The organism is Aurantibacter sp. UH7 (genome assembly GCF_056839165.1).
In genome coordinates this window covers 3,733,947-3,791,617 of the sequence record NZ_CM166388.1, presented here as the reverse complement: position 1 = coordinate 3,791,617, position 57,671 = coordinate 3,733,947, and the positions used below count along the sequence as shown (strand labels likewise).

Below are 57,671 nucleotides of genomic sequence, written 5' to 3'. Positions count from 1 at the left end.
GCGTACCTAGTGGATTCTCTATTATTTCTAAATTGTTAATATCAAAATTGGCCACCAATCCTGTTGCACCAAATGGGTTTTCTAAAATAAAGTCTCCTTTTAATAAACCTGATGCCAATTTTTTATCAGGATTTAATAAACTTAAGAATGTCTGTAGCCCAAAATTTTCGAAATGTAATCCCACATGTTCCTTTTCCACACCCTCCATGGTATTTGAAATAGTTAGCTGCTGATTATTTAGACTCATTACTACATCCTTAAACGCTAAGAAGTTTTTGGCAATTAAAATTTCATTGCTTTGTGGAATAGTCCATAACTTTCTATTAAGGATTAGCTCCTTAGGCTCGATATGAAATTGAAGTGTATCTTTTTTTAAAGTCATTTCAGAACCAATATGAGCAATTTTTTCTTCGCCATTAAAAGAACTAAAGTCGAGACGGAGTTCCTTGTCTTTTAGATTACCCTCAAAAAATGTATGCCCCATGTGGATAGGATTTGAAACTAATCCAGCTAAACCAGCGGTAAATTTAAGGTCTTTGGCATTTCCTATTACTAAAACATTTAAACTATCAATTGTACTTCCACCATATTGCACAGAAGGAACTTTAACCTCAGCATTTAGGTTTTTAGTTAAAGCGTCAAAATCAGCTTGAATTAATATTGAATCTAATCGTTCAACATTCCTGTAAAATACTTCAGATAATATGGGTGTTGAATTTAATTTTAATTTCATCTGTACTTGCACCGAATCTTCTAATACCTTCGTATCTGCCTCATCTCCAAAGTAATTTTTTAGCTGATTGTTAAGTGTATTAGTTATTCCTTTGGGACTAGCATTTGATTTTAAAAATCCATTTATAAAATCACTATCAATTGTAACTTCTGTATTAAAAGAATCTATTGCAGAACGAATGTCAATATTTCCTGTTTGGTATTGTTGATTATCATAGACAGCAGTGCCATTTAATATATTGGCATTTAGTTTAAAATCTTGAGGATTACCAGAATAATCTGCCTGCAGCTCTAATGCTGCTTTAATATTCTCTCTAGAAACTCCAAGTGCATACAAATCAGCACCAATAACATTGAGGTCTAATCCGATTTTTGAGTTTATTGAATCAAGCACAATCTCGGTATTGGCCAATAAATTTAAATTGTCGTCTTTAAAAGCCATTTCTACGTTACCATTTCCATTGGTTATTTTACCTTTTATGTCAAGGGCTGAGAAGTCATAATCTTTGATTACTAACTGGCTGAAATCAGAAATAATTTCAGCATTAAGATTGTTTATACTACTGCCTTCACCAAAAAAACTTGTGGTAAAAGAAATATCGCCGAAGGCTTCATTTTTTAAGAGCGTGTTCAGTTGAAGACTATCGACTTGTAAATCGCCATTAAAATGAATTTGATTTTCTTTACGAATACTACCTGTAAGTTGTGCTTTACCCTCCGGAATTTTTAATGTTACGAGGGTTGTGACATCATCCAAACTACCCATCGCAGAAGCTTCTAAAATAACAGATTGCGGTATAGAAATTCCGAGTTCTTCTTCTGATACAAAATTTAAAATATCCTTGCGTTCAGTTGAAATATTGATGGTGTTAAAAGCATACCTTAGTGAGTCTTCTTGCATTACATGCTGAATTTTACCTGCTGCAACAAGCGAAGTCTCCCCCCATTTGAATTGCACATTATCTATTTCGAAATCAGCAAGAGTGCCATCAATATTTACATTTCCATTTATAGGATGCTGAAGTGATTTTTTTAAATATTCATTTTCAATTAATTGTGGTTGAAAAAAAAGCGCATCATTAACCCCTAATGCTATAGTTGGTAATTGCAAATTAATTGCAGTTGATTGTGGAGTAGCAATAAGTTGTTGTACAGAATTATATTCCAATTTAAAATCACCCGCTGCTTTACTGGAATTCGTGATTGCCCTAAACCCAGTTAGAACAGCTGTATTGTTATTTATACTTGTAGAAAATGCTAAATCATTTAATTTAAATCCGCTTCGTTCGATAAAAGAAAACTCATTTAGCTCAAAGCTTATTTCTTTAGGTATATACTCAAAACCCGAAGCGTTAAAAGCAACATTTGTAAATTTAACTTCATTAGGGTTAAACTTTCCTACTTCAGATATAGTGTGTCCAGATTTATAACTGATTGAATTGTTAGCTAATGCTAAGGTATTTGCCTTTAAGAAAAAATCAGGCCACTTGAAGTTTACTGGCTTTGAAGATTTCTCTGCCGTGTCCTGTACTTTTTCTGAAATTGGAACACTTAGATTTACGATAGAATTTTCAAAGGAAAGTGAGTTGAATGCAACATCATTATTTGGTAAATCGGCTATTACTTCTTGCAAAAGAAAGTCGCCAATTTGCACATTAGCCAGTACACTATCTAAAACTGAATTGTATCCAGCTTTTACGTTTTTTAATTTGAAGTTGTTTACTGAAATAAATGGTAGTTGTGATTGCGCGGTATCATTCTCTATAAAAGCTTTTGTCTGTTTGTAATCAATTTGCGTGTCTGAAAGTTCAACAGCATCAAGCTCTAAGTAAAAGTTTTCAAGGTCTGTATGTTGCGCTTCCAATATCAAATTCCCTAACTGTATTTCACTATCAACACCTAAAAAACCGTCATCATATTTGATTTTAAAATCTTTGAAATTTAGGTGCCCAAAATTTATCTGCATTGGTTCAGTTTCGCTGGTGTCACTTGTAGTATCATTAGAAGCCAAAGCATCTATCAAAAAGTCAAAATTAAAACCCTCTGAATTATTATCTCGAAGAATATTGGCTCGAAGTCCAGTCCATGATGCAGATTTTAAATTAAGTTCATTACCAAATATCAAAGGTGATAAGGCAAGGTTTGCTTCTAGGGATTTAGAATAAAATAGTGTATCGCTTTTTTTATCTTCTAGATATAGTTCTTCCAGAGCAACATTCCCAGAAAAAGTAATGAAAAGTCGGCCAATTTGTACTTCGGTATTTGTTTTGTCCGATACATAATTGGTCACTTTAGAAACGATGATGTTCTGCCCCCAAGAACTTCTTACAAAAATTACAACAGCAACAAATAAAAAGAGAACACATGCGATTAAGATGGTGAGTCGCTTGAGCCATTTGTATTTTTTATCTAATTTTTTCACATGATTGTGTAAGAAGCAACAAATTTAGTTGGACTGCATAAACAAAGTTATGTTTTATAAACTGGTAAAAACATATAAATATTTAAGGATTGCAAATTTTACCGTATAGATTTTTCCGCGATTACTAGTTCTCCATTTAACGGATATCGATTGATCCCTCTTGGCCTAAGTCCGGTTTATCACCTGATAACATTGTCATCCCTGCTTCAAACAAAGCAACCAAAGAATTACTTTTAGTATCCCAATAATGGCCTTCTGTTGGTTTTATTTGTATTGCAGTTAAATTTGGATCATCGACTCCATTAAACCACATATCATCACCTTTTTCATATAAATCTTTTAATATATGGGCATCTGTTCTAATGAATGCGTCTCCATAAACAGTCATAAATTCCATTGAATTAGGGTCGGAATAAAATAGTTGAGCACGAGCTTCATTCGCTATATGCTGATTGTGAGAGCTTTCTTTGTTACTTAAAAACCATATTGCACCCATATCATCAACCTTTTTTGTACTCATAGGAATTGCATGTATAGGCTGCTGTGCTAAATTAGAGCCTAACATAACAATTTCTATAGACTCAGCTAAATCTTTTATTTTTTTCTGTGCATCTTCCTGAAAAACGCTTTTTGTACTCATAACTTCATTTATTTAAAACTAAATTATAGTTTACTTGTTTACTAGAATGATTCAATAACATCAGTTATTAATGCAATAAAGTGTACTTTATTTATTGGACTATAAAAACTGAAAAAGTAAATATGATTTCATATATATCCAAAAATGAAACTTCATTATGAATAGTGAATGGGTTATGAACATGTAATAAAAAAAGCTCCCTTTAAGGGAGCTTAACATAAGATTAAACCAATACTACAAATGCTATTTTTTGTTCTGTTGTTCTTTTATAGTTTTCTTATCAATATCAAATTTATTGGTCTCTATATTAGTGTTACCTGTTGGATTGGTAGGATTGGTTTGCTCTACTTTTCTCTTAAATTTTCTGCTATCTTTTATACTCATAATTATTAATATTTATTAGTTAAATTTTAAGCTAATTGATAGCATTTATAAATGGTATCAATTACATACTTTGGTAATTTAAAAGATTATATCCCAAAGCATTGACTCGATAAAAAATAAAGCTAACTCTATAGTGATTTGAAAAAATAATTCAAAATCTCATTATCATACTTTTACAATATTTAAAAGGCTTAAAGCAATTACTAGCATTTACATTTTGCTTCAAGGAATTACCTGGATATTTTTACTTACCATTATTTTTTAAAGACAATTTTAGAATTTATATCATCAACAAAACAGTTCCACTCAAACTACATTTGGGATGTAATTATTAAAACAATTCTATGAAAAAATTATTTAAAATATTTAGTCTATTATCTGCAACAATTATTTTGTTTTCCTCATGTAGTAAGGATAATGACCCGGTTGATGACAATCTTTTTGTCGGTACTTATAATGGCTCCGTTAGCTATTCTGAAACTAATGCAAATACCGATATTTCAACTGATGACGGGCGCGTTACACTTGTGAAAGTAGGCGATTCTTATACATTTGATTTTTCTGATGGTATTCCTAGCTTAAAGGGTATAAAAATGGAGAAAAACCAAAGCACTTTAATAAGTGAAGATGGTATGGTTAGTATTGATGAAGGCACATTAATTATAGCCTTTAGTGAAGAGGAAGAAGTTTGGGGTGCGAATTGTACTAGATAAAAAATAGAGCACTATTTAATTACGAAATCTGAATTAAATAGTGCACCATTTTTTATTACCAACAAGCAATTTTGAATTTGAGTAATTAGTTTTTTAAATGTCTTTGGCTTTTGTAAATACTTGGATGCACCCTTCTGTTGCAACTCATTTACTTCTGCCTCATCAAAGTAACCTGAATAAATAATAATCTTAATATCTACAAAGTTAGGCTCACTTTTTATATCGTCTAAACATTCAACCCCATTCATTAGCGGCATATTTAAGTCAAGAAAAATTAGGTCAGGCAGTTCTGTGGAAACATCATGTAGATTAGCCATCAAATCAACGCCATTTGTAAAGGTCGTAATTCTATAGTCCAACTTAGTAGCATCAAGCGCCTCAGAAAATAATTGTCGATCATCTTCATCATCATCTACTAAAAAAAGAATAGGCTTTGTTGTTTTCATAAGTATTTAAATAATTAGTTTATTTTAATGATGACATTAATTATTATTCTCGCTTAGTTCCTGATACTTCTTAAACTGTTCTTCAGACAAAATGCTTTTCATTTGTCTCCCTTTTTCATCTTCTAAAGTACCCATCATTTCACCATTTGGTGTAGTCACGCGTAATGCTTGAAAATCTTTCATTCCCTTTCTAAACATAAGAATTTGATTGTCGGACATATTTAAATCCGAAAACAGTTTCTCAGTACCATAATCTGACATGTTATCTGCATTGGACATCTGTTTATCAGTTCCTGCTTCAACACTTTCTGAATCTTCCACACTCTTAGTGTTTACTGTATTGGTACTTTTACAGCTAGTTAGTGCAAAAGTTATACTAGAAACTATTAAAATATATCTTGTTGTTTTCATTGTATTAATGTTAGAATTATATAATACCAAAATACATGCTTCCCAAGCAACACTTTAACTTCATCGAAAATTTTATTGATTTAAAAAGCGACAGGTATCTATTAGATAGGAGTGCAATTGGAATCTAATAATTTTGTAAGGTGATGAGTTACTTGTCACCACAATACCAACAACTACCTTCATTTTAAATGTGTTTGTTTAGACTAACTTTTATGTTCCTAGTTATCATTCAAAACATAGTTCTCTTGTTAGTTATTTGCACCTAGTTCAGCATCTTCAAAATCTACCTCATTATCAACAGTTCCCTTATATGCCGAAACCCATGCATTTTTAAAAACATTAAAAATAGTGGGCCATATCTTTCCTTCTACTGCATTTAGATCTCCTTCAATCGGCACTTTTGTAGCCAAGGTATTTGTCTTCTGGTTTTTAAGAATAAATTTAAAGAAGCCCACAAATCCTTCCCATAATTTCTCAAAGAACTTATCCTCTTTTTCAATTAATTTTGAATTCTCTAAAAGCGGTTTAAGATAGCCAGTAAGGAATCCGTTTGCAATAGCAACATCACTATATAGATTAAAATTTCCTGAAGAAAAATCTATTCCAGCATAGTGATTTGTAAAATCATTAAATGCAGCGATTTCAGCTTTTTCAAGGGAAAAGGAAACATCCATATCTGGAATCTCCTTTACCAAATCCATCGTACCTTCCAATTTCACATCACCATTACCTATAGAAACGGCCGTTGCCTTGATTTTCGAAGGTAATTCCTTTTCATTTCGCACAACATTTCTAAGATTTGTTGCGCTTAAATTGATTTTATTAAAATTTAAATCAATATTAGGATCCGCGGCTAATTGAACAAATGCAGCTTTTCCGTAATGTATTATTAAGTTATTGATTTCTATGGGTACTAAATCGGTCAGCGCTTTGGTCCAATCGTCAATATCTGTGTTATCACTATTAGTTTCTTGTTGATCTTCAAATACATAAATTAAATTTGGACTAGTCAGTTCAATTTCACTAACCACTTTTCCTTTAAAAAGAGCGTTCCAGGCAATTGAGATATCTGCCTTTTCAATAGCAATAAACGGCACCTCAGACTCCGCATTAATTTTATTCAAATAAAGCTGATTTATTACATAAGCTCCACGTATTAATGAAATATCAATATCCTCAATATGACCATTAAAACCAGGTATATCTGCTAAAACCCCGTTTACATATTTCTTTACTGCAAAAGGTAAAACCAATCTTATGATAATTAAAACTGATATAATTATAACAGGAATCAAATATCTCTTTTTTAGCAAACCCTTTCTTTTTCCCAATTTATCCATATTATTTTAGTATTCGCTATTCTTTTTCTCCATTACCAATTAGCGTGCTTCCTAAGCCATTTTTTACATTTAACCAGAGATAGTTAAAAAATGATTTTGTTGAATCGCGAGCTACTTCAATTTTACCGTACCTGTAACCTTGTTCATCCATTTTAGAATTTTCTTTTATAAATAAATTTCCAATAGCCGTTAGTACTTTATTTATTCCTAATCCATTCTTTTTTAAAATGACAAATTCAAAATTTTCATATTTCATTCTCATATCCCCTATAGATTGTTCTCCATCGCCAGAAATTGTAAAATAGATTTCCTGTGCTGTGCCTTTGGCCCGAGATCGCATATTGGATTCCAAAAATGGATTTATACGCTGTGCTTTAAAATCTTTAAAAGTACCAGAAGCTGTAAAACTGTCGTGCTCATCATTTACGTCAAAGCTCCAATCTAAGGTCATAGGGGAACTTTCCATAAACATCGCATTGGTTTCAATTAGTATCTCTTGGTTACCATTATCATAATTAGCTAAGTTAAATATGTCAGCATTTATTTGGTCGAAATAAATTCTACCAGCTTCAGTCTCTTTATTTACAAGCTCTTCATAACCCAATTGACCATCACGTATTAAAAGATGATTAACAGAAATATCTATTGGAAGTTCCCTTAGGGTATGGCTATACAATCTCTTTTTTGTGAGGTCATCTGCCACCAATTTGTCGCGGTAAATAGTTGCTTCTGGAAGTTTTATTTCACCTAAATTGGCCGTAATTAAAAAACGCTTATCATTGAAGCCAAAATTTAAGTCGTTAATCAATATCTCACTTATATCTAAAGTAATATGGTCTCGTTCTTTTTTTATTATGTTCGATAATTCTTGCTTATCATGATTAGAATGAATAGATAAATGACTTATTTTTAAGTTTTTATCATTTATGTTTAAACTATCAATTCGCAACGATTCATATTCACTCAACTTAAAAAAAACATCCTTAGCTTCAACAGTATAATCATCATATTGAAAAGGTACTTTATTCTGTATAATACTTGAATCTACCCTAACATTTTGCACTTCAAAATCGATATCATTTAAACGTAGTTGAAGAGAACCGCTATTTTCTTGTAAAAGTTCAATACTACCATTTTCTATTTGTATCTCCCCTATTACAATAGGCCTTTTAAGTTCTATAGCTTCGGTAGCTGTAATATTTTTATCTGTTGTTTGTTCTTTTGCAATTCTGAATATCGGTCTATCTAATACAACACTAGAAGTTTTAATTTCATCACTAATAAAAAATTGCCAAATACTAAAACCCGTAACACCCAATTTTTCAATATCGAAACTGGTATAAATATCATTTCTTTGATTTAATAAACTACCGGAAATATTTTCTATGAAAATAGCTCCGCTTAATATATTAACCTCTAAGTCCTTATATTCTAAATCCAAGTTTTTTGGAATTTCTGTAGCCAAGTATTTTCTAATGCTTGACTCCACATACGCTTGAAATGAATAAACAACAAACAGCAAGATTGCCATTATTGAAAAAATTAATATTCTGCGAGACTTTTTAGAAATTTGCATGAAGTGCTTTTATTTTCGTATTGAATTTTTTACTTGTTACCAATGCTCATAAATTCCAACTTTAGCTTGATACTTGTGCACTTTATTAGATTTTAAATTAATTCAATTAATTTTTTTTTAATTAGAATTTTTTCTCATTAATAATGTTGCTTTCTGAACTAGACTCTTAATGATTCAAGGCTTAAATAGGCCATAAGATTTAGTTCTTCTATTTTTTTAATGAATTACGATACTTACACATAGCTCACCCTGAAGAATTTTAAACCATAATGCAATGGATTAAAATTTTAATTTTTTGGACAAAAACAAATCAATTACTTAAAATAAATTTGAGTAAATAAAAATATTATGAAAGTACAAGCTTATTTAGCCTTTAATGGAAATTGTCAAGAAGCGCTCAGTTTCTATGGCGATTTATTTAATGCAGAAATTAAAAACCGTCAAACTTATGAGGACAAAAAAATTGACGTTCCAGAAAACTATCGGAAGAACCTTCAACATGCCGAATTAAGCGGAAAAGGAATCAATCTTATGGCATATGATGCCTCACCAGACACGCCAATTAATAATGGCAATCAAGTACATATGAGTGTAAATCTGAAAAATAAAGATAAAGCCAGTGAAGTTTTCATACAACTTTCTAAGGGAGGTCAGATACATCATAATTTTAGAGAGCGAGAATGGGGTTACTTTGGCAGATGTAGTGATAGATATGGTATAAATTGGATGATTAATAGTGAGAAATAAAATTTAAAAATATGCAAATAATATTCGAATACCACGACGTAGCACAAAGCAATACATTGGAACAACATGCAATTGAGAAGCTACAAAAATTAGGTGAGAAGTTTAAAAGTGTAATACGAGCTGATGTGTTTTTTAAACAAGAAAATACGTCTTCAGACGAGACAGGTAAAATATGTAATATCCGTTTAAGTTTACCCGGTCCAAGACTTTTTTCAGAGGCTAGCCACGACAATTTTGCTAATTCTATAAATGAATCGATTAACGAATTAGAGCGACAACTTCGAAAGCGAAAAGAAAAAAATAAGGCTTATTAAATGTTATTTTGAGAATGCTTCACATTAACTTATTTAGAACTAATTAAAACACCATAAAAATTAGATTAGGTTATCAACTACTTCTATTTCTAGTGGACATAAATTATAACTATTATGGTAAAAATACAGGAAGTAGATGATAGTGCTATGGCCATTACGCGGCGAAAATATGGAAGAGGATTTGCATATTATAATGAAGATGGGAAAAAGATTAAGAATAAAGAAGTATTAAAAAGGTTACGGAAATTAGTTATTCCACCTATGTGGACTAATGTTTTCATCTGCAGATTCGACGATGGTCATATTCAAGCGGTAGGTCGCGATTTAAAAGGACGGAAACAATATATTTATCATTCCGTTTATGAAAAAGTTCGTCAAGAAGAAAAGTTTAAACGGATGTTAGATTTTGCAAATAAACTACCTAAAATTCGTAAGAAAGCTATAAAAGATTTGAATTCGGATGTGTGGAATAAAAAAAAGGTCTTAGCCCTTTTAATAATGATTTTAGATGAATATGGCATTCGCATTGGTAATAAACAGTATCGTAATAGAAATGAGACTTATGGCCTATCTACATTGAGGCGCAAGCATCTATCAATTGAAAAAGAAGAATTAGTATTTACTTTTAAAGGCAAAAGCAATAAAATTAGGGAGGTACATATTGATGATGATGAGTTAATACCTTTTATTAAGAAAGCAGCGGATATGCCAGGTTATGAAATTTTTAGGTATCGCGATGAGCAAGGTACGTTCCAAGACGTAGATAGCGATGATGTAAATAACTATATTTCAACGTATATGTCCCCTGAATTTTCAAGTAAAGATTTTAGAACTTGGGCCGGAAGCCGATTAGCTATTGAATTTTATCCTCAAGCACTTACAAATCAAAAGAGAAAATCTAGAAGAAAATTCAGTAACATAGTTATTAAAATGGTTGCTGAAGAATTGGGCAATACTCCAACTGTCTGTCGCAGTTATTATGTGCATCCCGCAATATTTGATGAAATAGATAAGAAAAACGTACCCCATCCTAACCCATTCAAAGATTCTAAAAATGAATTCGGACTTACATCGGATGAGAAATTGGCAAAGAAAATTATAGCTGATAGTTATTAATTACATCATATAAAATAAGCATTACCTTACTAGTTTTAATGAACTGATGTAACCCAAGGTTATCAACAAGTTTTGTCATCTAAAATCCAACTAAAAGTAGCCATTCGTGTGGTTCTTATGTGTACCTCGAACTCCCCTCATTACCTTAGTCACTTACTGTATCAGCAAATAGATGTAATTGTCTTATTATCAGAACAATACATGTTACAAGACAATGATTTATTTCTCAATTCAATAATATATTCCCAATTTCATTATTCATTAAACTTTCAGCCAATTAAACAGAGAAAAATTAAATACATTAATTCATTTTTTTTTAGCGAGCTATTTAGTATTTCACTAAATTGTTTTTCTTTTAACCTATGATTAATTTTTCTATATTCGCTGGTCTTGCAGCTGCAATTCTACATGTAGTTTCAGGTCCAGACCATTTGGCAGCTGTTACTCCATTAGCGATTGAAACTAAGCGCAAAGTTTGGAGAATTGGTTTGTTTTGGGGTTTTGGACATCTAATAGGAATGCTACTAATTGGAATACTTTTTCTTTTATTTCGGGAGTTTATTCCGCTTGAGAAAATATCAGAACATAGCGAGCAATTAGTTGGTGTGGTATTAATTGCAGTAGGTCTCTGGGCATTGTTCAACATATTTTTTAAAATTGAGAAGCATCGACATCCGCACATTCATACTGGAGATAAACCTTATATTCATATTCATGAACACAACCATGAAAATAATAAATTAGTGCATACACATGTTCACGATAAGAGACTGAAACAAAATCAATGGTCTTCTTTCGGGATTGGTGTTTTACATGGACTTGCAGGAATAGCACATTTTATGCTTTTACTACCAGTACTAGGATTTAAAAATCAATTGGATAGTATTCAATATATAATAGGATTCGGATTGGGAACAGTGTTGGCTATGACTATTTATACTTTTTTACTCGGAAAAATTGCTCGTTATTCTAAGGAACAAAACAATAAATCACTATTTAAAACAATACGTCTTTCAGGTGGTATTTTCGCAATTGCAATAGGGACATATTGGTTATATCTTACTCTTTAGAATTTCAATTTAGTTATGACAACCCTGTGATTTCCTGTGTCAGCAATAAAAAGCTTGTTGTCCTGCGTACAGATTGAAAAAGGCCAGTACAAGGAGCTTGATGTACCTTGTAAGGTTTCCTTGTTTTCGCTTCCCGTTTTAAAATTACGCTTTCCTATAACTGCTGTTGCTGCTATATTGTTATTTACTGGGATAGATTGAAACCATAAGATTCTACTATTACCAGTATCGTTGACTAAAAGACCGCCTTTATAGAAACAGGCATCATAAGTCCAATTTAAAGATTTTGGTGAAGGAAAGAATCCAAATTGATTTTGTCCGCAAGCATCAAAGTCTACTTGACCAACGATAACATCAGCAGGTTTTGAAAATGCTTCATCTGCATTTTTCCAAATAAGGTTGCGATAGAATTGTGTATCGGCAACCACCATTTGCTTTTTATCATTTACTTTTATAGAATAAGGCCAAATGGGTTCATTATTTTCATAATCACGGGTTTCAAAATTAGCCTTCCCAATTACTTCGTCTGCAGCGGTATAATTCGTTTTAGGAATGTCATTATAAAATAGAACTCTTCGATTACCTGTATCAGCAATCCAAAGGCTTTTACCATCTGAGAAAACACCATACGGCCAATTTAAAGTCCTTGCCGATGGGTCATTACCAATACCTGAAACATTGGGTTGATTTGAATTGAAATCCGGTTGCCCTACAACTATATCTGCAGGTTGACCAGATTCTGTGGGTATTGTATGCCATATCAATACACGATGATTCCATGCATCGCCAACAATCAAAATTGTGCCATCACTCCATATACCCGATGGATATTGTAAAGTACTAGCAGTAATATCACCGCCAGAATTCCTACTGGTTTTCAATACATCTGCCTGCCCTAAAATGACATTAGGTTCTTTATATTCAGCTGTAGGTATATCATTCCAAATAAAAACTCGATTGCGTCCTGTATCAGAAACAAAAAGATGATTATTTGCTACAAAAATACCTCGAGGAGCCAGAAATGTCATTTGTTCAGAGCCCTTAAAAACATAAGAATTGGTAACGTGTTCACCGAGGGTTTCAAAATTCATACTAACAGATTCTAGGTAACTGTTCACCAGGTAACATGCTTATTACACGTTTACCTCCTATTGCACTTTCCATGATTACTTGTTTTGGATGTTCTTCAACTACGCTTCCAACAATATTTGCCCTTTTTCCATTTTTGTCTTGTTGTAATGTTGCTAAAACTGCATCTGCTTCTGAGCCAGAAACGAAAGCTATAAATAGCCCTTCGTTGGCAACATATAATGAGTCTAAACCTAACAGTTCGCAGGCACTTGCAACTTGTTCATCAATAGGAAAATCTCTTTGAACTAAATCAATTCCTATCCCTGACGATTGTGCAATTTCTTTTAAAACCGTCGCTACTCCCCCTCTTGTTGGGTCCGTCAGCAAATGAATTGAAGAGCCAAACTGTTCAATTAAATTTATAATCGTATGATTCAAATTGGTAGTGTCACTTTGAATTTCGGACTCAAATTCTAAGCCTTCTCGAACAGACATAATTGCCATACCATGCGATGCAACATTGCCACTAATGATGATTTTATCACCTACTGAAATGTTCTTTGCACTAATATTAGCTTTCGGATGAATTGGACCGACTCCCGAAGTATTCACGAAAATTTTATCCCCTTTACCTTTTTCAACTACTTTGGTGTCACCTGTTACTACTTGCACACCAGATTTTTCACATGCGAATTTTATAGCGACTAGTATATCCCAGAAATCTTTTACGGGAAGCCCTTCTTCAATGATAAAACTGAGTGAAAGGTATTTAGGAGTGGCACCGCACATAGCCAAATCATTGACTGTTCCGTTAACGGCTAACTCTCCAATGTTTCCACCTGGAAAAAAAATTGGTGATACTAAAAAGCTATCTGTAGAAAAAGCAGTTTTTCCATTCAATTCTATAAAAGCACCATCATGGCGTTCGTCTAGAATTTCATTGCTCAAAAGGTCAAAAACTCCACTATCTAGTAATTTGTTTGTCAATACTCCGCCACTTCCATGACCTAGAGTAATAACATCAAAGTCAAGTTTAGGCATGGGACATTGCAGCTGCATGCGTATTTTGTTGTTCTCCGACATGTATATTGATTAAGCTTCCACCAGCCCAGAAAAGTGATAGTAAGCGGCACAAGCCCCTTCACTACTTACCATTGGAGCGCCAAGTGGATTTGTAGGTTTACATTTTTTACCAAATTGCGAACACTCGAAAGGCTTTTTAATTCCCTTCATAATTTGACCTGAAATACAATCAGGGTTTTCAGGAGCCTCTTCTACGGTAACATTATATTTCTTTGTAGCGTCAAATTCAACATACTTTTCACGAACAGCATAGCCACTTTCAGGAATTTCGCCAATACCACGCCACATTTGATTTCTTATTTCAAAAACTTCGTTGATGACTTTTTGCGCTTCTGGGTTCCCATCTTCACGAACAATACGTGCATATTGATTTTCAACTTCCGATTTGCTTTGTTCTAACTGCCGGATGACCATTAAAATGCCTTGTAAAACATCTAATGGCTCAAAACCAGTAACCACAATGGGCACCTTGTATTCTGCAGATAAGGGATGGTATTCTGCATTACCCATAATAGTACAAACATGACCAGCTGCTAAAAACCCATCTATTTTACTTTCTTCATCATCCATCACAGCTTTTATTGCTGGAGGCACTAATACATGAGATGCTAAAATAGAATAGTTTTTCACACCTCTGCGATTCGCATGAACAACAGATAAAGCATTGGCTGGAGCTGTGGTTTCAAATCCAACAGCAAAGAAAACTACCTCTTTATCAGGATTGTCTTCAGCAATTTTCACAGCCTCCAAAGGGGAATATAATATGCGAATGTCGGCTCCTTCGGCTTTCACCTCTAAAAGACTTTTTTGGGAACCTGGTACTCGAAGCATATCTCCAAAAGAACAAAGAATGACACCTTTTTCAGAAGCTAAATAAATCGCTTTATCAATAAGATTTAAAGGAGTTACGCAAACGGGACAGCCAGGACCGTGAATCATAGTTACCTTATCGGGCAACATTTCAATGATTCCGTTTTTCACCAAACTATGCGTCTGTCCACCACAAACTTCCATAATTGACCACGGTCTAGAAACGGTGTTTTTTATTTCTTCTAAATATTTTTTCGCTAACTCTGGGTCGCGATATTCTGACATGTACTTCATGGTCGTATTTTTTTAATAAGACCTCTTAGGTCTAAACAAATTTATTTCGATTTTGGCAAATACTCATCTACATCTTCAAGGTCACCTAATTCTCCTATTTCTTCGAGATATTTAAACGTTTTCTGGGCTTCCTCTTCATCCACTTTACTAATCGCAACACCAACATGCACCAAAACATAATCGCCAATATCTGCATCTGGCAACATCTCTAAACTGGCTTCTTTACTTATGCCTCCAAATAGTACTTTCGCCATGCGAACTCTGCCATCATACTGCATTTCAATACTCTTAATTTTTCCTGGAATTGCTAAACACATAATTCAATTTTTAATATGCTGATAATAACATAGCTGTCCGAACGAAATATTCTCGTCGTTACTACACAATATACGATTAAATTTTAATTTTATGCCCCTATTTTTCGACTGTTGCGACAGTTTTCGGACTAATATTTCATTTTGAAAAACGCCACCGCTACAAGCAATTATATTACAGTTATTTTGCTTGGCAACTTTTAGAATAACCAAAACTAAAGTATGAATGAAACTGTTTGCAATTTTGGCAATAGAAACGCCTTCACTTCTTGCCTTATGAATATTAGAAATAATAATTTTTGTGGGAACATTTTTATATGCAAATCCTTCTAAAAAATCAATAAAATTCTCGCGTTGATAATTTCTTGCTTGACTCTCTAAAAGCATAGCTGCCTCACCTTCATAGGAAGTCTTTTCAATAATATTTAAAAGGGATGCCACAGCATCAAACAACCTACCAACGGAAGAAGTCTTTAAGCTGTTGTTTTCTAACATTTTGTTATAAATTTTCCATTCTGTTTCTGAGAATTTTGACTTTGCGATGCCTCTTTCTACTTCGGGAAGCATACTAAGCAAAGACAATCGAGGTTCTTTAGCCATTTTATCCGAAGCAATCCAATCTATATATTCGAAATGAGTAAGGCGCTCTATTTTGTTGTTTTGAAACGAGAAGAACTCTCCACCCCAAATGGCTTGGTCTTCACCGAAACCTGTTCCATCCCAAACAACTCCTAATATTTTTTCTTCGGATTCAAATAAATCATGCTCACCCAAAACACTAGCAAAATGAGCTTTGTGATGTTGAATAGCAACTAGTCTTGAATTTCTCTTTTCGGCAAGTTCTCGACCATAAATACTACTTTGATATTGAGGGTGAGAATCAATCAAAACAACGTCTGGTTGGGTTTCAAAAAGCTTTTCATATTGAATAATACTTTCCTTGTATCGTTCTAAAACATCAAAATTATCAAGATTACCAAAATACGGACTTACATAAACATGTGCATTTGGCACAAAACAGAAGGTACTTTTTAAATGGGCACCCATAGCCAGTATTTTCTGATTAGCCAAACATATGCTATTTAAGTAGTTAGGGGCTAAACCACGTGAACGTCTCAAGATAATTTGTTGTTCACCACTAAAACGAACTAACGAATCATCTTGCGGAAAAGAAACTTCTAAATCGTGATGGAGAAAATAAGTAACAACTTCTGATAGTTTTTTAACGGCATCGCCTTTCGATGAAATTATTGGCGAACCATGAATATTACCGCTAGTGGCAATTAGTGGTCTTTTTAACTCATCCATTAGTAACGTTAATACTGTTGATGAGGGTAACATTACACCTAACTGATTTAATTTAGGAGCAATACTTTCCTGCTCTAAATCAAAGTTTTCCTTCGGATTGAGAATAACAATGGGAGCTGCCGACGAAGTAACCGCTTTTTCTTCTGCGGCACTAACCCGAAAATCTGCAATAATTTTTTCAATTGAAGGATATAATAATGCAAAAGGTTTCGATGGACGTTGCTTCTTTTCTCGCAACTGTTCAATGGCTGTTTTATTATTCGCATCACAGCATAACAAATATCCATTTGTGTTTTTTAGGGCTAGAATACTTCCTTTTCGGATGATATCAGAAGCCTTTTTTATCAGTTCTAATTGGTTTCCGTTGAATTGCCTTCCATCATAATCAAGCAGCGTAAGTTGAATTCCGCAATCAGCGCAACTATTCGTCTGCGAATGAAAACGTCGGTCATCTGGATTTGTGTATTCCGTTTGACAAGCATCACACATATCAAAATAAGAAACTGTGGTGTTCGCGCGTTCAAAAGGATACTTTGTAGTCAATGCATATCGTGGACCACAATTGGTGCAGGTAGTAAAAGGATAAGCATAACGCCTGTTGCTTACATCTCGAATCTCAGTTTTACACGACTCACAAATTGCAAAATCTGGTGTTAACGGAATATTGATTTTATGATTTGTATCTGAAGAAACTATGCTGAAAGTATCATACTCACGAATAGGAATCTCTGAAATAGCATGTGATTGTATAATCGAAACTTCAGGTGCATTTTCAAGAATTGCAGCTAAAAACGCTATTGCTTTTTCTTCTGAAGTATTTATATGAATTAGTACGCCGTTCTCATTATTACAAACTGCACCATTGTATTTAAACTGATGCGCTAAACCAAATACAAAAGGACGAAATCCAACGCCTTGTACTTGTCCAGAAATTATAATTTGAAAAGTTTTCACCATGGATTGAAGTCTCTTACGAATTCCTATCCTTTTTTCAATTTAATTTTTTCTAACAACCAATCACACCATTCATCTACACCTTCACCTGAAATTGCAGAAATCTGAATCACTTCTAATTCATGATTTACCTCATGAGCATCTTTGGTTACTGCTTCTACCGAAAATGGCACATAGGGTAACAAATCTGATTTTGAAACCAGCATCATATCGCTAGTCAAGAACATTTTTGGGTACTTTTTAGGCTTGTCATCTCCTTCTGTGGTTGCCATTAGCGTCACTCGATAGTCTTCACCTAAATCAAAGGAAGATGGGCAAACCAAGTTGCCTACATTTTCTATAAACAGTAAATCGATATTCTCTAAATCGAATTGGTCAAGTACCTGATGAACCATTTGCGCTTCTAAATGACAAATACCTCCAGTTACAATTTGCAAGGCTTGAATTCCTGTTTCACGAATACGGTCGGCATCTCTTTCGGTTTCTAAATCACCAACCATGACAGCCATGGTAATTTTATCCTTTAATATTTCAGCCGTTTTCTGCATCAGAGTGGTTTTTCCACTTCCCGCAGATGATGTTATATTTATAAGAAGGGTATTGGTTTTTGCCATTTCCTTCTTAATTATATCCGCTACAAAATCATTCGCCTTCAGCAAATTGATATTAGTGTTTTCACATTGCACAGTTCCTCGTGCTGCCTTTGTTGACTTCTCTATCATATTCTTTTTTTATTATGGAGACTTATGTTTTAGTTTTAGTATCTATCAAGACCGCAACCTCTCAATCTTCAAATTCTACTTTATGTATGAGCATTTCCTCACCTTGAATCACATTCTTACTTGGACGGTCGCATTTGTCACAAATAAATCGATATTTCTTTACGTCAGTAATATGATCACAGATTTCACACTGTATTTTTAAGCTGGTCGATTCTACATGTAATTCCACATGATGGTACTGCGGGTGTGTCAAATGATAAGCACTATAAGCATTATGTAAAAGTCGAGGTTCTATGTTTGACAGTATACCAACTTTTACATAAATAGCCTTCATTCTATTCAACTTTTCCATCTCAAACTCTTGTTCAAGCGTTCGCATAATGCTATTTACAATTGATGTTTCGTGCATTAAATTAAACTTTTTACTTTTTCTAATTCTATTAAATGGTTTTCGACTTGTGAAAGTAAATCTTCATCCTTCACCAAAATTTTTACTTCCTCAGCTTTGGCCTTCATTACTTCATACTTTTTAAGCTCTTCTAAACTGTTTTCGTTGTGCGTTAACCACCCTAATTCTAATTGATTTAGCAAAGTTAAAGCACGCTCAAAAGGATACTCTTTTTTCGTTCGTACTTCAAGTGCTTCGTTAAAAAGCCCTGCAGCTTTTTTTAAGTTGTCATGAATTTTTGCTTGAGGAAAATCCATTAAAGCAGTTGCGTAGTTGTGACTTGCCATCGCGAATTCATAAGGGTATTCATCTTTTTTATAAAAAGCTAAGACCTCTTTAAATGATGATGCACAAAAAGCTGTCCACATTGGCTTTTCTTCAGTACCGACGGGTATTTCTGAATAAATTAAAGCCAAATTATGATGCACATCTGCAAATTTTCGTGGATGAGTATCTCGCTTAAAAACTTTCAGTACATCCTGAAACGCATTAATAGCAGCCTTGTAATATTGTGGACTCCCATTCTTTGACCATGTGTATAATAAGATTGCTTTTTTAAATCCAGCTTCGCCTAAAAACTCAGGGATATCCTCTTGTTTGAAATATTGAATTGCTCTATTTATAAGTTCTTTAGATGCTATATAATCTTTTTTGAAATTAGCTATTTCGGCAGCATCAACCAAGAGCATTCCCGCTTGTATATTTAAACCTTTTGCTTCGAAATAAGCAATAGCTTGAAGCTGAATATCATACACTTCATCTAACTTTTCAATGCAATAAGGCACCTGTAATTGCGCCATCAATACGCCTGCTAAATGTGTATTCATTGCATTTTTGGCATTATCAGAAATATCAATTGAAAGCTGCTCTTTGGCTAATTGTTTTGCTTGCTGAAATTCCTCAACATCTAATAGTAAATTTAGATAGTGTTTTGCTGTAAAAACTTTTACTTCATCATTTTTTGCAACCTTCAAAGCTTCGACATACAATTGATTGAGTCTTGAAAATTCTATTTTCTGTTGTAATAGTCCATAATGATGTAATATTGCTAAATTATGCGAAGAATTCTGATGAGTATAAACAATCATATCATCAGAAATCTCATAACCAAATTGCATATGTGTTGCAATCAAAAGATCGTGATATATGGGAGAATCTTCCGAGGCATAATCAAACGCTTTTTGATGATTTCCTAACTTATAAAAAACCAAAGAAAGTAGATTTTCATTCGAAAATGGTGTTTTCGGAAATACGTATGGTGGCTCCAAATCATACCAATCTAAAGGAATACTAATTTCCTCAGAATCTACTTTTAGAGTTTTCAAGTCTTTTATGTCATCTGAATTTAATGAAATGTTAACCAATTCGTTTAACCTGTCTACAGATGCAATGGCATCTTGAACGTCTAGGTGTGTATCAGTTGTTGTTAATATTGTAAGCATCTTTATCTACTTTTTGTGTGCCTCTTGGGTCTTTTGCAGCCGTTTGCTGCATACTTCTGCCGTAAATTTCAGCTAGACGTTCTGAACGGTAATCGCCAATAGTTTGAATTAAAACTTGATTCGGATTTTTTGTATTTATGAATAACAGTGAAACCTCCCAACGGCCTTTTACCGGAGTGACTTTGTATTGCACTTCAGCATCTAAAAGCCAGTCGTTTTTTTGTTTCGTCATAAAATATTCACCTTTATCAAACTTGTTTTTTCAATAATTTCATATTCTAAATCCCTATCAGTTGTATCCAAATCATTATCTATCAATATTTCGCGAATAGCCAGCGTTTTATCACCTTTTAAATTACGTGATTTTAATAGAAACTGCGTAGGTTTATACATTTTAACAAACCATTGACTGGAAACAGGCGTAATTAGAATATTTCCTTGTTTCTCGACATACGTTACATAGGCATAATGAATTTTCCCAAAAATGGGTTCAATAAGTTCATTGTCTAAATAAATATGTGAAGTTTTTAAAGTGATTTTCGCACTCACGTCGGAATCGATAAGTTTAGGTCTTCTAAAATATGTTGGACTACTTTTTCACCAGCCTCCTGTACCACATCACTTAAATCAACCTCTAATTTAGTATTCTCAATAGCTACTAAATATACTTGAATATCCTCTGGATACTCGTCTTGTAAGATTTTCTTGGTATACGATAAAGCTTGGTCCCATTTCATACCATGGAGAAAAACCATAGGGTCATCTTGAGGAGCTTTCATCACTTCTTCTGCTGGAACTTTAAATAAAGTGCCTACAGGTTCATTGCTATTAAGAACTCCATCTACCAAAATAATTTTATCATGACCTTTTAATCCGAAAAGCACTTCAAAAGCTGCCGTGCCCATATCGAATATACTAATATCTTCAGATTCAGAAAGTTTTTCACGTAACTGTTCAATCACATAAATACCTACCGCATCATCACTTCGTACCGGATTTCCAAACCCCATTATTGCCGTCTTCATATCAATTTAATTTACGTTAAAGTAAAAAACTTTCCCGAAGTCGCCTACGGGAAAGTCTTTATAAAACTATATGTCAGAAGTTATAGTTTAAATCGTGATAACTCTACTCCGCTTTCTGCATCATGTGCATGTACCGTACATACTAAACATGAATCAAAAGAACGTGCTACGATACCTACTTCTACTGGGTCTAATGGGTCTTCGATGTCTATACCAATTAGGGCTTCTTCAATAGGGCCCGGATTATCATTACCATCTTGTGGACCAACATTCCAAGTTGTTGGCGCCATTACTTGATAATTTTTAATAACACCATCTTTAATTTCTATCCAATGTGCTAAGGCACCACGTGCAGCTTCAGTAGCACCGAAACCTTTTCCGTCTTTCTCTACCGGTTTTACATAGAACTCGCCATCCAAATCAATTTCAGATAACCATTGTTCAATGAACTTATATATTCTTGGTGCTTCATGTACTCTGGCAAGTACTCTAGTAAAGACACTTGGCCCAAGTTTTTTGATAATGTCACCAAATAAGGGATCCTGAATCTGATGGTCTTTATTATTTGGGTTTGCATTCATTATCACCCTAGCTAATGGCCCAGCTTCCGCAGCATGACCATCATATCGAGGTGATTTTGACCAACTATACTGACCATCAAAATCACTATCATGTAGCGTTTGAGATTTTGTTGGGGTAGGTAGTGGCTCATCCCAAGGATGTAAACCATCCTCTTGATCTTTGTACCAAGAATGTTTCACATGCTCGCTTACTTTCAAATGATCGAATTCATGATAGTTTTCACCATCAAAAAACCCACTTGAACTAATTAGTGCGTCATTTCTACCTTCAATTGTTGGATTGTTGTATCTGTCTTTATGCAAATATGTTCCTGTTGCTAAAAACTTACCAACACCTTGACCGAATTTATCCAATCCGAATTCTATACCTGCTCTAATTAATAAGCCTAAATCACTATTTTTTTGAGATTCATTTTCATTAACCCAAGCCAACATATCATCCCAAGTTTTAATTTCCATGTAACGCTCAATAGAGCAGCCTAACCAAATTGGTTCAAGCCAATCGTTCTTAAACTGTGCTAGAATTGCATGCGCTCTTGTTATATCTTTTAATGTAGGAGCACACATTACACCACCGGGTACCATATAACTTGAATGAGGCCATTGGCCACCAAACAGTGCATATATCTGAACAGGTAGTCCGCTAGCGGTCAATCCTTTTTGAAAAGTTTCACCAACATAGGCAGACCATCGTTTTACAACTTCCTTATACAAAGGTTTGTCGGCGTATTTTTTATTAGCTAAATCTGTAGCAAAAATTGCATAATACCAACGCGGAATACTTTGTAGTGTTTCCGAAGCCTGACCAATTGCTCTTAATAAAAGTGCATTGGGAGTCAACTTGGTTCCCCACGCTGTATCCAATGCCGATGAGGCGCAATATAAATGTGAACCTCCACAAATACCGCAAATTCTGGGCGTAACAATGAGCCCAGATTGTGGGTCTTTGCCTTCCATAATTTTCTCAAAACCCCTAAACATTGCAGCTTGTGTGTGAGCTCTAGTAACTTTACCGTTATCGATATAGACTTTTACGTCTAAATCGCCTTCCACACGACCTACAGGGGATATATTTAATTCTGTAACTGACATTTTCTGTTTTTTAATGATCTATTATTTGGACACTTCTTGAATCCTCTTATTTGAAGGCATAACTTTTTGAAAACCAGCTTCCATATAGTACGCAAGTTTAGTTCTTCCTTCAGGAACCTCTTTTGGAAAAGTGCCTAGATATTTCATAGTATTAAAAACACTTCCTTTTTTCAAGTCATGATGAGGAAAACCCGGTTCAGTACATCCTAAGCATGGATGGTTTGAACGTGTTTTACTTGATTGTCTATTCCATAGAATATTATTACAACTTGCTCTAGTCATTGGACCTCTGCAACCTACTTCGTAGAAGAGACATCCACCACGGCGTCCAAATCCACCATCAACTTTTTGCGCAAAATTTGTAACATTAGTACAACCATCTTGAACGAAGTCCGTAAAAAAAGTTTTTGGTCTATGATAATCATCGATTAATACATCACCAATTCTTCCTACTGAAATTGCAACAAGAATTTGAGTAATCCAATCTGGATGTGCAGGGCAACCAGGAATATTGATTACTGGTAAACCTCCTTTAGAAACATAGTTAGCTCCTAAAAAACCTCCCTTATTTTTTTTAAGGAATTGCATTCCGGTAGATTCACTAGGGTTCGGAGCAACTGCAGGAATACCTCCCCAAGTTGCACAATCACCAATAGCAACTACATAACTGGCTACTTCAGAAAGTTCTTTAACCCAGTCCATCATTGGTCGATCAGCGAATAAGTTCATCGTACCTGTATTGTCTGGACCTTGAATTATCGACCCTTCAAATACAAGAATATCCATTTGAACCTTTCCAGCTAGTATGTCTTTTAATAGGTCTTGAACTTGGTCTCCAATCTGTAAACCTGTTGTTGGATGCCATAAGATGTTTAATCCAAAATCAGTGATGAGTTCCACCACAGTTGGTTCTTCGGCATTCAAAAAAGACATAGTGTTACCACTACATGCCCCCCCTTGCAACCATAATACGTTTGCCATATTCTTTGATTTAGTTGTTTACTTCTATGTTAAATATAAATAATGTTTCTAAAAATTGTCAAATTGTTAATAAAATTGAATTTCTATACGAATCGAAATAAAAGGAAATTAAGGTGTCATAATTGTTTTGTTCAATATTAATCAATTGATTTTCAAATATTTAAAATTAACTGGAATGATTATTTAGATTAATTCTTATTTGCGATAGGAAATATTAATGCCATCTTTGACACACTTTTTATTGAAAAACATTATACTTAATCAAAAAAGCAAATTATCATTCTATTTTTATAATATTAAGTAAAACACAGGTTTTTAGACATATTTTAAGATTTGAAGCCCTCGGAAATCAAAGCATATTTTTAAGTTAATAATAGAATTGATAATATTGTGACATATATGACACAATAACTAACTGAAATTTATTAAATGAATAAAGCCAAAAGAACAGAAATAAATTCAAATAGGACTAACATACTTATTGTAGGCGGTGGAAAAGGTGGCAATTCCTTATTGAACTTGCTCCTGTTGGATCGAACCTCGAATATAATAGGTGTAGTGGATCTAAATCCTGATGCAATGGGAATGCTGAATGCAAAAAATCATGGAATTCGTATTTCGTCATCATACCAAGTTTTTTTAAAAGATTCAAAAATCCATATTGATATAATTTTCGAAGTAACTGGTAACACTAAAATATATCACGAACTTCTAAATAACGTTCCAGCAGACCTTATCTTAATAGGAGGTAAAAATGCAAATTTCATTTGGGCTTTTATACAATCGGAAGAAAATAATAAAGTACTCAAAAAAAAATACAAGTCATTAAAGGAAACCTTAGGTGAAAACCAGAAAGAAATGATATATGGTTCAAATCCTTTAATGCTACATGTTCGAGAATTGATTCATCAGGTAGCCCCCACTTCCTCAACAGTCTTAATAAGTGGTGAAACAGGTACCGGTAAAGAAATGGTTGCAAATCTCATACATCAATTAAGCAATATTAGTAATAGTCCCTACATAAGAATCAATTGTACCGCTTTCCCACCGGACATCTTAGAAAGTGAATTATTTGGCCATATCAAGGGTGCTTTCACTGGGGCAAATGACAATAAAGATGGTTTATTACTCAAAGGAGATGGAGGCACTATTTTCTTGGATGAAATTGGTGATATTCCTTTGGATATGCAAGCCAAAATTTTAAGATTTTTACAATTTGGGGAAATAAGACAAATTGGGTCTAAGAAAACCAAAGTAATAAATGCACGCATTATTACTGCCACGAATAAAAATTTAGAAAATTCTATAAATAACGACAAATTCAGAAAAGATCTTTTTTATCGATTAAACACCTTTAATATTGATCTCCCTCCTTTAAGAAATCGAAAAGAAGACATACCTATTCTAGCCTATGTTTTTCTAAATAAGGCGATTGCAAAGCTGAATAAAAAAGTCCAAATAATTTCCATCTCTGCCATGGAGTGTCTAAACGAATATGATTACCCTGGAAATATTAGAGAACTCCAAAGTATTATTGAACGAGCCGTTATTCTTTGTGACAATAATACCATAACACCGGACCACCTACCCATGATAGTTCAAACCTCTAACGAAGTTTATAACTATGAATTAGGTTTGTTGCACGCAAGAGAAAGCGTAAATAATCAATTCGAAATACAAGCAATTCAATTTTATTTGATAAAAGCACGTGGTAATGTCTCAAAAGCAGCGATTCTAGCAAAAGTTCCTAGACGAACATTCTACAGACTACTAGAAAAACATAAATTAAACAAAGACTTTTATAAGGATATAAAATCTTGATACCTTTCTTGAACAGGTTTAAGTTTTTGAATAATACAATATTAGAAATGGTGAGGTGTACATGTACATTTTTCAACATCTAGTTCATCATTAAATCAATATACAAACTTAAAATACTACCAAACTCATGTTCTTGATAACATAATCTTTTTTGTTTTTTCAAACGACAACATTTTTTGGAGGTTATCAACAGTCATAATAGCAATCAAAACCCAACTAAAAGCAGCTATTCGTGTGCCCCTTATGTGTACCTTAAACTCCCCTACCCCAATATTTATTGGTTTTATTACTTACTGTATCGGGAAATGATTTGAATTTATGTAAAAAATTAGATGCAATCATAATTAGTTATTAATCCCGATGAATAGTACGATTAACACAGTTATAAATGAATGTTTCAATTGAAAGAATATGAAAACTTTAGTTAATCTATATTTGGCAACTTAGAATAAATAAGCGCGATACCTCATTACTTATTCGTTCAATATATATTTGATTTTTAGAGTAAATATTACGCTTATCATTATATGTATATTTTAAAAATCAATGAAATCCTTTTTTTATTAATAAACTTGTTAAATAATTTATCAATTATCCAACCTTTAAACCTATTGTGTTTTCTAATATGATTTCTTTAAAATCGTTACTAATCTATATGTATTTCGGTGAGAAAACAATAATCTCTATTTTCTGCTTCCTCTTCCTAACGATAAACCTACAATCCCAAAACACAAAAATCGATAGTCTTAAAATTGAATTACAAAAACATAAAGAAGAAGATTCAACAAAAGTAAATGTTTTAAATGCATTGGCATTTTCTCATTTCAATAACGACATGGCTAAAACTCTTGAATATTTGAATGAGGCGAAAGCTATAGCCGAAGCTATTCATTTTAAAAAGGGAATGGCCAGAAACATTTACATTAAAGGAATAACCGAGGCTATTCAATCAAATTTTGAACAAGCACTTGAATATTATAATGCAGCTTTAAAATTATATGAAAATATTAATTTTAAAAAAGGTATAGCTAACTGTTATAATGCTATGGGTATAACTATTAAAAATAAAGGTGAATTAAGAAAATCGATTTCATACTATAAAAAGGCAATTAAGATAGAAGAGGAAATAAAAAGTGATAACCTATCTGCAAGTCTTTTGAATTTGGGAACTTCGTACGAAGTATTAGGGGAATATCAGAAATCCCTTTTATATTTAAAAAAAGCCCTTGCAATTGCAACAACTGAAGATAATGAACAACGAATTGCATATAGTTTAAATAATTTGGGAGGTATTTACAAAAGCCAAGGTAATTATCCCCTTGCCCAAGAACATTATAACAAATCTTTATACATAAATGAAAAGCTTGGAGATAGTATAAATGTTGCCCAAAACCTTCACAACCTAGGTTCTATTTATAAAATTCAAGGACAATATGATAAAGCAATGGGTTATTACCAGGGGTCTTTAGAACTCTTTAAGCGCATGGATAGTAAAATGGGAGTTTCTTCAATATTAAACAGTATGGGAACCATACACGAAGAGAATAGAGCATATAAACGAGCCCTCGATCTTTATATTGAGGCATTAAATATAAATAAGCAAATTGGTGCTAATGGGGATATTCCTAATAATTTAAATAACATTGGTGGCGTATATTTGGCTTTGAAAGATTATAATATTGCAAATGAATACTTCACAAAGAGTAAACTTAGAAGTATAGAAATTGAAGACAACCAGGTATTATGCGAAGCTTACATTGGACTTTCTAAAACATATACAAACCAAAAAAAATATAAATATGCGCTAACCAATGCATTAAATGCAAAAGAAAGAGCAATACGATTCGGTTACTTAGATTATCAAAAAGATGCTTCCGAAATTTTAGCTAAAATCTATAAAGCTACAGGCAATTACAAAAAAGCATTCGCAAGTCATCAACAATTCAAAAAATTAAATGATAGTCTTTTCAATAAAGAAAATATTGAAGAAATAACGCAACTAGAATATGAATACAAATACAAACAAGCACTAGATTCTGCCAATATCAGAGAATTAAGACTCACTAAAACTGTAAAATCAACTTCACAAGATTTAGAAAAATCGCAACGTAATTTATTGCTTGGTATAATTGCTTTTTTAATAGTGTCGATAATTTTAGGGGTAATTATATTCTCTTTAAAATTAAGAAATGAAAAAGCCAAAGTTGAAAACATCTTAGTTGAACAAAAATTATTGCGCTCACAGATGACACCACATTTTATTTTCAATTCACTTGCTGTTTTACAAGGAATGATTTTGAACAAAGAAGAAGAAAAATCAATTTCATACCTCTCTAAATTCTCAAAACTTTTACGCACTTCACTAGAAAATTCTAGGCATAAAACGGTAGCACTTTCTACAGAGTTATCGGCTATTGATAATTATATGGCATTACAAAACTTGGATATTACTCCACCATTTAAGTATAACCTCATTGTAGCTTCTGAAATAGAAACAACTAACTTTCAAATTCCATCAATGCTCATCCAACCGTTTATTGAAAATGCTATTGAACATGCATTCGTCACTAAAAAGGATAACAAAGAAATTAAGGTTGTTATCACTTTAAGAGATAATGATTTAATATGTACCATTGCTGATAATGGAATTGGTTTTAAACAAGAAAACCAGAAAATAAAAAAGAATAAAAAATCATTAGCAACGACAATTACGGAAGAACGGTTAAAAATGATATCTAAAGATTTTAAATCAAAGGGGGATATTCGAATAGAAGACAGAGAAAAATTTGGCGAACAAGGAACATTGGTCACCTTATTAATTCCGTATAAAATTAATCTTGTTTAGTTATGAAGGCATTACTTGTAGAAGATAAAGAACAGATTAGAGAAGGACTTAAACGGCTTTTGGAACTTTTAGAAATTAATATAGCTGTTGCGGGTGAATGTGCATCGGTAAAAGAAGCCGTTATAGTAGCAAAAGCCTGTAAACCTGATTTAATTTTTTTAGATATAAATTTAACTGATGGTACTGCCTTTGACTTTTTAGAGCAAACAGAAGGGCTATCATTTAAGGTTATCTTTATAACAGCATATGAAGAATATGCTCTAAGGGCCTTAAAAGCTGGTGCAGTTGATTATCTTTTAAAACCTGTTGATTTGGATGAACTTAAAATAGCACTTCAAAAGGTTTCTGGTTTGCCTGTTGCCCAACAAAGACAAAACATCAATACGGCAAAATCGGTTTGGAAGAACGATAACTCAAAATTAATTTTATCACTTCATAATAGCTTTCAAGTAATAGATTTTAATGATTTATTGTATTGTGAATCTGACAAAGGCTACACCACTTTTTATTGTAACGATGGTAAAAATCATTTGGTCTCTAAAACACTAAAGGAGTTTGAAGAACGATTGGTTATGGCAAATTTTGTTCGTCCGCATCAGTCATTTATGGTGAACTTAGAATTTATCGATAAATATGATAAGTCTGGTATTATTCATCTAAAAAACGGCATACAAATTCCGGTTTCTTCACGTAAAAAAGATGCCTTTGTTTCCGCTTTTCTGAATAAAAACAGGCAGTAATACTCATTTCTGTCCAATTTTCTTTTAATTTTTTCCATTTCTCTTAAACGAATATTGCGTTAAGTTTTACGCTTATTTGCCCTAATGTGCCGTAAATAAATCCCTCAATTACTGCAGTACTTCCACATGTTGAATTTTCGTTCTACTCAGGTAATAAAACAAATATAAGTTTAAACAACCTTAACCTTTATTAATTAAAAACCATGAAAAAAAATTTAAAATTAAACTACGTAATAACACTAGCATTCGTGCTTTCGATTTTCAGCTGTAATAATGACGATGATGAAGAAATTGTTACTCCTGAAATAGTCATTGAAAATTTAAGCGTAACTCTCGATGAAAACCTAATCAATGGACATACAATAGGTACGGTACAAACGAATAGTGACGAAACCTTAAATTTTACTATCTCTTCACAAACACCAACAGGAGCTTTAAATATAAATGAAAGTACTGGTCAATTATCAGTTGCGGATGCTGCATTATTTGACTTTGAAACCAACCCGGTGATAACTGCAACTATTTCAGTTGTCGGGACTACAAATACAGGTACAGTAACCATAACCCTTAGTGATTTAGACGAAACAAGCGTGCAAGATTTAACAGTTGATTTTGATGAGAATCCTACTAATGGTGATTCCGTTGGCACTATAAATGCAACTAGTAATGGAACATTAAGTTTTAGCCTAACAGATCAAACTCCAGCTGGTGCAATAGATATCAACACGAGTACAGGTGAACTAACAGTTGCTGATGCCGTTTTATTCGACTTTGAAGTCAACCCAGTAATTACCGCAACTATTTCTGTAGATAATTCTGGTAATATTCAAACCTCAACAGCTACTATTAACCTAAATAATATAAACGAATTAAGTGTAGAAGATTTAGAGGTTACTATGGATGAAAATCCAATAGACGGCCAAAATGTAGGTTCAATAGCAGCGGATGGCGATGGAAATGTAAGTTTTAGTATAGCATCTCAAACTCCATCTGGCGCCCTTTCTATTAATTCAAATTCAGGAGAATTAAGCGTTGTTGACCCTAATTTGTTCGATTTTGAAACAAACCCAATAATTACCGCAAATATTTCTGTAGATAATTCAGGAAATACCCTTATGACGTCAGCCACAATTAACTTAACTGATGTTGATGAAATTATGGTTCAAGATTTAAATGTCACTATTGATGAAAACCCCTTAACTGGTTCTACTATTGGAACTATAGCAGCCGCTGGAGTTGGAAATCTAACTTATACTATTACCTTTCAAAACCCAGTAGGAGCTTTTAATATAGATGAGAATACGGGGGAACTATCAGTAGCAGACGAAACCTTATTTGATTTTGAAAACAACCCTAATATGCTTGCAACTATTTCCGTAAACGATGGTGTATCATCGGTTTCTGTAAATGCTTTTGTAGACCTTAATGATGTACATGAGATAGGAGAATTTAAGTATGGAGGTGTCATTTTTTGGATAGATCCGGCATCAAATAATAGTAGTGGTTTGGTATGTGCTGTTACAGATCAGGGTACAAATGTAATATGGGGATGTCAAGGAACTTTTATATCAGGCACCTCACATGCGATAGGCAGTGGTGCATCTAACACTGCTATCATTGTTGCAGGTTGTACTACTTCAGGTATAGCCGCTGATATTGCTTCAAACACATCTATTAATGGCTTCTCCGATTGGTTTTTACCTAGTAGATCTGAATTGAACCAAATGTATTTGCAGAGAGCTATTATAAACGCGACAGCCATCGCTAATGGAGGGACAGAATTCATTGCTAATTCTAGCACTAGGTACTGGAGTTCTTCCGAATCGAATAACAATACCGCATGGTGTAAATATTTCATTAATGGAAATGATGCTGGATTAAATAAAAACTCCGGTGCTTACTTTCAGGCAAGAGTAGTAAGAGCTTTTACAGATTTTTAAAGATTAAAACTAGGCCACTTATGGGGACATACTATGAGTGGCTTCTTAGTTAAAAGATTTATGATAAAAGAATATTGCTAAAAGTTGAAGTAAAGTAACGAAATACATTTATTACTACATTGTCCATTTGCACGTTAAACGCTTGTTACTAATTATTTAACTTTGAGCAATCACTTACAAAACTCAATAAACCATGGCTTACTATCCTGAAAAAGTATATTTAAACGGTGAAATAATTCCTGCCAATAAAGCTAAAATATCTGTTTTCGATAGAGGGTTTTTATTTGGCGATGGAATCTACGAGGTAATGTTACAAATTGATGGTAGCTTTTTCTTCGGTCAAGAACACTTGGATAGACTTGCTGCATGTCTGCGAAAAATTAATATAGAATTTGATGTTACTACGCTTTCAGTAGCTCTTGAAAAACTACTTAAAGCCTCAAATTTAGTGGAGAAAAACTGTTTAGTTTATATACAAATTACGCGAGGAGTTGCACCTAGAAAGCATGCTTTTCCTACCGATATTGAACCAACGATATTGGCTTATGCACTACCTTTTATACCGCCCGAAATAAATAATAAGTCAATTTCGGTGGTCACACAAAAAGATTTTCGCTGGCATCGATGCGACATTAAAATGACATCGCTTCTAGGGAATGTAATGGCAAACGACATGGCTATAAAAAATGGACACTTTGAAACTGTCTTTTATAGGGATGGTAAAATTACAGAAGCTTCTCACTCTAATATCTTTTTTGTGAAAAATGAAATTGTTTACACCCATCCTGCAAATGAAAATATTTTAAATGGAATAACACGTGAGATTATAATTCAACTCTGTAAAGAAAATAATATAGCTATTCTAGAGGAAGCTATTTCTCAAGAAGACATATACCAAATGGATGAAGCATTCTTAACTGGGACGTCAACACAAATAGCTTCTATTAAAAAAATAGATGACCATTTGTATTATCATAAAAATGAAATTGGATACGTTACTAAAAAACTACAGCAACTCTTTTTGAATCTTAAAAACAATTATAACTCTTTATAAGACTAAGAGACTTTTTCAAGTTTCTTAAACTGATTATAAATTAACTGCTTCTCTTCTAAAGTAAATTCTTTTGCTTCAAACCAATCGTGGATAGCAATTTTTTGATTTTCTATTTGTGCATCTCGAATAGCTTTAAGAGAAACTAAATGCCAATGTACACCTTTTTTGCGTGCAACAGAATAGCCAATATTCTCCATTATATAAGAAATTCTTGGTCGATTATAAAGCCGAACGCCATTCTTTAAAATGGCTAACGTTTTTGTGAGTGTTACCACTTCCGAAAAGGAATACCTTGCAAAATCAGTAAAGCCATTTTGCTTTACATTATATAATTTATCTCCAATTTCTAATTCCTTCATACAAACTTAAAGTCCGTAAAAATAATAGGAGTTTTATCCTAAAAAAAAGAAGTGTTTTACTAGTTATTAACAAAGAACACGTGCTCATAATTTCAATAGACAATGAGCATTGATTACCAATTAATTATGAATATATATTCATAATTATAAAAAGGTTTTTAAATTGTTATTCTTCCCATAAATGGATCACTTTTAGTAGGTTTTCCTGTCTCTACACGCCCCGCATATCGTTGTTCAAATTCAGAGTTTCCTTTAAACTTAACTGTGAAATCGTACCAACCATAACTTTCTTTTGTGTTGACAACCACTATTTCTATAGCACCTTTTTTGATTTTAATCATTTTTGAAGGGGTATTGTATGCCTTATCTTCTACAACTAAAGTAATGTCTTTTCTTGCTGAAGTATTAGAAATTTTTAATGCTATGTTTCCAGTAGGTTTTTTTATAAATCCTCTCTTTGTTTGATACTCGCAAATAACTTTCAATTGAGAATTTTCGGTACCGCTCTTAAACTGCCTATAGAATCCATTTGGTCCATATACTTTTAAATGATAGCCATTACCCTCAAAATTTTCCAATGGCCAATGATATGTTAGCTTATCTCCTTTTTTTACTGCAATTGGCCACGTTTTAACAGGTGAAAATTTAGAGTCCCCATCCGATGTTTTCTGTAAATAATTATCAGGTGCATAAACATTAAAAGGAGCTCCCAGAGCCGTGTCACCAAAAAATTCATCCGCCGCATTAAATGATATCTCGAAAGTTTTTTTGTCAGCATTCACCGTACCATTTGCATACAATTGGTAAGCTAAGGCACAAGAATTCCGTATACCTGGTTCTTGTTGTGACATAAAAGAAGTATTATATAAATCTTTTTTCGCTGCAGCTATTTCTGAGGCCGAAAGCGGACCGAAACTCTTAGGAAGTTCTTTAAAACTCGCATTATAAACCTCTTGCATAAATTGTTTTCTATCTACAGATTTGGGTAAATCAATATCTTCACCATTGTATGGCCTAAATCCCGATGATAGATTACCACTAACCGCCCTGCGCCAACTGCTAATATTTGTTTCCTTTATTGCTTTTCCTGTTTTCTTGCTTAGAAACTTTTCCAAAAACATTAACGTGGAAGTAATATCACAAACTTCAGAATTTACCCATCCGCCTTTAGTCCATGGTGAAGCAATTACCATAGGCACGCGATACCCGAGCCCCATAGGACTCTCTCTGGCATCTTGGCTATCCATATCTTTTGCTAATTCTTGTTCTAAAGTTGCGAATTCTTCTGAAGTATCTAGACCTTCTGAAACCGCATTTTTATCTTTAGGATTTGGAGCTACAAAAGGAGGTATATGATCAAAATAACCATCATTTTCATCATAAGTTAATACGAAAATCGTCTTTTTCCATACCTCAGGGTTCTTGGTAAGAATATCTAATACTTCAGATACGTACCAAGCTCCATACCAAGGAGCACTCGGATGATCCGAAAATTTCTGCGGTGCTGCCAGCCATGAAACCGCGGGTAAATTACCTTGATCTACATCTTTTCTAAATTGATGTAAAATATCACCTTTCGGAACCTTAAGTGTTCGCTCAGTACCATTATCATCATAAGTATATGTTTCGGTTTTATGATAATCTGAATCTCCGATATTGGTTGTAAATGCCTTTTTGTGCAAATTCTTTTCAAGATCTGATAGTTTTTCAAAATTCTCTGGACTCCAGGTTTCTAATAATTCGTTGGCTTGTTTTATTTGCTCTTCTTTCTTAAGTAATTCTTCTTCTAGTATTGCTATATCTTCTTTAGGTTCTTCAGCTAGTTCTTGTTTTAAATTCCTAATTTCTGAAGGAAGCTCGTTCAATCGTTTTTTCAGATATTCCTGAAACCCATAGCTGTAACGCACATTGTATTGTGAATACCATTCTAAATTGTTATCAGTGAAATTTGCTAATAAAGATGAATCTTCTACATTAGTCGGTAAGCTAATTTCGTTTTGATATACACGCCACGAAATATCGTTTTCTTCCAATCGTTCGGGGAAGGTCTTCCAATGGGCTTCATTGCCATAAGTAACTTCAGAATTACGAACACAAGGTTTCGTTTGTTCGCTATCCCATGATTTACCTGTCCAAAAATAATTTCTATTGGTTGTAGTCCCTGTTAATGCTGCGCAAAAATGTTGGTCAAAAACAGTAAAAGCATCTGCAAAAGCATAATAAAAAGGAAGATCTTCGCGAGTATAATGGCCCATTGTAAAAGGAAAATCACCATGCTCGTCGTCCATTTTTTTGGCATTCAACCATTCATCGTACTTACCTTCGTTTCGGGCATCTACTTGACTTTCCCATGAATGTGGTAAGTCACCCATCCAAGTGGCTTGAGTGTCCTTCATATTCAATCGAAAAGGGACAAAGGTTTTACCATTCTTATTCTGTTGTAACCATACAGGAATTTTATTAGGTAATGTAATAGCTCTAGGGTCATTATAACCACGAACGCCTTGTAAAGTTCCAAAGCAGTGGTCGAAAGAGCGGTTTTCTTGCATTAGAAAAACGACATGTTCAGCATCGTAGAATGTTGTTCCATTTTCAGGATCAATTTCTAATGCCCTTTGTATGGAAAAAGGCATGCCCGAAGTTAGGCTCATTCCACCTGCTAAAAGGCCTGCTTTTTTTAAAAAATCTCTTCTTGAATCCATGTATTTCTTATAATAATTACTTGTATGATTGCACTACTAAAAGTAGAAAGGAAATTTATTTGAATGAAATTTTCTCTAACGAATTTTAAACTTAAAAAGAGAATTTTTGTTTTATTTATAAATGACCAAAGACCATGTCAAATCAATTGTATTGTGACAATTATCATATTTTGATATGCTACTACATCATAAATTTGAAGAAAAATAAATATCCTTATTATGATATCACTAACCTTACCTCTTGTTAACTATGGATATGGCGTTATTTTGATTGCCATTTTCGGAGTAGTATGTTTAGCGCTTGTACTTATTGTGCTCAACTTAATGAAAAATGATAAAAAGAAGCAGGAGGAGTAGATTTTTCTATAACATCATTTTTATTTAACAATTAAGACCATAACAGTAAAAAACAAAAGTTATTCAATAATTGATTTAGCTTAAATAATGGGTAACTTACGATAGTTATGATTAGTAATTTGTTAGCAATGATAAAGGAACTACGAGAATTAAAGTTATCCTGACGATGTTGTTTTTATCGTATACTAGAACAACAGCATATTTTAATTGTTATATATGATATTGTATTGCGAAAATTAATATTTAATTATTAAAAAAGTAAAAGATGAAAAGTCTACATAAAATACTAAATGAGATAACAAAACTTACAACCGATATTGAAACTAACTACCCAGAATTATATCGTTCGTTAGACGAAAACCCTATGACCTTACCTATGAGTCAGCATCCGCATATGGATAAAATAGTAATGCAAGAATATCTTGAGAGTCTAAAACAGTTATTAGAGCATTATTTAGACGAGCATAAATCCAACAATTGATAATATTAAAACAAAAGGTATGGGCGTTATAGGAACAGCAGATTCACTAATAACTTTATATTATAGTTCAAAGTCTGTACGAGCAAAACAAACTTTAGCCTATGCAAAGAGTGAAGGCTTGCCAATTAATGAAGTTGATATTCTTAAAACGGAATTGACTGGGACGCAAATTGCAGAACTTGCAGAACGGCTGAAAATAAAGATTGAAGATTTAGTGAACCAAGAACATCCTTCATATAAAAAACACTTTGAGCATCACGATTTTTCTTCAGACGATTGGATAAAAATGATTCGACATAATCCTGAAATTATGAAACAGCCGATTGCCTTAAGAGGTGATAAAACCATTTTAGTAGAAACCCCGACGGACATTATTAAAATATAATCATTGTTATAGGCATCCCCCTTTATCTTTGACATTAGATTCACAAAAATAACATGAGTAAAGCAATTTATATAGCCACAACAGAACCTGATAGTGGAAAATCGATAGTATCATTAGGCTTAATGCAACTTCTACTTGGTAAGGCCGCCAAAGTGGGTTATTTCCGACCAATAATAGATGATATAAAAGGAAGTCAAATAGATGGCCATACCAGAACAATAACCTCTTACTTTAATCTCGATATTAAATATGAAGATGCCTATGCATTTATGCGCTCCGAGGTTATTAAAATGAAAAATGAAGATCGCGATGAGGAAATTATAAGTAAGATTATTGAAAAATATAAAGCGATAGAAGAGCGATTCGATTTTGTACTTGTTGAAGGTACAAGTTTTACTGGGGAAGGAAATATAATTGAATTTGATATTAATGTTGTTGTTGCCAAAAATCTAGGAATACCTGCAATATTACTTGCCAGTGGTGTTGGTAAAACTTTAGAGGGATTAATCGGTAATTTGCAAATTGCTTACGATTCTTTTAAAGATAAAGGCGTAAACGTATTGGCAGTAATTGGCAATAAAGTACAGCCTGAAAATCTAGATTTGGTTATTGATGGATTAAAAAAACAATTACCAAAATCAGTTTTAGTTAATGCAATCCCCTTAAACACTACACTATCCAATCCTTCAGTAAAAGAAATTAAGGACTCTTTAAATGGAAAAATTCTTTTTGGAGAAACTTATATAAACAATCAAGTAGATGGATTTAGTGTAGGTGCTATGCAACTTAGAAATTACCTAGTTCACTTGAAAGAAAATGGACTCGTAATAACGCCAGGTGATCGCGCTGATATTATTTTAGGAGCGTTACAGGCTAATATTTCTGCGAATTATCCAGCAGTTTCTGGTATAGTTCTTACAGGTGGAATTACTCCTGAAGATTCTATCTGTAAATTAATAGAAGGTTTATCTGATGTTGTACCTATAATTTCTGTGGATCTCGGAACGTTTGCCATTGCCAATAAAATAGGTGCCATAAAATCTCGTATGTACGCCGAAAATATAGAGAAGATTCAAACATCAATAAGTGATTTTGAAAAATATGTCTCAACAGATAAACTAGCGGAAAGCTTAATTACGTTTAATGCTGAAGGCATAACACCACGAATGTTTCAATATAATCTTCTTAAAAGAGCTAGGACTCATAAAAAGCATATTGTCCTACCCGAAGGCACAGATGAGCGAATTTTAGAAGCCGCTAAAAAATTAACAGAAATTGATGCCGTACAGATTACTTTGCTCGGTGATAAAAATAAGATTACCCAACAAATAAAAAATTTAGAAATAGATATAGACCTTAAAAAGGTAAATATTATAAATCCAGTGGAATCGTCATATTTCGAGGATTATGCCACTACCCTATTCGAAATTCGAAAACATAAGAATGTTGATATGATAATGGCTCGCGACCTTATGGAAGATGTTTCTTATTTCGGTACGATGATGGTGTACAAAGGTCATGCAGATGGTATGGTTTCTGGGGCAGTACATACTACGCAACATACAATTTTACCCGCTTTACAATTCGTAAAAACAAAACCAAATGTCTCGTTAGTGTCCTCTGTATTTTTTATGTGCCTGCCCGATAGGGTTGTAGTTTTCGGCGATTGCGCTATTAACCCTAACCCCACTGCTGAACAATTAGCAGAAATTGCAATTTCTTCTGCAGATACAAGTTCTGCATTCGGAATTGAGCCACGTATTGCTATGCTTTCATATTCCTCTGGCTCTTCCGGAATTGGGGAAGATGTAGACCGAGTTCGAAAGGCGACTGAATTAGTAAAACAAAAAAGACCTGAATTAAAGATTGAAGGCCCCATTCAATACGATGCTGCCGTAGATTTAAAAGTAGGGTTAAGTAAACTGCCCGATTCGCAGGTTGCTGGTAAAGCAACAGTATTTATTTTCCCTGATCTTAATACTGGCAATAATACATATAAAGCAGTACAACGAGAAACAAATGCCTTAGCTATTGGTCCAATGTTACAAGGATTAAATAAACCTGTGAATGACTTAAGTCGTGGCTGTACAGTAGACGATATTTTTAATACTGTGGTGATAACAGCAATACAAGCAGAAGGCTTATAGTTTTGTATTTTGCAAGCCTAGATTCTTACAAAGAGTTTTAGTGTGGTTAGATACTAAACCTTTAATCAGTTATTCAAAAAAACCAACCATAATGCACACATTAATTATAAACGCTGGAAGTTCCTCAATAAAATTTCAGCTCATTCTTATGCCTAATGAAAAGGTCATTTGTTATGGAATGGTAGAGCGTATAGGATCTGACAATTCGGTATTGACCTATAAATCAGAATCTACAGAATTAGAAAAAGTTCAAGCTATAGCAACACATAAAGATGCTCTGCACGAAATAGCTAACCTTTTACTCGATAGCAAAATAGGAGCTATAAAAAATCCTAAAGATATTGACGCAGTCGGACATCGCGTAGTTCATGGAGGTGATTATTTCGTTGAAACTGCATTAATTACGGAAACAGTAAAAGAAAAAATTAAAGAATTTGCACCATTAGCACCCTTACACAATCCACATAATTTAGAAGGAATTATTATTTCAGAATTGCTTTTCCCTGATGCAAAACAGATTGCAATTTTTGATACAGCTTTTCATCATACCATTCCAAAAATAGCAAAAAAATATGCCATACCTAACGAATTTTATGATAAGTATAAGATTCAAATTTATGGTTTTCATGGTACCAGTCATAAACATGTTTCTGAAATAGCAATTGATTATTTAAAGAAAGAAAGTTCTAAAATCATATCCATTCATTTAGGTAATGGCTGTAGTGCTACGGCAATTTTAAATGGAATAAGTATGGACCATTCCTTAGGGTTTGCTCCTGGTAATGGTTTAATAATGGGCTCTAGAAGTGGTGATATAGATCACTCAATAATATTCTATCTCATCAATACTTTGGGTTATGAATTAGAAGAAGTTAATCAGTTACTAACCAAAAAAAGTGGTATGTTAGGATTAACAGGTTATAGTGACTTACGTGACATACAAAACGCAGCTGAAAAGGGTAATAAAGAATGTTTGCTAGCCCTTGAGATGAACGCATATCGAATTAAAAAATATATTGGTGCGTATACGGCTGCGATGAACGGGTTAGATGCCATAATATTTACTGCTGGTATTGGGGAGAACTCACATGTTTTAAGAAAGATCGTTTGTACCGATATGGATTATATGGGTATAGAATTGGATTACGAAAAAAATGAAACTAGATCTAATTCTCTACGTGAGATAAATTCAAAAGTTTCTAAAATTAAAATATTAGTAATACCAACTAATGAAGAATTAGAGATTGCTAAACAGGTGTTCGATAAACTGAGTTAATTGTATTCACCACTATTAACGCAATACTAAAAGCAACTTATTAAAGTTTAACTTTGAAGTATTATTTTTGCATTCAAATTTATTACATGCTCCAATTTTTTAATAAGAAAAAATTCTTAATCGATTACCTAGATGGTTTTGTTGATATACATAATCATATTCTTCCAGGAATAGATGATGGGGCTAAAACAGTTGACGATTCGCTAGAATTAATAAAGGCTTTCTCAGATTTTGGCTGTAATTCGTTTATTGCTACTCCGCATATAATGCATAATTATTATCCTAATGATATCGTTTCGATAACAACAGCTCACGATCTGTTAAAGAATGCCTTAGCCATGTCTAATATGAATGATATACGTTTAGAGGCCGCTGCTGAGCATATGATTGATTCCAACTTCGAGGATATTTTAGAGAAGGGTCAAGTGATGCCGCTTTCTAAGTTTTACATATTAATTGAGATGTCTTACTTACAAGCATCTATTAATTTTGATAATTCGGTACAACTAATTTCTGAAAATCGTTTATTTCCAATATTAGCACATCCAGAACGGTATGTTTTTCTTCATAATAAGAAGAAAAAGTATCGAAAATATAAAGATCAAGGAATATTATTTCAACTAAACCTTTTATCTCTTTCTGAATTCTATGGAAAAGAAGTGCAAAAAATGGCTCATAAATTACTAGAAGACGACCTTTTTGATTTTGTCGCCTCTGATGTACATAATATGAATCAAATCAATGCTCTAAAAGCCATGCGACTTTCAAATAAAACACTTGAGCTATTGCAACCTATTATCGAAAAAACAGTTGCAAATTTTTCTTAAACTAATTGTACTTCATTTAAACCTGAATTCACTATGAATAGTGAGAATTCAGATTATTAATATAAAATTATTCAGGTTTTACAACCAATCGTTTTTGTAAGCTTTCTCCTTTATTATCAACTGTTTTAATAATGTAAGCACCTTGTTGATAGGTGTTAACATCAATGGTATATGCATTGCCCGTTTTTATGGTGTTAGCGTTGTACGAGTTCACGAGTCTACCAATCATATCAAATACCAAAACTTGTTTAATTTCAATTGGTTTTTCAAAGCTTAGGGTAACATATATGCTTGCTTGATTTGGATAAAGTAACATTTTGTTGCTTGATTGTTTGCTCTCAACTATTGATTTTAATGATGAACCGCCATTTGTTTCCAAAATTTCAATCGCATTTATAATAGGGTGACGAGTACCACCATCCGATGCCAATGATGAAAAATCTATATCTAATTCTCCATCAGTTACTGTGACTAAATGCGCCTTAATTAACATATTATCTGCACCTACAGCTTCATAAACATCTAAATTATTTTCAACTAATTCTCCTTCTAATAGCACATCAAAAACTCTGCTACCTACGCCACCAGAACCACCACCAGTTGCGCCAAACCAAACTTCTGCAAAATGTAATCTTACGGTATATGAACCATTTGACAATGGAATATTATACCCCATCCGCTGTGTTCTACTATAACGAATACTACTATGTGGCTGTGGTAATCCTGTTTGTGGCCTATTTAAAGTGTTACCTGTATCAAAATACGAATCAGCAACAAAAACTTCTCCATTGTAATTTATTTCTGAACCTCCCGCATTTATTCGTAATGCAAAATTATTTGAAACGGGTTCGGCCAAAACAGTCACTGAAACTTCATCGTAAACTGATTCAGACTCATCATCTGTAACTGTTAATCGGAATATATAATCTCCTTCTACAAGATTTGAAGTATTTAGATTTGGTGTCGAACTCCCTGTTAATGTGGCTGTAGCTGGTCCACTTGTTTGTGACCATAAAAAAGTAACCGTACCACCATCTGGATCACTACCTGTACCGTTTAAACTTATACTTGATGTAGGCAGAGTAATGATCTGATCTTCCACAAGATCCATATTAGGTGCTGCATTATTTGAAGTCTGACCTAAAATCTCAATAGCATTAATTATAGGATGGCGATTTCCTCCTACTGCTGCTATTGATGAAAAGTCTATGTCTAAATTTCCGCCAGTTACATTTACCGGGTGAGATTTTATTAAAACGACATCGGGCCCTACTTGACTATATACATCAAGATTGTCTTCTGCCAACTGACCTTCTAAACTAACATCAAAAATTCTACTACCTACTCCCCCAGAACCACCACCGGTAGCTCCAAACCATACTTCTGCAAAATATAGTTTTACGGTGTATTCTCCATCAGGCAATGGAATGTCATACTCCATCTGTTGGGAAGGACTGTAGCGTATACTGCTAAAAGGTTGTGACAATCCGGTCTGGGGTCTGTTTAGAGTATTTCCAGTATTGTAATAATTATCTGATTCAAAAATATCCCCATTATACGTCACTTCTGAACCCCCAGTATTTATACGCAGTGCGAAATTACTTATTGTCGGTTCTGGTAAAACAGTAACTTTAACTTCATCATAAGCTGTGTCTTCCTCATCGTCGGTAACGGTTAATCGGAAAACATAATCACCTTCTGCAAGATTTGAAGCTATAATAGTTGTGGCTGTACTTCCGGATATTATTGCAGTAGATGGGCCACTTAATTGTGTCCATAAAAAAGTAACTGGACCTCCATCGGGATCACTTCCAGAACCGCTTAAAGTTATGCTTGATGTTGGCAAGGTAATAATCTGATCTTCCATAAGATCCACAATAGGTTGCTGTGTGCCTATTGTTTCGGGCAATACAGTGACTTTCACCTGCTTATACGCTGTGTCTTCCTCATCGTCAGTAACTGTCAATCGGAAAACATAATCTCCTTCTACAAGATTTGAAGTATTTAGATTTGGTGTCGAACTCCCTGTTAATGTGGCTGTAGCTGGTCCACTTGTTTGTGACCATAAAAAAGTAACCGTACCACCATCTGGATCACTACCTGTACCGTTTAAACTTATACTTGATGTAGGCAGAGTAATGATCTGATCTTCTATAAGATCCACTAGTGGTGTCGCGCTATTCGAAGTTTGACCTATAATTTCGATTGCGTTGATAATCGGATGACGAGTACCACCTACTGAAGCTAATGATGAAAAGTCAATATCTAATATACCACCGGTTACATTTACGGTATGGGTTTTTACTAATAGTGCATCAGCTCCTGCTTGGTCAAAAACATCAAGATTATCCTCTACCAATTGACCTTCAATATTTACATCAAAAACTCTACTACCAACTCCACCAGAGCCACCACCAGTAGCACCAAACCAGAGCTCTGCAAAATAGAGCTTTACGGTATAATCTCCATCGTCCAAAGGAATATCATATGACATTTCTTGAGAACGACTAAAACGCATACTGCTATTTGGCTGATCTAAGCCTGTTTGGGGTCTATATAATACACTCCCTGTGTTATAATAATTATCTGCTTCGAATATATTTCCGTTGTTACTTACCTCTAATCCACCTGTGTTTAATCGCAAAGCAAAATCGCCTAAAACGGGTTCTGGTAAAACGGTAACTGTAACTTCAGCGTAAGCTGAGTCTTCCTCATCGTCGGTAATAGTTAATCGAAATAAATAGTTGCCTTCTATAAGATTAGATACCTCAAGATTTGATGAAGTACTTCCTGTTATTGTTGCCGTATTTTCACCACTTTCTTGTGTCCATAAAAAATTAACGGAACCTCCGTCTGGGTCACTTCCAGATCCTGTTAAAGTAATACTTGATGTAGGTAAGGTTATGATCTGATCTTCTATAAGATCTACAATTGGATTACTTTTCGTGACTATGCTCGTATTCTCGAAAATTCGTGGAATAATATTGCTCCAGCCAATGGAAACGATGTCCAAATCACCATCATTGTCAATATCCACAACTTGAGCCCCATTATGATGGTCAAATCCATTACCACTTTCTTCAATCGTTTTTCTTATCCATGTTCCTGAATTACATAAATCGTTTTGAAAAACAATTAAACGATGGCCACCTCTCCATTCACCAACGATAATATCTTTATCGCCATCAAAATCTATATCTGCAGCAAACACGCTTAAACTTCCATTAATATCGGTTGCTAAAATATGTTTTGTCCAATTCTGAGTAGGATTGGCTGGTGCCTCGAACCATGCAAATTCCGTTTTAGCAGGGTCATCTGTTTGTATTCCTAATTGACCTACAACAGCATCTAAATCACCGTCACCATCAAAATCTGCTAACTGCGCCCTATCAGGTGTAGAAACATAAGATAGTCCGGTTGAAAAAGTAGTGAAATTACCGTTACCTTCATTTCTTAGCCAATTGCTAGATTGAAATAAATCTAAATCGCCATCTCCATCTATATCACCTTTTATTATATCCTCTCCTAGTGAATCTGGACTAAGATCAGTTAGCGTCCAAGGCATATTGACTGGGTCGCTAGGAACACTTAATATTTGTACTGGCGAATTATCACTTTCAGCACCATTCCATGTAATCACCAACTGATATGGTCCATTAGACTGAAAAACACCTCCGGCAATACCGGATATAAGAGGTTCCCAATATGTCGTTTGTACATTTTCTGAAGGGATGTTCGTGTGAATTGTAAAACTTCCAGAGCCATCATTTTCTGCCCAAGCCATATCAACACCTTCATAGGTACCTTGAGTTCCAAACAAATCCATATCACCATCACCATCAAAATCATGTGCAAACGCAATATTATTCATAGGTGCGCCAACGGTGTTTTTAATCCAATCACCAGATGCCGCACCAGGGTTTTTATACCACCAAGCTCCCGTAATAATATCTTTTAAGCCATCTCCGTCAATATCCTCATTTGGTATAATATACACATGTCGATATGGAAGTTCTTCGTTATCAATTTCATGGACTTGCCAGTTTTCCGGAAATACTCCAGAATTACAAACATTCTGTGTTCTTACATTTACCGCTACTTCATCGTAAATACCTGTAGGTACATGCCCTGCTTCATATAGTTCTAAGCGTATGGTATGCGTGCCCAAACTTAAATCATCAAAAATTATAGGGTCATAGCTATAATGAGGGCCAACCATAACACCATCAATATAATAATGCATATGGGTACTACCTTCTTGAATTTCCCAATTTTGAGTGCTAAAAGAAACATTAAATGGCAGATTTACATCTGCCCCATTTGCTGGCGAATTCACGTTAATTGTTGGAGCTACATTGAATGCATCTACAGTTAATATTTCTATTGACGAGACCTTCGGATTTTCAACTACTGATGAGAATTGTATTGTAGCAAAACCATCTGTTACCGAAACATTATCAAAATCTTTAATTAAAGCCGTTGCCGGAGAAACTTCAGATAAAATATCGAAATCAATTAAAACCGGATTACCTTCTATGCTCACATTAAATACTCTTGAGCCTTCACCACCTGCTGTATTCCCAACTCCGAAATATAGTTCAGCAAAATGTAAACGAATATCATATTCACTCGCAATTGGAATAGGAATTTCATAGGTGAAATTACCATATCGTTCAGTTTGATATAGTAGGTCATCACTTGTATTTCCAATAGCTATACTCCTATTATATAAGCTGCCACCAGTACTAAATGAATCTGCTGCGTAAGTTGTACTGCTTACTGTTATTTCACCACCACCTACATTAATTCTTACTGGGCTGAATACGGATAGCGGATAACTTGTTTGGTCTATTGAAAGCCCTGCTAAGTTCTGCACATTACTAATTGACACTTCATAATTAGCATCAGTATTAATTGGTGAATGTGTTAAAATCACTGTTCGATTATCAGATTGCAGCACTACTGAAGATACTGATATACCATTATTTATACTATAATATGCGGTTTGCTCTGCTGTTGATTCACTTACATATTCCGAGAATTTAATACTGGTTGAAGTGCTATTGATGGACGTTAATTCGTTTACTTCTGGTGGCGAATTATCAGTTGAAACACCAGTGCCTATAAACTCAATATAATTAAGGTCAAAAATATCTTGTTGCCCTGAAGAACTCTTAAAAACAAAATACAAATCGTGTTTACCACCTGGATCAACAAAAGTTGATTCTACATCAAGCCAGGTACTGGTACTTCCAGTGGCAGGAATATTTGTGGTTGTTAAAAGTTGACCTGTTGGACCATCAATTCTAAATTCAATACTACCTCCTTGCAAGGAAGTTGCAACCCTATATTTAACCGTATTTATATTTAAAAGATTTCTACCTTCAAAAGAAATATGATCATTATTATCAACTCGTATTACTTCACTTCCACCACCTGCAGCATCTGTATTGGCAATTTTACTTACCCCAGTACTCGTTGAATAAAATTCAGCTTCTTTCCGTTTGGGATGTAATATTATTTGGTCAAAGGCAGTTAGCCCGCCTAGGTCTGTATAATTTGCATTTAACACATAGAAAATATCCATTTCTCCATCAGTATCATGTGACCCAGGATTCAAGGTTAAGTTTTCCGAACAAGCGTTCAATGTTGCACCATCATGAAAATGATTCAAATGTCCTAAAGATGGAATTACATTAACATCATTGCAATCAATTCCGTTTGAAACAGTTCCATCTTCAATATCAGACACTTCTAAATCGAAAGTTACATCATCATTCCAATTCATAAACCCGCCATCGACAGGAGAATTAAAACTAAAAGTAGCGGAATTGTTACCGGCATGTATACTGATGTTTTGAACACCAACTCCACCATTACCATCATCAACTTTTAATTGTGTTGTAAACGTTCCCTCCGAAGTGAATGTGAAGTTTGGGTTTTCAATTGTCGAATCAACTATTCCATCGGATTGAAAATCCCATTCATATGAAAATGGCATGTCCCCATCTTGATCATAAGTTCCTTCACTTGAGAAATTTACGGTTAATGGCAAAGATCCACTGGTAATATTACTATTAATTGTTACCACCGGAGGTGTGTTAGAGATAACACCAGTGTAATCCACTCGAATTAATTTTCCCGTGCCCACATTAGATGGGCAACAACCTGTTCCGTAAGCTAAGAGGTACATGTGCCCATCTGGGCCAATTTCCATATCAATAAACCCATTTGAAGAACTCGGAAAAACTGAAGGTGCGAGTTGATTATTGCTGACAATTGCGCCATTGGCATCCATTTTTACAGCCCATATCTTACTTGTATTAAAATCATAATAGAAGAAAGCTTCATTGAATTCTACTGGTAGTCTTTGCTGATCCGTAAGAGTTCCATCATGATAATAACGCGGACCTGCCAAATAGCATTCAGCAGGAAATTCTATCCATGCAGGTTGAGCTGCCGGTAAGTTAGTAAGTCCTGTATTGAAATTGGATGTATTTTCTGGAGCCGCTGGGTCATTAAAATAAGGAGATGGAGTTCGATATATTACTTGATATGCATCATTATCAGCACCTGAAAAATAAGGCCAACCAAAATTACCAGCTTGTTTAACAAGGTTGATTTCATCTAAACCTTCGGGGCCTAGTGTTGCACTTGCCGAATTAGCATCAGGTCCAACCTCTCCCCAAAATAACCAATCAGAATTTAATTCATCTACAAAAATTCGATAGGGATTTCGCGCACCCATGACGTATATTTCTGGCATTGTATTTGCCGTTCCTACTGGAAATAGATTTCCGGAAGGTATGGAATAAGTACCATTCGATAGTGGTGTTATTCTAAGTATTTTACCTCTTAAATCGTTTGTATTTGATGAACTTTTTTCAGCACTGTTCTCATTTTCAGTTTGACTCATTTTACTATAGCCACCATGATTTGTATTATCTCCTGTGGCAATATAGAGATTGCCTTGGGAATCAAATTGCATGTCTCCGCCAGAATGATAACTTAAAATTCTTTGTGTCTCCCAGTCTAATAATGCAACTTCTGAATTTAATTGGAGGATATCACCGTTCATAGTAAAACGGGAAACCCTATTTTTATTTTCGGCTAATACAGAATAATGTAAATAAATAAAACCGTTAGAGCTAAAATTAGGATCAAATGCAATACCCAACAAACCATCTTCAAATTCATGATAAACTGGTATTGTACCAGCAGAAACTGAAAGCTGTGAATTGGGTTTGTAAATTATGATTTCACCATAACGGTCTAAAATAAAGATACGTCCATCTGGCGCAAACCGCATTGTAGTGCTATTAGATAAACCAGTGAGTAATTCAACCTTTTGGAAGGAGTCTGGTAATTGCGCACTAACTGAAATACTACAAAGAAGTAATAATGTTAGATAAAGTAACTTCGAAACAAGTTTGTATTTTCCTCCCATGTAATAAATCATTAAGATATAATATTTTCAAATTAATGATGACGGATATAATTAAATTGAAACAATTACTAAAGTATGTACCCCGAAAACTGGGAGTTCTTTTAGTGATATCAACAAAATTAATAATGGGGAGCTACTATAAAAATAAGTGGTTTTCTGTTCAGAAAACAATATACTTGGGAATATACGATTAATTACAATGAATTTAGTTGTTATACCTTTATTCAGTAAAGTACTTAAGTAACGTCAATATTGAAATACAAAAAAAGCTCTAGTAAAAACCAGAGCTTTCTAATAATTTTTAAAAGTTTATTAATTATCTACTATTAATTTAATCAACCTTGGTTTACCCTGATTCATGCCTACCCCAACAAAGTAAATACCATCTCTTAATGTCGAAACTGGAATATTATATGTGCCATCTGTAGAAAGCACATCTTGCGCATTATATCCTTCAACATAGCGCCCGCCAACATCATGAAGGTATATATTAAGAACCTCCATATCCTCTGGTGCGTTTAAGACACTAATTTTAGCAAAACCATCTATGGCAGGATTCTCATCTAACATGACAACCATTTGACCTATTGTTGGTACTTCACCTTCCTTATATACCGATACCGTAACTTCATCAAAAACTGTTTCATTTTCATCATCAACAACTGTAAGTCTAAAGATATATTCCCCTTCAACCAAATCAGACATAGCTAATTCTAAAGTTGTTTCACCAGAAATAGTTGCTGAATTGGGACCACTAACTTGTGACCATAAGAAAGTTACTTCTCCACCATCTGGATCAACTGCTGTACCTATTAATGTTTCACTATTAGTTGGTAGTTCAACACTTATATCTTCTCCTGCATCTACATTTGGAGGTCTCGTTTCAATAACCTCTATTCCCGATATTTTAGGAGAATCAGTAACTGCTGTTAATGTAATTGTCAGATTGCCATCGGTAACATTAATACCATTAAAACTCTCAACAATCGCAGTGGCACTACCACCTGCTGCTACTACAATATCATAATCATCAATCTGTTCCTGTCCATTTTCAATATCAATATTAAAAACTCTAGAACCTACTCCACCAGCAGCTCCGCCTGAAGTCACCCCATAGTAAATTTCAGCAAAATGTAAATTAACGTTATGTTTACCGTTTGTAACAGGGATATTATAAATTAATGGTTGACCAGCTCTAAACCGTTCTGTTTGGTATAGGGCATCATTCTCTGTATTTGCTATGTCAATAACATTTTCAAAAATACTACCACCAACAAAATAGTTATCTTCTGACCAAACTTCCTCAATAAAACTTAACTCAGGACCCCCAGAATTTATTCTAAATGTCTCGGGTTCTCCTAAAACAGTAACCGAAACTTCGTCAAATCCAATTTCATCATCATCATCTGTCACCGTTAATCTGAAAAGATACTCACCTTCAATTAGTCCACTTAAACCAATATCAGGCGTATTATCACCATTCATTATAGCTGTATTTGGTCCACTTTCTTGAGTCCATAAATAAGAAGTAATTGATCCTCCATCCGGATCACTAGCTGAGCCATCTAGGGTAATAGTGTCTGCTGGAATCGTAATTGTTCGATCTTCACCAGCATCTGCAATAGGTAAACTACTAGTACCTCCACTAATAATTTCAATCCCGGATATCTTAGGGTTCTCAACAACAGATGTTAATGTAATTGTCAATTCCCCGTCCGTCACACTAATATTAGTGAAGTTTTCTATTATCGCAGTTGCAGGGCCTCCTGATTCTTTAATTATGTCATAATTTTCGCGAACTCCTTGTCCGTTTTCAATATTAATATTAAAAACACGAGATCCTTCTCCTCCATCTGATCCATCACCAGGGACACCATAATATATTTCAGCAAAATGCAGATTTAAATTATGAGTTCCATTGGCCACTGGAATATTATAAACCAAAGTTCCTGAAGTATGGTAACGTTCTGTTTGATACAAAGCATCATTCGATGTATTAGCAATTGGCATCGGAACATTTTTAACGGTACCTCCTTCAAAATAATTGTCTGCCGACCATTCAATACTATTGAATGCTACATTTGGACCTCCTGAATTGATTCGAATTGCTTCAGCTCCATCTGTAACTGTTACTATAACTTCATCAAATCCAAAATCATTTGAATCGTTAATTGCAGTTAATCTATAAACATACTCTCCTAAAATTAATCCACTTAAATCTAAATTTACACTATTCTCATTGGCCAATAAAGCAGTATTTGGTCCACTTATTTGAGTCCATAAATAGCTTGTAATAGTTCCTCCATTTGGTGTAGTAACTGATCCATTTAAAGTAATTGTATTGTTAGGTAAAATTACAGTTTGATTGGATCCTGCATCAACTACTGGGTCATTACTAATGATTAATGGCGTTGTATTTTCATAAATTCTAACTACTTTTTGATTTTTAAATCCATTAGAAACTATATCCAAATCCCCATCATTATCTATATCAACAACGCGCGCACCATCATGGTGTTCCCAATTTTGAGGACTATCGTCAATAATGTGCATTTCCCAATCATCCGTACTACATAAATTATTTTCAAAAGCAATTAATCTACGACTACCTAACCACTCGCCAACAATTATATCCTTATCTCCATCAAAATCAATATCAGATGCAAATACGCTTAAGCTTCCATGAATGTCATCTGATAATAAGTGTTCTATCCAAGTTTGAGTAGGGTCAGCAGGAGCTTCAAACCAAGATAAATCGTATCTATCTGGATCGCTTCCATATCCTAATTGACCTACAACGGCATCTAAATCACCATCGTTGTCAAAATCTGCAAGTTGAGCACGATCCGGAGTACTTCCATAACTCAAACCCGTTAAATGTGTAGTAAATACTCCTGACCCATTATTCTCTAACCAATTAACACCCTGAAAAAGGTCCAAATCTCCATCATTGTCTATGTCGGCAGCTTGAAGATCTTCTCCAGTAGAACTATTACTAATATCCTCTAAGGTCCAAATACCTGTTGTTGGAGTTGCAGTTGGTGTAAGCAATTGAACAGGTTCATTTGTGTTCTCTGCACCATTCCAGTTTATTGCCATTTGATATAAACCACCAGTACCAAAATCTCCTCCTGCTAAGCCTGCAAGAAATGGTTCGGACCAGGCAGTACTTACAGTTGGGATATTGTTATGCAAAGCGAAATTTCCAGAACCATCATTTTCTGCCCATAAAAGTTGAACACTTTCGAATTCTTGATTGGGGGCAACACCAATTGTCGTACCTAATAAGTCCATATCGCCATCATTATCAAAATCATGAACATGGGCTACATTTCCAAAATCACCTCCAATAGTACTTTTTGGCCAATTAGCAGAGGCTACACCTGTGTTTTTATACCACCAACCACCAGTAACTATATCTTTTAGACCATCACCATCTAAATCATAATTTGCAAACGTATATACTGCCACATAAGGATTCGAATCATATTCATGAACAACCCATGAATCTGGAAAATCGGTTTCGTTACAAACTTGTTGATCTGTTATAGCGACCATTACTTCATCAAAAATACCAGTCGGTGTATGATTTGCATAAAACAATTCTACTCGAATAGTATGACTTCCAATACTCAACCCATCAAATGTTATAGGTTCATGACTATAATAAGGACCGCTTAACAATCCATCAATGTAATAATGTATATGAGTATCTCCCTCTAATATTGTCCAATTCTCTACCCTAAAAGCTACTTCAAATGTCTGACTAACATTCCAACCATTTTGTGGTGAAGTAATCAAAATATCTGGAGTAGATAAAAATGCGTCTTCAGGTAATATTTCAATTGCAGATATTTTTGCATTTTGAGTAAGAGATACTAGTTCTATGCTAGCGAATCCATCGGTAATACTTATATTATTTAACTCCTTTTGTAAAGCTGTTGCGGGATCAACCTCTGATAAGATATCAAAATTTGTCAGTACCGGATTCCCTTCTATCAAAACATTGAATACCCTGGAACCTTCACCTCCAGGAGTACTACCTATTCCAAAATATAATTCGGCGAAATGGAGTCTAATATCATACTCGCCAGATAATGGAACTGGTATTTCATATGTAAAATCACCAAAACGTTCAGTTTGATATAAAGCATCATTATCGGTATTTGCTATTGCAATAGACCTAGAATATATGCTTCCGCCTGTCGAATAATCATCCGCAGTAAATACGTCAGTACCATTTACTAATTCATCACCGCCCGAATTAATCCGCATTGAATTAATTATTGAGAAGGCATACGAATCAGTTGATATCGGAATACCAGCTATATTCTCAACGTTACTTACCGTTACATTGTAACTTGAACTAGAACTTAACGGTGAAACTGTGAGTAAAACATTTAATCCATCTTGTTGCAATATAGCAGAACTAACGGTAACACCATTGTCAACATTATAACTAGATAATTGATTTGCCGTAGCTGCCGTAACATATTCTGAGAACTTAACTTGTATCTCTGTCGAACTTAAAGCCTCAACAATTGAAATTTCAGGAGCAGTATTATCAGTTGAAACACCTGAACCTATAAATTCAACATAATTTAAATCAAAAATACCCTGAGTACCACTTGTACTTTTAAAGACAAAGTAAAGGTCTTGTTTACCTACAGTAGCCGCAAAACTTGATTCAACCGCCTCCCAATTATTTAAACTTCCCGTGTTAGGTACTGCAGTATTCGCCAATAAAGTCCCTGTCGGACTTCCTAACCTAAATTCTATGGTCCCACCAGAATTAGTAGATGCTACCTTATATTTTACGGCATTCATATTAATCAAGTTTCTACCAGAAAATGATATGTATCCATTGTTATCTACTTCTAGTGCCGAAGCTCCTCCTTCAAAAATATCTGTATTGGTAATAATGTTTGTGCCATTTTCACTATCGTAGTATTCCGCTTCTTTTCTCTTGGGATGCAAAGATATTTGGTCATACGTTAGAAGTCCTCCTTGATCTGTATAATTTGAATTTATTACATAATAAATGTCCATATCACCGGTGATATCATGTCCATCGTAAGAGAGCGTGAAATTACCAGGGCAGCCAGTCATGGTTGCTAAATCATGAGAATGATTCAAATGACCTAATGAAGGAATTACGTTAACATCATTACAATCAATTCCAGAACCTGTTGAGCCATCTTCAGCATCTGTTACTGTTAAATCAATGGAAATTTCATCACCCCAATCAATAAAGCCGCCATCCTGTGGATTGTTGTAAGAAAATACTGCTGCCGTATTGCCCGCATAAATGGTTATATTATTTACCCCAACTCCGCCATTACCATCATTTACTTTAAGTTGTACATTAAAAGTACCAGCAACAGTGTATGTGAAAGATGGATTTGCACCAATCGAATCTAATAATCCATCGCCATCAAAGTCCCATTCATATGTTAATGGTGAATCCCCATTTGGATCTGACGTTCCAACACTAGAAAAGTTAACCGTCAAGGGTAGTTGTCCACTTGTTACATCAGCCGATAACATAACAGTTGGTGGTGCATTTGAAGTTATACCTGTATAATCTACACGTACTAGTTTTCCAGTTGCCACATTATCTGGGCAACAACCTGCACCATACGACAAAATGTACATTTTTCCATCAGGTCCCATTTCCATATCAATAAATCCATCCTTATTATTCGGAAATACTAATGGTGCAAATTGTTCATTATTTAAAATATTACCTTGAGCATCCATCTCTATGACCCATATTTGACTCGTATTAAAGTCATAATAAAAGAAATGCTCATCTAATTCTACGGGGAAACGTTGCGAATCCGTTAGGCTAGGATTATAATAATACCGTGGTCCTGCTAAATAACATTCGGCTGGAAACTCTAACCATGCAGGTTGAGCCGCTGGTAAGTTAGTTAGTCCTGTATTGAAATTAGATGTGTTTTCAGGTGCAGCAGGATTGTTAAAATAAGGAGAGGGAGTTCGATATAAAACCTGATACGCGTCATTATCAGCACCCGAGAAATAGGGCCATCCATAGTTGCCAGCTTGCTTCACGAGATTTAATTCATCTAAGCCCTCTGGACCTAAAGATGCACTAGCTGAATTGGCATCAGGTCCAACTTCTCCCCAAAACAACCAATCTGAATTTAATTCATCCACAAATATACGATATGGATTTCGTGCTCCCATAACATATATTTCTGGTTTTGCATTTGTGGTACCTACTGGGAATAAATTTCCAGCAGGTATAGTATACGTACCATTGGATAGAGGCGTTATTCTAAGTATTTTACCTCTTAAATCGTTTGTGTTTGATGAGCTTTTTTCAGCACTATTCTCATTTTCCGTTTGACTCATTTTACTGTAGCCACCATGATTTGTATTATCCCCTGTGGCAATATAGAGATTTCCTTGCGAGTCAAATGCCATATCACCACCGGTATGAAAACTTACAATACGCTGTGTGGTCCAATCTAACAATATTACTTCTGAACTCAAATCAATTGAATCTCCTATCATCGTAAACCGCGACACCCTATTTTTATCTACTCCGATAACAGAATATTGCAAATAAATATAATTATTAGACGTAAAATTAGGATCAAAAGCCATACCCAATAAACCATCTTCAAATTCATGATATACTGGTAAAATGCCAGCGCTTACTGAAGTTTGTGTGTCAGTTTTATAAATAATTATTTCACCTCCACGGTCTAAAATAAAAATACGCCCATCAGGAGCAAATTGCATAGTAGTTGCATTTGTTAATCCTGTTAACAAATCTACTTGTTGAAAAGATGTTGGAAGCTGTGCCTGAACAGTGGTAATACTAGTTAAAAATACAAGAATTAGTAGCATCCAAGCATTAGATTTTAACAACAATCTATTTTTAAATTTAGAATTAGTGTAGTAAAACGAATCTAAAATTCGCATATGATTAGTGTAAATTTTTTTCATAATCACCTAGTGTTTAAAAATGTCATTAATCATTGCCGTCACAAATCAAAATTAAAGACTTACAAAGATAACTTAATAACAACTTATAGTCGATATACCCTACTCCATTTTCGTTTAAAATCCTGTGTAATCGACTAAATACGTATCAGATAATTAAAAACGACTTTACAGGAATAATCGTATTCTATATTCGATTCTAATTACATTTAATTGAATTTCAATTTTATAATATTTATATAATCGCAAAAAAAATCCTGAGAATAAGACTCAGGATTAAAATTGTAGGAATAAACACTTTTTATTTAAAATTTCCACCATTTTTTGGTAGTCTTACCATAGCCATATCCGTATTTACCACCATATCCTAACTTAGAATCTTTAACATCATTCACTACAAAAGTTAACCCATCAAGCTTACCTTCATCACGTAATTTAAGCGGGAATTCAATAACCTTAGTTTCAGTAACACCAGCTCTAGTAACATAAATTATATGATTTGCATACTTACTAATTAATAAAGTATCTGTTACAACCATTAGGGGCGCAGTATCTACTATAACATAGTCATATTTTTCAGAAACTTCTTCAAATAAACCATTCAGCCTTTCACTCATTAATAATTCTGAAGGGTTAGGAGGAATCTTACCCGAATAAATTACATCAATGGTTGTGGTGTGCACCAACAATGGGTTTATTATATCTTTGGAATTAAGCGAATCATCATATAGAAATTCGGTTAAACCAGCGTCTTTATTTCTACTTGGCTTTAATCCTAATTTATCAACATCTTTGCTAGTGAAAAAAGTATATAATTTAGGGTTTCGAATATCCGCGCCAATTAATAAAACCTTTTTACCCGTATTCGCAAAAATCATAGAAAGGTTTGATGATAAAAATGTCTTTCCTTCTCCAGGTACACTAGAAGTGACGAAAATTATATTGTTTCTACCTGTCTTTTTCGAATTAATTATATAATCAAGATTGGTACGCAAAATTCTTAAAGATTCACCTAATACACTTCGATCCTCTTTTCTAACCAATATTTCGTCTTTCTTTGAAAGACTTGGAAGTTCAGCTAAAACGGGAATATTATTAACAAGCTTCTCTAATCCATTTTTATTGTGAATTTTATTGTCAATTAAATCGCTTATATATATTAGAGAAAAAGGAATAAAAAAGCCAAATATTATTGCTGCAAAATAGATAATTTGCTTTTTAGGGGAAACCGGAAATTTACTCTCTAAGTATGCATTATCGATTACTTTAGATTTTTCTGGACTAGAAGCCGCTGCAATTTGAGATTCTTCTCTTTTTTGCAATAAATATAAATATAGGCTTTCTCTTGTCTGTTGTTGCCGGGTAATGTCAGTTAGTAATCGTTGATTCTTTGGCGCAGAATAAATTGTCCCCTGTATTCTTCCCATTTGATTCTGTAACGTTCCTACGGTTGCGCCAACATTACGCTCCATTGATGCCAAACTTGACTGCATAGTTGATTTCAATTGATCAAGTTGTTGATTCAAATTTACAATAATCGGATTTTTTTCATCGGCACTTTTTAACAATCGCATTCTTTCAGCTACCAATTCGTTATATTTTGATTGAGTTGCGGTAATTGCGCCATTTCCAAGATCGACCATTGGCATTATATCGTAACCTTCTTCTCCAGCCACATAGTTCTTTAGCCCACTTACCATTTCTAGCTGATTTCGCGCATTATCCAGTTGTTGGCGACTTTGTGAACTAGCTTGAACTGCCGCCCCTACTTCTAGGCCACCACCCGTCATTCCTTTACCTGTTAATAATTTTTCAGCATCTTCATCTACCTCAGTTAAACTAGAAGATATTGTCGCAATTCGATTATCAATAAAATTTGCAGTTTTATCTGCTATTTTTTTCTTATCTGTAACTGCATTTTGATTGTAATTATAAATTACAGTATTTAAAATGTCAATAGCTTTTTGTTTTACAGGGTCGTTAAGACTAATATTAATGATGTTTGAAAAATCATCAGCTACGGCAACAATCATTTTGTTTTGATATGCTTGAGCTATTTGAACCATAGGTTTAACACTAACCATGATTTTTTGACCTCTAAATTTCTTAAAAAAAGGAATATTTGGAGTAATTACCACACCTCCTATATTAGTAGGTATATTTTTACCATAAGCATATATTTTTACTGGACTATCTCGTTCCAAGCTGTAACCAAAATTAGAATCCGAAGTAAGTTCTAAATAAAAAGTAAATTCAGAATTATAAATTATTGAGTCCTT

The 57,671-nt window shown here is 34.0% G+C and carries 41 protein-coding genes (2 of these 41 cut by a window edge); 16 read left to right on the top strand and 25 right to left on the bottom strand.

What is annotated here, in order from left to right:
* The 3 genes from UH7x_RS16045 to UH7x_RS16035 all read right to left on the bottom strand — a co-directional run.
* Positions 1-3,154, bottom strand: the 5' portion of a protein-coding gene (locus UH7x_RS16045; RefSeq protein WP_482360937.1) for a translocation/assembly module TamB domain-containing protein. 1,859 nt of this gene lie to the left of the window's left edge; the window shows 3,154 of its 5,013 coding nt (coding positions 1-3,154); its start codon is at positions 3,152-3,154; its stop codon lies off the left edge, out of view.
* Between the two features lie 136 nt (positions 3,155-3,290).
* The gene (locus UH7x_RS16040) at positions 3,291-3,794 is read right to left on the bottom strand and encodes a pyridoxamine 5'-phosphate oxidase family protein (RefSeq protein WP_482360936.1); all 504 of its coding nucleotides are present in this window, start codon (positions 3,792-3,794) and stop codon (positions 3,291-3,293) included.
* A gap of 243 nt (positions 3,795-4,037) precedes the next feature.
* Positions 4,038-4,178 (bottom strand): hypothetical protein, encoded by a 141-nt coding sequence (locus UH7x_RS16035; protein WP_482360935.1) that lies wholly within the window; start codon positions 4,176-4,178, stop codon positions 4,038-4,040.
* A 344-nt stretch (positions 4,179-4,522) separates the two neighbouring features.
* On the opposite strand from UH7x_RS16035, the gene UH7x_RS16030 reads away from it, so the two are divergent.
* Positions 4,523-4,891, top strand: coding sequence for a hypothetical protein (locus UH7x_RS16030; RefSeq protein ID WP_482360934.1), 369 nt, complete (start codon positions 4,523-4,525; stop codon positions 4,889-4,891).
* An 11-nt stretch (positions 4,892-4,902) separates the two neighbouring features.
* On the opposite strand, the gene UH7x_RS16025 is transcribed toward UH7x_RS16030, so the two are convergent.
* The 4 genes from UH7x_RS16025 to UH7x_RS16010 form a co-directional block, all read right to left on the bottom strand.
* Positions 4,903-5,337 carry a response regulator gene (locus tag UH7x_RS16025; RefSeq protein WP_482360933.1) on the bottom strand — a complete coding sequence of 145 codons (435 nt, stop codon included), beginning with the start codon at positions 5,335-5,337 and terminating at the stop codon, positions 4,903-4,905.
* Positions 5,338-5,373: 36 nt separating this feature from the next.
* A complete protein-coding gene (locus tag UH7x_RS16020) occupies positions 5,374-5,748 on the bottom strand; it encodes a hypothetical protein (protein WP_482360932.1) in 375 nt (124 codons plus the stop codon).
* A 248-nt stretch (positions 5,749-5,996) separates the two neighbouring features.
* Positions 5,997-7,088 carry a DUF748 domain-containing protein gene (locus tag UH7x_RS16015; RefSeq protein WP_482360931.1) on the bottom strand — a complete coding sequence of 364 codons (1,092 nt, stop codon included), beginning with the start codon at positions 7,086-7,088 and terminating at the stop codon, positions 5,997-5,999.
* A gap of 16 nt (positions 7,089-7,104) precedes the next feature.
* A complete protein-coding gene (locus UH7x_RS16010; RefSeq protein ID WP_482360930.1) occupies positions 7,105-8,619 on the bottom strand; it encodes an AsmA family protein in 1,515 nt (504 codons plus the stop codon).
* A gap of 393 nt (positions 8,620-9,012) precedes the next feature.
* On the opposite strand from UH7x_RS16010, the gene UH7x_RS16005 reads away from it, so the two are divergent.
* From UH7x_RS16005 to UH7x_RS15990, 4 genes are all read left to right on the top strand, one after another.
* Positions 9,013-9,411 (top strand): VOC family protein, encoded by a 399-nt coding sequence (locus UH7x_RS16005; protein WP_482360929.1) that lies wholly within the window; start codon positions 9,013-9,015, stop codon positions 9,409-9,411.
* An 11-nt stretch (positions 9,412-9,422) separates the two neighbouring features.
* Positions 9,423-9,725, top strand: a complete 303-nt coding sequence (gene hpf, locus UH7x_RS16000) for a ribosome hibernation-promoting factor, HPF/YfiA family (protein WP_482360928.1) — start codon at positions 9,423-9,425, stop codon at positions 9,723-9,725.
* A 114-nt stretch (positions 9,726-9,839) separates the two neighbouring features.
* Positions 9,840-10,841: a DNA topoisomerase IB gene (locus tag UH7x_RS15995; RefSeq protein ID WP_482360927.1), complete on the top strand. Its 1,002-nt coding sequence runs from the start codon at positions 9,840-9,842 to the stop codon at positions 10,839-10,841.
* Between the two features lie 362 nt (positions 10,842-11,203).
* Complete coding sequence (locus UH7x_RS15990; RefSeq protein ID WP_482360926.1) at positions 11,204-11,911, top strand: urease accessory protein UreH domain-containing protein; 708 nt, start codon at positions 11,204-11,206, stop codon at positions 11,909-11,911.
* Here the strand turns inward: UH7x_RS15990 and UH7x_RS15985 are convergent.
* From UH7x_RS15985 to UH7x_RS15925, 13 genes are all read right to left on the bottom strand, one after another.
* The gene (locus UH7x_RS15985) at positions 11,908-13,002 is read right to left on the bottom strand and encodes an NHL repeat-containing protein (RefSeq protein ID WP_482360925.1); all 1,095 of its coding nucleotides are present in this window, start codon (positions 13,000-13,002) and stop codon (positions 11,908-11,910) included. The two genes, UH7x_RS15990 and UH7x_RS15985, sit on opposite strands and share 4 nt — an antisense overlap.
* 1 nt (position 13,003) lies before the next feature.
* Positions 13,004-14,065 (bottom strand): hydrogenase expression/formation protein HypE, encoded by a 1,062-nt coding sequence (hypE, locus tag UH7x_RS15980; RefSeq protein WP_482360924.1) that lies wholly within the window; start codon positions 14,063-14,065, stop codon positions 13,004-13,006.
* 9 nt (positions 14,066-14,074) lie between these two features.
* Positions 14,075-15,169, bottom strand: coding sequence for a hydrogenase formation protein HypD (gene hypD / locus UH7x_RS15975; protein WP_482360923.1), 1,095 nt, complete (start codon positions 15,167-15,169; stop codon positions 14,075-14,077).
* Between the two features lie 41 nt (positions 15,170-15,210).
* A complete protein-coding gene (locus tag UH7x_RS15970; RefSeq protein WP_482360922.1) occupies positions 15,211-15,486 on the bottom strand; it encodes a HypC/HybG/HupF family hydrogenase formation chaperone in 276 nt (91 codons plus the stop codon).
* Positions 15,487-15,489: 3 nt separating this feature from the next.
* Positions 15,490-17,748 carry a carbamoyltransferase HypF gene (gene hypF / locus UH7x_RS15965; protein WP_482360921.1) on the bottom strand — a complete coding sequence of 753 codons (2,259 nt, stop codon included), beginning with the start codon at positions 17,746-17,748 and terminating at the stop codon, positions 15,490-15,492.
* A gap of 23 nt (positions 17,749-17,771) precedes the next feature.
* Complete coding sequence (gene hypB / locus UH7x_RS15960; protein ID WP_482360920.1) at positions 17,772-18,467, bottom strand: hydrogenase nickel incorporation protein HypB; 696 nt, start codon at positions 18,465-18,467, stop codon at positions 17,772-17,774.
* Between the two features lie 61 nt (positions 18,468-18,528).
* On the bottom strand, positions 18,529-18,876 hold the full coding sequence (locus tag UH7x_RS15955; protein WP_482360919.1) for a hydrogenase maturation nickel metallochaperone HypA/HybF: 348 nt from the start codon (positions 18,874-18,876) through the stop codon (positions 18,529-18,531).
* Positions 18,876-20,357: a hypothetical protein gene (locus UH7x_RS15950; RefSeq protein WP_482360918.1), complete on the bottom strand. Its 1,482-nt coding sequence runs from the start codon at positions 20,355-20,357 to the stop codon at positions 18,876-18,878. Before UH7x_RS15950 ends, UH7x_RS15955 begins: the two co-directional genes overlap by 1 nt.
* Complete coding sequence (locus UH7x_RS15945) at positions 20,332-20,589, bottom strand: hypothetical protein (RefSeq protein ID WP_482360917.1); 258 nt, start codon at positions 20,587-20,589, stop codon at positions 20,332-20,334. Before UH7x_RS15945 ends, UH7x_RS15950 begins: the two co-directional genes overlap by 26 nt.
* Positions 20,586-20,906 (bottom strand): hypothetical protein, encoded by a 321-nt coding sequence (locus UH7x_RS15940; RefSeq protein ID WP_482360916.1) that lies wholly within the window; start codon positions 20,904-20,906, stop codon positions 20,586-20,588. Before UH7x_RS15940 ends, UH7x_RS15945 begins: the two co-directional genes overlap by 4 nt.
* Positions 20,903-21,382 (bottom strand): hydrogenase maturation protease, encoded by a 480-nt coding sequence (locus tag UH7x_RS15935; RefSeq protein WP_482360915.1) that lies wholly within the window; start codon positions 21,380-21,382, stop codon positions 20,903-20,905. The genes UH7x_RS15940 and UH7x_RS15935 overlap by 4 nt, the downstream gene beginning before the upstream one ends.
* 80 nt (positions 21,383-21,462) lie before the next feature.
* Complete coding sequence (locus UH7x_RS15930) at positions 21,463-23,055, bottom strand: nickel-dependent hydrogenase large subunit (protein ID WP_482360914.1); 1,593 nt, start codon at positions 23,053-23,055, stop codon at positions 21,463-21,465.
* A 21-nt stretch (positions 23,056-23,076) separates the two neighbouring features.
* Positions 23,077-24,036: an NADH-quinone oxidoreductase subunit B family protein gene (locus tag UH7x_RS15925; protein ID WP_482360913.1), complete on the bottom strand. Its 960-nt coding sequence runs from the start codon at positions 24,034-24,036 to the stop codon at positions 23,077-23,079.
* Between the two features lie 429 nt (positions 24,037-24,465).
* On the opposite strand from UH7x_RS15925, the gene UH7x_RS15920 reads away from it, so the two are divergent.
* From UH7x_RS15920 to UH7x_RS15900, 5 genes are all read left to right on the top strand, one after another.
* The gene (locus UH7x_RS15920; RefSeq protein WP_482360912.1) at positions 24,466-25,857 is read left to right on the top strand and encodes a sigma-54 interaction domain-containing protein; all 1,392 of its coding nucleotides are present in this window, start codon (positions 24,466-24,468) and stop codon (positions 25,855-25,857) included.
* Positions 25,858-26,482: 625 nt separating this feature from the next.
* Entirely contained in the window at positions 26,483-28,702 is a 2,220-nt protein-coding gene (locus UH7x_RS15915) for a tetratricopeptide repeat-containing sensor histidine kinase (RefSeq protein ID WP_482360911.1), read from the top strand.
* A gap of 2 nt (positions 28,703-28,704) precedes the next feature.
* Entirely contained in the window at positions 28,705-29,442 is a 738-nt protein-coding gene (locus UH7x_RS15910) for a LytR/AlgR family response regulator transcription factor (RefSeq protein WP_482360910.1), read from the top strand.
* Positions 29,443-29,645: 203 nt separating this feature from the next.
* The gene (locus tag UH7x_RS15905) at positions 29,646-31,382 is read left to right on the top strand and encodes an Lcl domain-containing protein (RefSeq protein WP_482360909.1); all 1,737 of its coding nucleotides are present in this window, start codon (positions 29,646-29,648) and stop codon (positions 31,380-31,382) included.
* Between the two features lie 193 nt (positions 31,383-31,575).
* Positions 31,576-32,436, top strand: coding sequence for an aminotransferase class IV (locus tag UH7x_RS15900; RefSeq protein WP_482360908.1), 861 nt, complete (start codon positions 31,576-31,578; stop codon positions 32,434-32,436).
* A 2-nt stretch (positions 32,437-32,438) separates the two neighbouring features.
* Here UH7x_RS15900 and UH7x_RS15895 read toward each other — a convergent pair whose 3' ends face one another.
* Together UH7x_RS15895 and UH7x_RS15890 are read right to left on the bottom strand one after the other, a co-directional pair.
* Positions 32,439-32,795: a pyruvate kinase gene (locus UH7x_RS15895; protein ID WP_482360907.1), complete on the bottom strand. Its 357-nt coding sequence runs from the start codon at positions 32,793-32,795 to the stop codon at positions 32,439-32,441.
* Positions 32,796-32,953: 158 nt separating this feature from the next.
* On the bottom strand, positions 32,954-35,497 hold the full coding sequence (locus UH7x_RS15890) for a phosphocholine-specific phospholipase C (RefSeq protein ID WP_482360906.1): 2,544 nt from the start codon (positions 35,495-35,497) through the stop codon (positions 32,954-32,956).
* A 219-nt stretch (positions 35,498-35,716) separates the two neighbouring features.
* On the opposite strand from UH7x_RS15890, the gene UH7x_RS15885 reads away from it, so the two are divergent.
* The 6 genes from UH7x_RS15885 (at position 35,717) to UH7x_RS15860 (ending at position 40,970) form a co-directional block, all read left to right on the top strand.
* Positions 35,717-35,854 carry a hypothetical protein gene (locus tag UH7x_RS15885; protein WP_482360905.1) on the top strand — a complete coding sequence of 46 codons (138 nt, stop codon included), beginning with the start codon at positions 35,717-35,719 and terminating at the stop codon, positions 35,852-35,854.
* Between the two features lie 265 nt (positions 35,855-36,119).
* Positions 36,120-36,335 carry a hypothetical protein gene (locus tag UH7x_RS15880; protein WP_482360904.1) on the top strand — a complete coding sequence of 72 codons (216 nt, stop codon included), beginning with the start codon at positions 36,120-36,122 and terminating at the stop codon, positions 36,333-36,335.
* 19 nt (positions 36,336-36,354) lie between these two features.
* Positions 36,355-36,720, top strand: a complete 366-nt coding sequence (locus UH7x_RS15875; RefSeq protein WP_482360903.1) for an arsenate reductase family protein — start codon at positions 36,355-36,357, stop codon at positions 36,718-36,720.
* Positions 36,721-36,773: 53 nt separating this feature from the next.
* Complete coding sequence (gene pta, locus UH7x_RS15870) at positions 36,774-38,867, top strand: phosphate acetyltransferase (protein ID WP_482360902.1); 2,094 nt, start codon at positions 36,774-36,776, stop codon at positions 38,865-38,867.
* A gap of 91 nt (positions 38,868-38,958) precedes the next feature.
* Positions 38,959-40,143 (top strand): acetate/propionate family kinase, encoded by a 1,185-nt coding sequence (locus tag UH7x_RS15865; protein ID WP_482360901.1) that lies wholly within the window; start codon positions 38,959-38,961, stop codon positions 40,141-40,143.
* Positions 40,144-40,229: 86 nt separating this feature from the next.
* A complete protein-coding gene (locus UH7x_RS15860) occupies positions 40,230-40,970 on the top strand; it encodes a tyrosine-protein phosphatase (protein ID WP_482360900.1) in 741 nt (246 codons plus the stop codon).
* A 67-nt stretch (positions 40,971-41,037) separates the two neighbouring features.
* Here UH7x_RS15860 and UH7x_RS15855 read toward each other — a convergent pair whose 3' ends face one another.
* The 3 genes from UH7x_RS15855 to UH7x_RS15845 form a co-directional block, all read right to left on the bottom strand.
* Positions 41,038-48,429, bottom strand: a complete 7,392-nt coding sequence (locus UH7x_RS15855; RefSeq protein ID WP_482360899.1) for a malectin domain-containing carbohydrate-binding protein — start codon at positions 48,427-48,429, stop codon at positions 41,038-41,040.
* A 300-nt stretch (positions 48,430-48,729) separates the two neighbouring features.
* On the bottom strand, positions 48,730-55,395 hold the full coding sequence (locus UH7x_RS15850; RefSeq protein ID WP_482360898.1) for a malectin domain-containing carbohydrate-binding protein: 6,666 nt from the start codon (positions 55,393-55,395) through the stop codon (positions 48,730-48,732).
* Between the two features lie 302 nt (positions 55,396-55,697).
* Positions 55,698-57,671: the 3' portion of a GumC family protein gene (locus tag UH7x_RS15845; RefSeq protein WP_482360897.1), read on the bottom strand. It continues 396 nt past the right edge of the window; only the last 1,974 of its 2,370 coding nucleotides appear in the window; its start codon lies off the right edge, out of view — the gene reads right to left on this strand; the stop codon is at positions 55,698-55,700.

Coding starts and splice junctions, on each gene's coding strand:
- hypF (WP_482360921.1), bottom strand. CDS start 17,748: ATGGTGAAAACTTTTCAAATTATAATTTCTGGACAAGTACAAGGCGTT.
- UH7x_RS16005 (WP_482360929.1), top strand. CDS start 9,013: ATGAAAGTACAAGCTTATTTAGCCTTTAATGGAAATTGTCAAGAAGCG.
- hpf (WP_482360928.1), top strand. CDS start 9,423: ATGCAAATAATATTCGAATACCACGACGTAGCACAAAGCAATACATTG.
- UH7x_RS15860 (WP_482360900.1), top strand. CDS start 40,230: ATGCTCCAATTTTTTAATAAGAAAAAATTCTTAATCGATTACCTAGAT.
- UH7x_RS15900 (WP_482360908.1), top strand. CDS start 31,576: ATGGCTTACTATCCTGAAAAAGTATATTTAAACGGTGAAATAATTCCT.
- UH7x_RS15890 (WP_482360906.1), bottom strand. CDS start 35,497: ATGGATTCAAGAAGAGATTTTTTAAAAAAAGCAGGCCTTTTAGCAGGT.
- UH7x_RS15850 (WP_482360898.1), bottom strand. CDS start 55,395: ATGAAAAAAATTTACACTAATCATATGCGAATTTTAGATTCGTTTTAC.
- UH7x_RS15880 (WP_482360904.1), top strand. CDS start 36,120: ATGAAAAGTCTACATAAAATACTAAATGAGATAACAAAACTTACAACC.
- pta (WP_482360902.1), top strand. CDS start 36,774: ATGAGTAAAGCAATTTATATAGCCACAACAGAACCTGATAGTGGAAAA.
- UH7x_RS15895 (WP_482360907.1), bottom strand. CDS start 32,795: ATGAAGGAATTAGAAATTGGAGATAAATTATATAATGTAAAGCAAAAT.
- UH7x_RS15985 (WP_482360925.1), bottom strand. CDS start 13,002: ATGAATTTTGAAACCCTCGGTGAACACGTTACCAATTCTTATGTTTTT.
- UH7x_RS15905 (WP_482360909.1), top strand. CDS start 29,646: ATGAAAAAAAATTTAAAATTAAACTACGTAATAACACTAGCATTCGTG.
- UH7x_RS16010 (WP_482360930.1), bottom strand. CDS start 8,619: ATGGCAATCTTGCTGTTTGTTGTTTATTCATTTCAAGCGTATGTGGAG.
- UH7x_RS15950 (WP_482360918.1), bottom strand. CDS start 20,357: ATGCTTACAATATTAACAACAACTGATACACACCTAGACGTTCAAGAT.
- UH7x_RS15930 (WP_482360914.1), bottom strand. CDS start 23,055: ATGTCAGTTACAGAATTAAATATATCCCCTGTAGGTCGTGTGGAAGGC.
- UH7x_RS16040 (WP_482360936.1), bottom strand. CDS start 3,794: ATGAGTACAAAAAGCGTTTTTCAGGAAGATGCACAGAAAAAAATAAAA.
- UH7x_RS15970 (WP_482360922.1), bottom strand. CDS start 15,486: ATGTGTTTAGCAATTCCAGGAAAAATTAAGAGTATTGAAATGCAGTAT.
- UH7x_RS16025 (WP_482360933.1), bottom strand. CDS start 5,337: ATGAAAACAACAAAGCCTATTCTTTTTTTAGTAGATGATGATGAAGAT.
- UH7x_RS15855 (WP_482360899.1), bottom strand. CDS start 48,429: ATGATTTATTACATGGGAGGAAAATACAAACTTGTTTCGAAGTTACTT.
- UH7x_RS15915 (WP_482360911.1), top strand. CDS start 26,483: ATGATTTCTTTAAAATCGTTACTAATCTATATGTATTTCGGTGAGAAA.
- UH7x_RS15910 (WP_482360910.1), top strand. CDS start 28,705: ATGAAGGCATTACTTGTAGAAGATAAAGAACAGATTAGAGAAGGACTT.
- UH7x_RS15990 (WP_482360926.1), top strand. CDS start 11,204: ATGATTAATTTTTCTATATTCGCTGGTCTTGCAGCTGCAATTCTACAT.
- UH7x_RS15945 (WP_482360917.1), bottom strand. CDS start 20,589: ATGACGAAACAAAAAAACGACTGGCTTTTAGATGCTGAAGTGCAATAC.
- UH7x_RS16020 (WP_482360932.1), bottom strand. CDS start 5,748: ATGAAAACAACAAGATATATTTTAATAGTTTCTAGTATAACTTTTGCA.
- hypB (WP_482360920.1), bottom strand. CDS start 18,467: ATGATAGAGAAGTCAACAAAGGCAGCACGAGGAACTGTGCAATGTGAA.
- UH7x_RS16015 (WP_482360931.1), bottom strand. CDS start 7,088: ATGGATAAATTGGGAAAAAGAAAGGGTTTGCTAAAAAAGAGATATTTG.
- UH7x_RS15885 (WP_482360905.1), top strand. CDS start 35,717: ATGATATCACTAACCTTACCTCTTGTTAACTATGGATATGGCGTTATT.
- UH7x_RS15995 (WP_482360927.1), top strand. CDS start 9,840: ATGGTAAAAATACAGGAAGTAGATGATAGTGCTATGGCCATTACGCGG.
- UH7x_RS15925 (WP_482360913.1), bottom strand. CDS start 24,036: ATGGCAAACGTATTATGGTTGCAAGGGGGGGCATGTAGTGGTAACACT.
- UH7x_RS16035 (WP_482360935.1), bottom strand. CDS start 4,178: ATGAGTATAAAAGATAGCAGAAAATTTAAGAGAAAAGTAGAGCAAACC.
- UH7x_RS15935 (WP_482360915.1), bottom strand. CDS start 21,382: ATGAAGACGGCAATAATGGGGTTTGGAAATCCGGTACGAAGTGATGAT.
- hypE (WP_482360924.1), bottom strand. CDS start 14,065: ATGTCGGAGAACAACAAAATACGCATGCAGCTGCAATGTCCCATGCCT.
- UH7x_RS15955 (WP_482360919.1), bottom strand. CDS start 18,876: ATGCACGAAACATCAATTGTAAATAGCATTATGCGAACGCTTGAACAA.
- UH7x_RS16030 (WP_482360934.1), top strand. CDS start 4,523: ATGAAAAAATTATTTAAAATATTTAGTCTATTATCTGCAACAATTATT.
- UH7x_RS15920 (WP_482360912.1), top strand. CDS start 24,466: ATGAATAAAGCCAAAAGAACAGAAATAAATTCAAATAGGACTAACATA.
- UH7x_RS15875 (WP_482360903.1), top strand. CDS start 36,355: ATGGGCGTTATAGGAACAGCAGATTCACTAATAACTTTATATTATAGT.
- hypD (WP_482360923.1), bottom strand. CDS start 15,169: ATGAAGTACATGTCAGAATATCGCGACCCAGAGTTAGCGAAAAAATAT.
- UH7x_RS15865 (WP_482360901.1), top strand. CDS start 38,959: ATGCACACATTAATTATAAACGCTGGAAGTTCCTCAATAAAATTTCAG.